Annotated in this window: 32 protein-coding genes and 3 pseudogenes; 13 read left to right on the top strand and 22 right to left on the bottom strand. The window is 69.3% G+C overall.

The genetic code is table 11. The annotated features are described in order from the left end of the window. Nucleotides 1-142: 142 nt before the first annotated feature. The 3 genes and pseudogenes from PUR71_RS07615 to PUR71_RS07605 all read right to left on the bottom strand — a co-directional run. Nucleotides 143-343, bottom strand: a pseudogene (locus PUR71_RS07615) (integrase core domain-containing protein); the annotation flags it as partial. Nucleotides 344-1,986: 1,643 nt separating this feature from the next. Beyond that, on the bottom strand, nucleotides 1,987-2,544 hold the full coding sequence (locus tag PUR71_RS07610) for an SMI1/KNR4 family protein (RefSeq protein ID WP_329925569.1): 558 nt from the start codon (nucleotides 2,542-2,544) through the stop codon (nucleotides 1,987-1,989). An 11-nt stretch (nucleotides 2,545-2,555) separates the two neighbouring features. Beyond that, nucleotides 2,556-13,397, bottom strand: a complete 10,842-nt coding sequence (locus PUR71_RS07605) for a LamG-like jellyroll fold domain-containing protein (protein ID WP_329925568.1) — start codon at nucleotides 13,395-13,397, stop codon at nucleotides 2,556-2,558. Between the two features lie 448 nt (nucleotides 13,398-13,845). On the opposite strand from PUR71_RS07605, the gene PUR71_RS07600 reads away from it, so the two are divergent. Then, entirely contained in the window at nucleotides 13,846-15,204 is a 1,359-nt protein-coding gene (locus tag PUR71_RS07600; RefSeq protein WP_329925567.1) for a M48 family metallopeptidase, read from the top strand. A gap of 438 nt (nucleotides 15,205-15,642) precedes the next feature. Beyond that, nucleotides 15,643-16,914, top strand: a complete 1,272-nt coding sequence (locus PUR71_RS07595; RefSeq protein WP_329925566.1) for a helicase associated domain-containing protein — start codon at nucleotides 15,643-15,645, stop codon at nucleotides 16,912-16,914. Nucleotides 16,915-16,987: 73 nt separating this feature from the next. Here PUR71_RS07595 and PUR71_RS07590 read toward each other — a convergent pair whose 3' ends face one another. Then, entirely contained in the window at nucleotides 16,988-17,113 is a 126-nt protein-coding gene (locus PUR71_RS07590) for a C1 family peptidase (protein ID WP_329925565.1), read from the bottom strand. Beyond that, the gene (locus tag PUR71_RS07585) at nucleotides 17,110-17,901 is read right to left on the bottom strand and encodes a peptidase (RefSeq protein ID WP_329925564.1); all 792 of its coding nucleotides are present in this window, start codon (nucleotides 17,899-17,901) and stop codon (nucleotides 17,110-17,112) included. Before PUR71_RS07585 ends, PUR71_RS07590 begins: the two co-directional genes overlap by 4 nt. 380 nt (nucleotides 17,902-18,281) lie before the next feature. Between PUR71_RS07585 and PUR71_RS07580 the strand changes: the two genes are divergently transcribed. After that, the gene (locus PUR71_RS07580; RefSeq protein ID WP_329925563.1) at nucleotides 18,282-19,244 is read left to right on the top strand and encodes a LysR family transcriptional regulator; all 963 of its coding nucleotides are present in this window, start codon (nucleotides 18,282-18,284) and stop codon (nucleotides 19,242-19,244) included. Nucleotides 19,245-19,360: 116 nt separating this feature from the next. Here PUR71_RS07580 and PUR71_RS07575 read toward each other — a convergent pair whose 3' ends face one another. The 8 genes and pseudogenes from PUR71_RS07575 to PUR71_RS07540 form a co-directional block, all read right to left on the bottom strand. Then, entirely contained in the window at nucleotides 19,361-19,495 is a 135-nt protein-coding gene (locus PUR71_RS07575) for a hypothetical protein (protein WP_329925576.1), read from the bottom strand. Nucleotides 19,496-19,546: 51 nt separating this feature from the next. Further along, nucleotides 19,547-19,852, bottom strand: a complete 306-nt coding sequence (locus PUR71_RS07570) for a hypothetical protein (protein ID WP_329925562.1) — start codon at nucleotides 19,850-19,852, stop codon at nucleotides 19,547-19,549. Next, on the bottom strand, nucleotides 19,849-20,091 hold the full coding sequence (locus PUR71_RS07565) for a hypothetical protein (protein ID WP_329925561.1): 243 nt from the start codon (nucleotides 20,089-20,091) through the stop codon (nucleotides 19,849-19,851). Before PUR71_RS07565 ends, PUR71_RS07570 begins: the two co-directional genes overlap by 4 nt. A 39-nt stretch (nucleotides 20,092-20,130) precedes the next feature. After that, nucleotides 20,131-20,721: a hypothetical protein gene (locus PUR71_RS07560; protein WP_329925560.1), complete on the bottom strand. Its 591-nt coding sequence runs from the start codon at nucleotides 20,719-20,721 to the stop codon at nucleotides 20,131-20,133. Nucleotides 20,722-21,108: 387 nt separating this feature from the next. Then, nucleotides 21,109-21,396 carry a hypothetical protein gene (locus PUR71_RS07555; protein WP_329925559.1) on the bottom strand — a complete coding sequence of 96 codons (288 nt, stop codon included), beginning with the start codon at nucleotides 21,394-21,396 and terminating at the stop codon, nucleotides 21,109-21,111. 1,015 nt (nucleotides 21,397-22,411) lie between these two features. After that, nucleotides 22,412-22,720: a helicase associated domain-containing protein gene (locus tag PUR71_RS07550; protein ID WP_329925575.1), complete on the bottom strand. Its 309-nt coding sequence runs from the start codon at nucleotides 22,718-22,720 to the stop codon at nucleotides 22,412-22,414. A 23-nt stretch (nucleotides 22,721-22,743) separates the two neighbouring features. Then, a pseudogene (locus PUR71_RS07545) lies at nucleotides 22,744-23,007 on the bottom strand (helicase associated domain-containing protein); the annotation flags it as partial. A gap of 322 nt (nucleotides 23,008-23,329) precedes the next feature. Further along, nucleotides 23,330-23,794, bottom strand: coding sequence for a helicase-related protein (locus PUR71_RS07540; protein ID WP_329925558.1), 465 nt, complete (start codon nucleotides 23,792-23,794; stop codon nucleotides 23,330-23,332). Between the two features lie 245 nt (nucleotides 23,795-24,039). Between PUR71_RS07540 and PUR71_RS07535 the strand changes: the two genes are divergently transcribed. Together PUR71_RS07535 and PUR71_RS07530 are read left to right on the top strand one after the other, a co-directional pair. Continuing rightward, a complete protein-coding gene (locus PUR71_RS07535; RefSeq protein ID WP_329925557.1) occupies nucleotides 24,040-24,423 on the top strand; it encodes a hypothetical protein in 384 nt (127 codons plus the stop codon). Between the two features lie 268 nt (nucleotides 24,424-24,691). Continuing rightward, nucleotides 24,692-24,859 carry a hypothetical protein gene (locus tag PUR71_RS07530; protein ID WP_329925556.1) on the top strand — a complete coding sequence of 56 codons (168 nt, stop codon included), beginning with the start codon at nucleotides 24,692-24,694 and terminating at the stop codon, nucleotides 24,857-24,859. A 340-nt stretch (nucleotides 24,860-25,199) separates the two neighbouring features. On the opposite strand, the gene PUR71_RS07525 is transcribed toward PUR71_RS07530, so the two are convergent. From PUR71_RS07525 to PUR71_RS07515, 3 genes are all read right to left on the bottom strand, one after another. After that, the gene (locus PUR71_RS07525) at nucleotides 25,200-25,622 is read right to left on the bottom strand and encodes a hypothetical protein (protein ID WP_329925555.1); all 423 of its coding nucleotides are present in this window, start codon (nucleotides 25,620-25,622) and stop codon (nucleotides 25,200-25,202) included. Between the two features lie 263 nt (nucleotides 25,623-25,885). Continuing rightward, entirely contained in the window at nucleotides 25,886-26,536 is a 651-nt protein-coding gene (locus tag PUR71_RS07520) for a hypothetical protein (protein WP_329925554.1), read from the bottom strand. A gap of 141 nt (nucleotides 26,537-26,677) precedes the next feature. Next, a complete protein-coding gene (locus PUR71_RS07515; RefSeq protein ID WP_329925553.1) occupies nucleotides 26,678-26,911 on the bottom strand; it encodes a hypothetical protein in 234 nt (77 codons plus the stop codon). 35 nt (nucleotides 26,912-26,946) lie between these two features. On the opposite strand from PUR71_RS07515, the gene PUR71_RS07510 reads away from it, so the two are divergent. Beyond that, nucleotides 26,947-27,285, top strand: coding sequence for a helicase associated domain-containing protein (locus PUR71_RS07510; RefSeq protein ID WP_329925552.1), 339 nt, complete (start codon nucleotides 26,947-26,949; stop codon nucleotides 27,283-27,285). Nucleotides 27,286-27,458: 173 nt separating this feature from the next. Then, nucleotides 27,459-27,674, top strand: coding sequence for a hypothetical protein (locus PUR71_RS07505; protein ID WP_329925551.1), 216 nt, complete (start codon nucleotides 27,459-27,461; stop codon nucleotides 27,672-27,674). Nucleotides 27,675-28,599: 925 nt separating this feature from the next. Here PUR71_RS07505 and PUR71_RS07500 read toward each other — a convergent pair. From PUR71_RS07500 to PUR71_RS07490, 3 genes are all read right to left on the bottom strand, one after another. Next, nucleotides 28,600-28,938 carry a hypothetical protein gene (locus PUR71_RS07500; protein WP_329925550.1) on the bottom strand — a complete coding sequence of 113 codons (339 nt, stop codon included), beginning with the start codon at nucleotides 28,936-28,938 and terminating at the stop codon, nucleotides 28,600-28,602. Nucleotides 28,939-29,117: 179 nt separating this feature from the next. After that, the gene (locus PUR71_RS07495) at nucleotides 29,118-30,344 is read right to left on the bottom strand and encodes a helix-turn-helix domain-containing protein (protein ID WP_329925549.1); all 1,227 of its coding nucleotides are present in this window, start codon (nucleotides 30,342-30,344) and stop codon (nucleotides 29,118-29,120) included. A 120-nt stretch (nucleotides 30,345-30,464) separates the two neighbouring features. After that, a complete protein-coding gene (locus tag PUR71_RS07490) occupies nucleotides 30,465-31,334 on the bottom strand; it encodes a GntR family transcriptional regulator (protein WP_329925548.1) in 870 nt (289 codons plus the stop codon). A gap of 226 nt (nucleotides 31,335-31,560) precedes the next feature. Between PUR71_RS07490 and PUR71_RS07485 the strand changes: the two genes are divergently transcribed. The 5 genes and pseudogenes from PUR71_RS07485 (at nucleotide 31,561) to PUR71_RS07460 (ending at nucleotide 36,202) form a co-directional block, all read left to right on the top strand. Beyond that, entirely contained in the window at nucleotides 31,561-31,890 is a 330-nt protein-coding gene (locus tag PUR71_RS07485) for an SCO3933 family regulatory protein (protein WP_329925547.1), read from the top strand. Nucleotides 31,891-31,892: 2 nt separating this feature from the next. Continuing rightward, nucleotides 31,893-33,230 (top strand): FtsK/SpoIIIE domain-containing protein, encoded by a 1,338-nt coding sequence (locus tag PUR71_RS07480; RefSeq protein WP_329925546.1) that lies wholly within the window; start codon nucleotides 31,893-31,895, stop codon nucleotides 33,228-33,230. 166 nt (nucleotides 33,231-33,396) lie between these two features. Next, nucleotides 33,397-34,663 (top strand): annotated as a pseudogene (locus PUR71_RS07475) (replication initiator); the annotation flags it as partial. A 91-nt stretch (nucleotides 34,664-34,754) separates the two neighbouring features. Further along, nucleotides 34,755-34,937 carry a helix-turn-helix domain-containing protein gene (locus PUR71_RS07465; RefSeq protein ID WP_329925574.1) on the top strand — a complete coding sequence of 61 codons (183 nt, stop codon included), beginning with the start codon at nucleotides 34,755-34,757 and terminating at the stop codon, nucleotides 34,935-34,937. Continuing rightward, nucleotides 34,937-36,202 (top strand): tyrosine-type recombinase/integrase, encoded by a 1,266-nt coding sequence (locus tag PUR71_RS07460; RefSeq protein ID WP_329925573.1) that lies wholly within the window; start codon nucleotides 34,937-34,939, stop codon nucleotides 36,200-36,202. The genes PUR71_RS07465 and PUR71_RS07460 overlap by 1 nt, the downstream gene beginning before the upstream one ends. 129 nt (nucleotides 36,203-36,331) lie before the next feature. Here PUR71_RS07460 and PUR71_RS07455 read toward each other — a convergent pair whose 3' ends face one another. Both PUR71_RS07455 and PUR71_RS07450 read right to left on the bottom strand, forming a co-directional pair. Next, the gene (locus PUR71_RS07455) at nucleotides 36,332-36,847 is read right to left on the bottom strand and encodes a DUF4265 domain-containing protein (RefSeq protein WP_329925545.1); all 516 of its coding nucleotides are present in this window, start codon (nucleotides 36,845-36,847) and stop codon (nucleotides 36,332-36,334) included. Nucleotides 36,848-36,849: 2 nt separating this feature from the next. Continuing rightward, nucleotides 36,850-44,076 (bottom strand): RHS repeat-associated core domain-containing protein, encoded by a 7,227-nt coding sequence (locus tag PUR71_RS07450; protein ID WP_329925544.1) that lies wholly within the window; start codon nucleotides 44,074-44,076, stop codon nucleotides 36,850-36,852. A gap of 635 nt (nucleotides 44,077-44,711) precedes the next feature. Here PUR71_RS07450 and PUR71_RS07445 point away from each other — a divergent pair. Beyond that, on the top strand, nucleotides 44,712-48,794 hold the full coding sequence (locus PUR71_RS07445) for a ricin-type beta-trefoil lectin domain protein (RefSeq protein WP_329925543.1): 4,083 nt from the start codon (nucleotides 44,712-44,714) through the stop codon (nucleotides 48,792-48,794). Between the two features lie 188 nt (nucleotides 48,795-48,982). Here the strand turns inward: PUR71_RS07445 and PUR71_RS07440 are convergent, their stop codons facing one another. Beyond that, entirely contained in the window at nucleotides 48,983-49,579 is a 597-nt protein-coding gene (locus PUR71_RS07440; RefSeq protein ID WP_329925542.1) for a hypothetical protein, read from the bottom strand. Between the last annotated feature and the right edge of the window lie 104 nt (nucleotides 49,580-49,683).

Genomic DNA, 49,683 nt, shown 5'->3' with positions numbered 1-49,683 from the left:
GGTGGAAGTGAAACTCGGGGTCTGGATCTCCAACACGAAGACCCGCCGGGCCAAGCTCACTGAGGAGCAACTCGACCAACTCGCCGCACTCGGACTCCACTGGCGGTGACCCGGCCGGGCCTGGAGCCCGCCGAGACACGCTCTAGGTGTACTGACCCGTGAGATTGGGAACGCGGCTGGCGGGTGGTTGGCCTTTGAGCGCGGTGTGTCCGCGGTGGTGATTGTAGGTGTGGAGCCATGCGGGGTAGGCGTCGCGTCGTTCCTGCTCGGTGCGGTAAGGCTGGGCGTAGGCCCATTCGTCGAGCAGGGTGTGGTTGAAGCGTTCGACCTTGCTGTTGGACTCCCCAGGCGTTCAGGTGCCCCGCCGAGCGCGTCCATCGCGCTCACGAGCTGCGGCACGTCCTCTAGGGGAAGACCGACCAGTGTCCGCCCCGGCTCCCACCGTCCTGTGCTGACTGCCAGCGGGGCGAGTGCCGCGCCGTGCACACAATTGCGCAGCAGGCGCAGAATCGTCAGGGCGTTCTGCCCGTCAGTTCCGGAGGCGACCACGGCAGCGAGCGCAGGAGCGAGTTTGCCAACCTCGAGCACGAAATCCTTCCTCTGCCAGCCGGCACTGTGCGCTGACCTGGGAGGCAGGCGCAGCACGGCGTGAGCGACGCGGGCCGAGATGTCGACCGCTCCCATCAGGTTGATCAGGACCGTGTCGAGGCTGTTCAGTTGCGCCTCTGCGCTATCAACGGTCTGAGGCTGGTTGAGGGCTGCGTAGAGCTCGTCTCTGGCCTGTAGGGCGCGCTGCACGCGTAGGAGCAGAGAGCCGGCGGTGCGGATCAGGTTCTCATTGCCGGTGCCAGCCGAGTGTTGGGCGCAGGCTGTCAGCCAGCGCCACGTGGCGGGCAGGTACTCCGCGACACCGATCCGGTAGAAGGCGTTCTTGTTGGTTCGGGCGGCACCTTTTCCGTCAGTCCCTATGGACAGGTAGAACTCGTTTTGGGATCTCAAGTAGAGACCAACCCGGGGCAGGGCCTCCTCGGGCGTACAGATCGTCACTCCGTCGTAGGGGATCGGGGTTCCTTGAAGATATGGGCGCCGCGTCACGAACAGGTCAGCGTCGATCTGTTCTGCGATCTGGGCCGCGAGGCTGTCCGCCTCGCGGCGCTTGGCTGTTTGCTCCGGCGGAAGGTCTCCGTAGGCGGGGTGGTGGACATCGTTTACTGCGATCTGCGCTCGATTGCCGATGAGCGCACCGTAGCTGGCGCTTCCTTCGCCAAGATCCTGGACGAAATGGCGGTCACCGTTGCCGGTAGGGGCATCGACAAGCTCCACCCAGCCGGGAGCCACTTGGAGGCTCGGGGTCGCCTGTCGGCGTGGCAGGGCCGGGGGTGGCCCGTCGTCGGCATACCGCCAGGTCTGGAGGTAGCGGTGGCCCAGCATCCCCGAGAGAAGCGATGCTGGCCCCATGGCTGATCAGAGTCGACCAGTACATCGGCATCGGCCAGGACCCTAAGGCGCCGCAGCGCAGGCCGAGCCGCGAAGAGGTAGACATCATCGGCCGGATCCTCCGGCCCAGAAGCGCCGCCGCTGATGCGCGCGCCGTGGTTTGGTAGCTCGATCCGCATCCTTCCATCATCAAACATGACCGCACCCCACTGCGTGCGCTTTCTGAGACCCAGCAGGTGACGGCGCCACGGTGGAAAGCTCGACAAGCTCGCCGGGCCCGGCCTCGGCTGGGGCTGACGAGCCCGGGCCCGGCGCCAGCCAAAGGAGCCCCCGGATCGTCCCCGCCCGCCTGCGCCCGCCGCGCTCGAGGAACACGGCGACGGGGTGAGCCTGGTGGGAGCGGCCTGGCGGCATTCTGGGGCCGCCGGTATGACGCGGGACTTCTTGCGGGGCAAGGTGCCCGAGTCCAGTGCTCAGCGATAAGTCGCCATGCCCGCGAAGATGATGGCCAGTCCAGAGCCGGCGTCGCCACATTTCCCCCCAGGAGCGTCAAGGAGACAAAGACCGCCACATCGCGGGACCCATGGACCGGTCGATCAGCTCTTCGGCGTCCGGGTAGTCACCAGTCAGGACGGCGGCAAGGAAGTCGGCCATGCCACCATCAAAACGGTTCATCTCGTCTCCACCGTATCGCCATAGCACAACTGGCCATTGGTCCGGATCGGCCGCCGAGGTATCCCAACAGAAGTAGTCATTAGACGTATTGTTTGCCCATCCGATCAGACAGCCCGGCGCCGGGAAAGGCTCATAGGGGCGCCCTAGTTCTGGATACCACTCGTACCACTGCTCAAGCATCTCTCCCAGATCTTGATTGAACCGGTGGAGACCATTGAACCTCTCCCCGTCCGGAACGTCAGGCCTCAGAGACGGAGCAACCACCACGAGGTCTCCGTGGTACTGGACACGGCCGTAGCGTTCTACCAATTCACGGAAGTCCGATGGGAGCTGGACACCGAGTTTCTCGACCGCCCCAGCCCACCGCACCTCGACGGGTTCACGGCCGGGATCTCCCATCACTTCTGCAAGGCGTCCGATCGCGCTTGTCATCCTTCACCCTCCTAATCGCCTAGCGGAATCATTTGCCCACTAGTGGGATTCTCCTTTTCATTGCGCACGAGCCTCACACCGAGACCCGTCCGCCTACCATCCGCGAATTCCCCAATGGCAACCATGAAGAATCCCACAGGGATTCTGCTCGATGGCGTTTTATAGACCGGATCCACTACATAGTCCACAACCATACCCTTCCTCATGGCCGTCCCGACAATATCCTTCTCGAATCCTCGCATGGCTGCCGTGGTCGTATTTACTCCAACCTGGAAGCACGGCGCAAGGTTCTGAGCCACGCCTCGACCGCCGAACTCACGCGCGATGAAGTGACAACGGGCCAGCAGGTTCGAGTCCGCGTCGTCTACGTCCCAGCCCGCATTTTTCGCCGTCTCCTTGGCTTCTGCCCATCCGGTGATCTCTCCTCCCGCACCGGTACCGCGCTTCTGGGACGGCTTGCCAGTGAGGCATGCCTCGGCGGCGGTCGGTCGCTTCACTCCCGGGCTGCCGACGACGTCTTCCATGTCCCCGTACATGATCCAGCCGCTTCCGCTTCCATCCTTGTTGTCGGTGTCGGCGCCGGCAGGTTTGCGCTCAAGGCAGCTCTTGGGCTTGTCCGGGTCCGGCGCGTTGCCTTGGCCCGGCTGGGGTCCAGGGGCTGCCACGGTGGTCGGAATGACGTTGGGGGTGAGGGCCACCATGGCGAGCAGGCTGGCGCTGCTGTAGGAGGCGGCGATGACGTTGAGGGTGTCGCGCGGGTCCTTGGGGGCCCAGTCGAGCTGGGGGGCGGGGCGCTCGACCGTGGCCTTCGTCGGGTCCCACAGGGGCTTGGGCGGCTCGGCCCTGGGTGCGGGCGGGCGCGGGGGCGCGCTGGCTCCACGGCAGGTCTTGCAGGTCGGGCGCGACGGCCTGGGGTCGGAGCCCCGGTCCGGGGTTGCTTCAGGTCCTCCAACGGGCGTGCCGATCGGGCTCGACGTCGACGCGGAGGAAGAGGAGCTGGACCTCCAGTGGTCCCGGGCAGCCAGCTTCTCCTGGTAGATGTCGCTGCCTGCGTTGTTGCCGGGAACGTAGCCGTAGCCGCCGTACGCCCCGTAGCCGAAGCTGGTCACACCGCCCACGGAGAAACCCGGCATGGTGAAGCCGCTGGACGAGCCCGGTGCTTGGTATCCCGAAACTTCCCCTACGTACGGCTCGGCCTGAGTGTTGGCGTTGGGCGCGGCCGGCTTGGGTGCGGGCCGCGGGATGGTGATGCTGCCGCCGAACTTCCCGCCTCCGTTCCCGAACGAGATGCCGCCGCCACCGCCTGGCGCCACGACGGCCGGACCGCCGGCACAGCCGCAGCTGCTGACGTCGAAGTGTCCCGAGGGGTCGGTGCCGTTCAGGGGGGCGGCGTTGGCGTAGGTGTAGCGGTTGGCCTGGGCGGAGGGGGTGGGGGCGAGGAGGTAGGAGTCGCGGGAGGTGAATGAGCCGGTGCCGGGGCGGTACCAGCGGGCGTGCATGTTGACGTCGCCGGTGTCGGGGTCGGTCCAGCCGCTCTGGTAGCCGAGGCCGGTGGTGGTGCCGGAGGTGGTGGGCTTGCCGAAGGGGTCGTAGGTGGTGGTGCCGGTGACGGTGGTGCCGTTGGTGTCGAGGGTGGTGGTGGCGTCGGTGTGCTGGTCGGTGCGCACGCGGACGCTGGTGGTGGCGTTGGCGGCGCCGAGCAGGTTGCCGGCGGTGTCGCGGGCGTAGGTCCAGGTGCCGTCGCCGGTCAGGTTGTTGGAGCCGCCGTCGTAGGTGAAGCGGGCGGCGCCTCGGGTGGTGGCGCGGTCGAGGCCGTCGTAGGTGTAGGTGGTGGTGCCTTCGGTGATCAGGCGGTCGAAGGCGTCGTTGGCGAGGGTGTCGTCCTTGCCTGCGGTGGTGACGGCGGCGAGGGTGCCCCTTGCGGTGTAGCGGTAGGTGCTGGTGCCGTCGGACTGGAGGCGGTTGCGTTCGTCGTAGGTGGCGGTGGCGGTGCCGTTCTTGGTGCGGTTGCCTGCGGCGTCCCACTCGTAGGCGGTGGTGGTGCCGTCGATGGTCCAGGAGGTGAGGCGTCCGGCTTGGTCGTAGCCGTAGCGGTTGTCCTTGACCGGGTCGGTGGCGGCGCCGCTGACGGTCTTGCGGGTCAGGCGGTTGTCGAGGTCGTACTCGTAGGCGGTGCCGGTGAGCGGGGTGTTGGGGTTGCCGCTGACCGAGAGCTGGTCGCCGTTCAGGCGGCCGAGGGCGTCGTAGCTCAGGCGCCGTTCGGACATGGGCTTGAGCTTGGTGGCGTCGGCCGGGTCGGCAGCGACGTAGGACTGGCTGCCGAGGCGGCCGTCGCCGTCGTAGCCGTACCAGTTCTGGGTCTTGAGCTTGGGGTTGTTGGCCCAGTCGAGCTGACCGTCGGCCTTGTAGCCGAACATGGTCGCGTCGGTGTCCTTGTCCCAGCGCTTGATGACGCGCCCGTCGGCGTCGTACTCCCAGGTCTGAGTGGCGGCGGTCAGGTCGGTGCCCGCCTTGATGAGCAGGCCGCGGTCGTTGTAGGCGTAGTTCTGGCCGTTGAGGGTGGCGGAGTTGTGCCGGATCAGGCGGCCGGCCTTGTCGTAGGCCAGTTCCCGGTCGGTGGTGGTGGCTTCGGCGCCGGTGCCGCTCTCACGGACCAGGCGGCCGAGCGGGTCGTAGCTGCTGGCGCGTACCACGCCGCCGGGCTCGGTGGTGCGCACCGCCTGGCCGGCGACGTCGTAGGCGGTGGTCCAGGTGCGGTCGGCGGTGGCGGGGTGGGCGGTGGTGGCGGGTTCGACGGTGGACTCGGGCAGGTTCCAGGCGTTGAACGTGTAGACGGTGGTGTTGCCCCGACCGTCGGTGAGGCGGGTGCGGTTTCCGGCGGCGTCGTAGCCGAAGGTTGTGGTGATCGCCTGGCCGGTGGCGACCGGCTCGGTGAGCTTCACCGCGCGGCCCAGCGCGTCGTAGGCGGTGCTGGTGACGGCTCCGGTGGCCGGGCTGGTGGTGGTGAGCGGCCGTCCTTCGAGGTCGTAGGTGGCGGTGGCGGTGCGCAGCACGGTGCCGGCGGGGTCGAGGTTGTCGGTGGCGGTGGGGTTGCCGAGGCCGTCGTAGCGGGTGCGGACGGATTCGCCGAGGGGGGCGATGGTGCGCAGGGTGCGGCCGATGCCGTCGTACTCGGCCTTGGTGGTGCGGCCGAGGGCGTCGGTGGTGGTGACGACCTGTCCGGCGGGGTTGTAGGTGGCGGTGCTGGTGTTGCCGGCCGGGGTGGTGAGGGCGGTGCGGTTGCTGGCGTCGTCCCAGGTGAACGTGGTGGTCAGGTTCTGGAGGGTGGGCTGGCGTTCGACGGCGGTGGCGGTGAGGGTGCGGCCGAGCTGGTCGTAGGTGGCCTCGGTGCGGGCGCCGAGCGGGTCGGTGGCGGACAGCTGCAGGCCGGTGGGGGTCCAGGTCGCGTTCCAGGTCGGCGGGTTGTCGTCGACCGGGGGCTGGAGGCCGCCGAGGGAGTTGGGGTCGGTGCGCTGGGTCTGGTGGCCGAGGCGGTCGTAGCCGAAGGTGGTGCGCCGGCCGGCGGGGTCGGTGCTGGTGGTGATGCGGGAGAGCTTGTCGTACTCGGCGCGGCTGGTGGAGGTGAGCGGGGTGGTGGCGCCGGGCGGGGTGTAGTCGGGCAGGCGGATCTCGGTGGCGCGGCCGAGTTGGTCGACGGTGGTGCGCGTGATCCGGCCGAGCGCGTCCTTGGTGGTGACGGCCTCGCCGAAGGCGTTGTAGCCGGTGGTGACGGTGGGGTGCACGGTGGTGGCGGCCACTCCCCCGCTCTCGGTGGCGACCGCCGGAGCGATGGTGGTGGTGCGGCGTCCGAGGGTGTCGTACTGGTAGGTGGTGGTGTAGGCGGTGGGGTCGGCGCCGGTGGCGTTGCCGTTGGGCGTGGTGCTGCTGGTGAGCAGGCCGCGCTGGTCGTAGGTGAAGGTGCTGACGGCGGTCGGGCCGCCGGCCGAGGAGGCGAGCTGGGTGCGGGTCAGGCGGCCGGCGGGGTCGTAGGTGTTGGTCTGGACGCTGTTCTCGGTGCTGCTGACCTTGAGGGTGCTGGTGGTGACGCGGTCGTCGGCGTCGTATCCGAGGGTGGTGGTGCGGGCGAGGCCGGCCGGGTCGAGGACGGTCTGGGTGACGCGGCCGGAGGGGTCGACGGTGCGCACGACGGTGGTGCGTCCGCCGCCGGTGGTCTGCTTGGTCAGGTAGCCGGCGCCGTCGTACTCGTTGGCGTCCAGGACCACGGGGTGGCTGGTGCCGTCGGCCTGGGTGACGGCCTCGGCGCGGGTGGTGGCGGGCAGGCCGTCGTCGAAGTAGGTGTAGCTGGTGACGGCGCCCATGGCGTCGGTGACGGAGGCGAGTCGGCCGGCGGGGTCGTAGGCGCGGGACTCTGCGGTGAGGTCGCGTACGCCCTTGCCGTCGCCGTTCCAGCCTTCGACGACGGTGGTCGCGGGTTGGCTGCGCGGGGTGTACGTGTAGCGGGTGACCTGGCCGAGCGGGTCGGTGACGGTGGTGCGGCGGCTGAGGGCGTCGTAGCCGTAGCGGGTGACACTGCCCATCGCGTCGGTGTCGCTGTCGGGGCGGCCCGCGGTGTCGTAGGTGGTGCTGGCGGTGCGGGAGCCGTCGTTGCCGGCGATGTCGGCGGTCGTGGTGCTGGTGGGGCGGCCGTCGGGGTCGAAGGTGACGGTGGTCTTGGTCTGGTGGGTGTCCGCAGTGACGGCGTCGGTGACCTTGGGCCCGGTCTGGGCGGTGAGGTGGCCGAGTTCGTCGTACTCGTAGGTGGTGGTGATGCCGGCGGGCTGGGCGTCGGAGGTCTCGGTGGCCCAGGTCTTGCGGCCGGCGGCGTTGTAGCCGTAGGTGAGGGTCTGGCCGCTGGGCAGGGTGGTGCGGGCGAGGTCGCCGTTGGCGTAGTAGGCGTAGCTGGTGAGGGCGCCGGCGGCGGTGGTCTCGCTGGCGAGGAGGCCGGGCGGGGTGGTGCCGCCGCCGGGGCCGTAGGCGGGTTCGGTGCCGGTGGTGTAGCTGGTGTGGGTGGTGCGGCCGTCGGGGCGGGTGGTGGATTCGGGCAGGCCGAGGGCGTTGTAGGCGGCGGTGGTGCGGTAGGTGGTGTCGGCCGGGCCGGTGGAGCGGGCGTCGCGGGTTTCGACGGGCTTGTCGTTGCGCGGGTCGCGCGGGTTGTCCTTGTTGAGGAAGTAGCTGGTGTAGGAGGTCCAGCAGGAGTCGACGTCGCGGCAGGTGGTCAGGGAGACGGTGTTGCCGCGGGCGTCCTGGCCGCTGACGGTGGAGTGGCCGTTGGGGTCGGTGACGGTGTGGACGAAGCCGCCGGTGTCGTAGGTGTAGCTGGTGGTGTTGCCGGCCTCGTCGGTGCGGGAGATGAGGCGGTTGCCGCGGGTGACGTCGTGGATGTCGGTGGTGGTGTTGCCGGCCGGGTCGGTGAGGGTGACGCGGGAGGCGAGTTCGGTGGCCGAGGAGGCGGAGCGGGCCTGGTAGTGGGCGGCTGCGCGTTCGGCGGTCAGCGGGTGCTGGTAGAAGGCGACTTCGTCGATCTGGCCGGTCAGCCAGGACCATCCTCCGTTGCCGCCGGGCACGGTGCCGGTGTAGCCGCCGCCCAGGTAGGTGCGGTTCATGTTGAGGTGGTTGGGCGTGCCCTGGACAGTGCCGACGAGGGTGCCGTCCAGGTAGAGCGACTGGGTGCCCTGGGTGGCGCTGATCGCGGCGTGGTGCCAGGAGCCGTCGGTGACGGCGCCGGCGGAGGTGATCGGGCCGCCGTTGATGCCGTAGAACCAGCCGCGCAGCTTGCCGTCGGAGCCGACATAGAGGACCGGGACGGTGTTGTAGGGGCTGGCGCCCATCGGTTCGCTCTGGATGTTCAGCAGGACGCCGGGGGCGCCGGTGCGGAACCACAGTTCGGCGGCGAGTTCCGTGCCGGTCTGCAGGATCGGTGTGGGCAGGTCGACGTAGGAGGTGCTGGTGCCGTTGAACTCGGTGGCGCTTCCGTCGCCGGGGCCGAACACGCCCGTGGTGCCGGGCTTGGCGGCCGCGGCGTAGGTGCCGTTGCCCTTGATGGCGGCGACCTCGCTGGCGGCGGTGGTGCCGGAGGTCTCGTCCAGGCGCCAGTAGCCGCCGGGCGAGTCGGCGACGACGGAGCCGCGGTAGCCGACGCCCTGGCCGGCGACCTGGGCACTGCGGGCGCGGTAATGGGCGACGACGTCGCCGGTGCTCAGCGGGTGCTGGTACAGGGCGACTTCGCCGATGGTGCCGGTGAAGTGGCTGATGTCACCGGGGGACGCGGGCCAGTTGCGGGCGTAGCCGGCGCCGATGTAGGTGTGGCTGTTCTTCTGGTGATCGACCGTGCCGTTCTGGACGCCGACGACCTGGCCGTCGAGGTAGAGGGTCTGGGCGGTGCCCTGGACGGAGACCACGGCGTGATGCCAGGCGCCGTCGGTGACGGACTTGGTCGAGGCTGCGTTGTCCATCGGGGTGCTGAAGAAGCGGCCGCGCAGTTTGCCGTCGGAGCCGACGTACAGGACGGGGGTCCAGGTGCCGCCGATGCCGGCGGGGTCGTCGATCTTCTGGCTCTGGTCGCCGAGCAGGACGCCGGGGGTGGTGGTGTTGAACCAGAGTTCGACGGCGAGGTCGGTGGTGGCGTGCAGGACGTCCTGGGGGATCTCGATCCGGGAGGTGGCGGAGCCGTCGAAGCGGGCGGCGGTGATGTCGGTGGGGGCGAAGACGCCGGGGGCCTTCTTGGTGACGCCGTCGCCGTAGGTGCCGGCCAGGCCGGTACCGACTTCGCTGGCGGCGGTGGCGCCGTCGCGTTCGCCCAGGCGCCAGTAGCCGGCCGGGGTGGAGGTCTTGACGGCGTTGCTGTAGAGGAAGGAGCCGCCGCTGAAGGTCGGTTCGGAGATCTTCCAGTCGCTGCCGGCTGCGTCGGTGACCTTGGTGACGCGTTCGGTGGTGGTGTCGTAGGCGACCTGGGCGCTCGTGCGGCCGGAGGGCAGGGTGGTCTTGGTGAGCTGGGCGCTGCCGACGCGCAGGGCGTAGTGCTCGGCGACGGTCTGCTCGGTGAGCGGGTAGTCGTAGACCGCGGCTTCGGTGATCTGGCCGGTGAACCAGGACATGCCGCCGTTGCCGCCGGGCATGGTGCCGGTGTAGCCGCCTCCGAGGTAGGCGCGGTCCATGTTGAGGTAGTCGATCTCGCCGGCGGCGGTGCCGACGAGGGTGCCGTCGAGGAAGAGGGCGGTGTTGGCCCGGGCGCCGGCGAGCACGACGTGGTGCCAGGTGTTGTCGGTGACGGTGCCCGGTGTGGTGATCGGGCCGCCGGTGACGCCGTAGAACAGGCCGCGCAGCTTGCCGTCGGAGCCCACGTAGAGGGCGGGGACGACGTTGTACGGGGCCTCGTTCATCGCGCGGTTCTGCAGGCTGAGGATGACGCCGGCGGAGGTGGTGCGGAACCACAGCTCGACGCTGCGGTTGGCGGAGGAGCTGATGGCGCGGCTGGGCAGCTCGACGTAGGAGGTGGAGCGCCCGTTGAGGGTGACGGCCTGGTTGCCGCTGGCGGCGAGCGCGCCGCCGATGCCCCAGGTGACGTCCTCGGCGTCGGCCGGGGAGCGGTCGCTGACCTGGGCTTCGTTGGCGACGGCGGTACCGTCGGCCTGGCCTAGGCGCCAGTAGCCGGCGGGGCCGGCGTCGCGGACGGCGGTGCGGTAGCGCGAGCCGGTGCCGTAGTCGTAGACGGTGCAGCCGGTGGCGGCGGTCGGGTCGGCGCCGGGCGGGCACACCTTGGTGAGCTGGTCGCCGTTGTACTGGTAGGACCAGCTGCCGTTGGAGCCGGAGGCGGTCACGGCGGTGACGTGGTTGCCGGTCCAGTTGAGGGTCAGGTTTCGGCCGGAGGCGCTGTCCTTGACCTGGGCGAGGCGCCCGGAGCTGTAGACGAGGTCCTGGGTGTGGCCGGCGGTGTCGGTGACGCGGGTGAGCTTCCCGTCGGCGCCGAAGGTGTGGACCAGGCCGGCGCGGTCGGTGAGCGTCCAGCCGCCACCGTCCGCCTTGCGCAGGTCGGCGGCCATGCCGGCGCCGGGGACGTAGGCGTTCGTGCCCGGGTCCCATCCGAAGCGGGCGCGCGAGCCGTTGGCAGCGGTGACCAGTGCGTTGCCGGGCAGTGAGAGCCAGCTGCTGGTCTCGACCTGGACGCGCATGTCCCAGGGGCTGGACCAGCCCGCGCCGAAGGCGCCGTCGGTGCGCGGGTCGAGGGAGTTGTAGCTGCGGGTGACGGACAGCTCCGGGCCGACGACGGGCAGGGCGGCGTCGGTCGCGGCGGTGGTGTAGTTGCCGGCCGCGGTGTTGACGCTGCGCCCGGCGTCGGCCGCGGTGGTGTACTGGCTGGGCTGGGGCAGAACGGTGCGGATGTAGGAGGCCTGGGTCTCGGGGCTCTCGGCCGCGCCGTCGCCGGCCTGGGCGTACCAGGCGTACTGCTCGTTCCAGGTCAGCCAGCCGGCTGGGACGACGAAGCGGGACTGGCGCTTGAGCCATGGGCTCTGCTTGCAGTCGACGCGGGCGTCGGAGCCGACGACGCGGCACACCTCGAAGCGGTAGTCCAACTCGGGGTTGGGGGCCCGGTCGGGGTCGACGCCCTCGCCGATGAGGGTGGGCTGGAGCTGGTAGACGACCTCGCCGGAGGGCGGGGCAAGGCGTGTCATGTACGGGGGGATGTTGATGGAGGAGATCTGGATCTTGATCGGCTGGACGTAGGCGTCGTTGAAGAAGTTGCTGACCTGGTACTGGTCCATGGTGAACGCGACGGTGTACGCGCCCTGCGGAAGGGCGCGGATGTGCGCGTCGACCACGGCACTGCCGCCCGGGGGCACGTCGCCCGGCATCGAAGTCCAGGCGATGTTGGTGCCGTAGTTGGTGATGTTGTTGCCCCACTGGTCGAACAGCAGGTACGACATCTTGTAGTTGTTGGTGGGGGTCCAGGTGTCCATGCCGCGGTTCCACACGCGCAGGCGGACGATGCCTTCCTGGGTGGCGGTCACCGGCTGCTGCAGGCCCCAGAGTTCGTAGTCGGCGCCGTAGCGGGACCAGGTGACGTCCAGGGACGGCTGGCCGCCGGACATGTTGGCACTGCCGAACTGCTTCCAGGAGTAGTTGTCCCAGACGTCAGTCTTGATGGCCAGGCCGTAGTTCGCGGTCCAGTGGTGGGTCCAGGAGTTGACCAGGTCGCGGCCGTCGGCGCCGAGGTCGATCGACTCCCAGGCCTCCGGGCAGGCCCAGGCGCTGGAGGGGCTGGGCCGCCAGCCGTGCGCGAAGGACGGGGCGGCCAGGGCGGAGCCGGTGGAGGGCGCGGACGAGGCGCGCACTCCGCCGGGCGACCACCAGGAGGTGACCTGGTGGATGGTGACGGTGCGCGGAGTGCAGCTGTAGGACCAGCCGTTGTACAGGCTCAGGCGGGCGCCGAGGACGGTCGCGTTGCTGAGGGAGTCCTCGATGCCGGTGAACTTGATGAACGAGGTGGCCTGGTTATTGCCGCCGTTGTTGGTGCCGACCTTGAGGACGGTGTCGCCGGAGAAGTCCTGCTCGTGACCGGAGTAGGCGTAGGTGGTCTCCAGGGCCTGGACGGAGGAGACCGACGGGTCGACCTTGACCGGGTAGACGCGCTCGGGCGCGTGGAGCCAGGCCTCGTCGAGCTTGACCCTGAGGGCCTGCCCGCCTGCCGCCAGCTGGACGATCTCGTAGGTGACGCCGCCGGTGATCGCGCCTTCCTCCGTGTTGGGAGCGAAGGCGGAGTCCTGCATCCAGCCGGCGGGCATGCGCCCGCGCAGGGTGCCGGCGGCGTCGGTGAAGTGCACGGAACCGTCGGCGTCGATCGCGGCGGTGACGCCCTGCAGGCGCAGCGGGAAGACCCACTCGGTGGGCGCGCTGGTGTCCTTGAGGACCAGTGTCTCCTTGAAGGACGAGTTGCCGGCCTGGATCGTCACGTCCGACTGGGGACGGGCGCCGGCGTAGGTGACGACGCTGCCCTGGGCGGTGCCCTGGACGGAGGCCGCGCCCTGGAGGCCGTAGCCGACGGAGATGCCGTCAGCGAGCTGGAACTGGACCAGCGGGGCGGCGTCGGCGGTGAGGCCGAGCTTGAGCTGCTGCTCGGTGGAGGTGGTGGTCCAGCCGTTCTGGACGGGGGCCGTGAGGCCGAGCTTGAGCTGCTGCCCGGCAGGGCCACTGGTCGAGCTGTCCTCAACAGCGGCGGCGCTGAGGCCGAGCTTGAGCTCTTGCTCGGCAGAGCCAGTGGTCCAGCCACCTTGAACAGGGGCAGTGAGGCCGGCGGTGGCAGTGCGGGCGGGTATCAGGGTGGTGTCGATGGCGGCCCAGGAACCGTCGGGGCGCCGGAAGTTGACGGGCTTCGAGTAATTGCGGGTCGTGAAGGTCCCGTCCGCGTTCTGAAAGGTCCGCTGTTGCGCGGTGCGCTTCTCGGGAAGTTCCTTACTGGTCGCAGGGTCAAAGCTCTTGGCCGGGTCGACCTTGCCGGCCGGCTTGGCGACGGGCTTGTCGGTGACCTTGGCCTCGGTGGCGGGCAGCTGAGCGGTCCGGGGCGGCGCGACGGCCTGGGCGGGCGCGACGGTGGTCTTGTCCTCAGGCAGCTCGCCCGGGGCGGGAGCCGCGCCGGGGTGACCGGAACCGTCGTTCGCGCTGGTGGCGGCGGTGGTTGCGTCGTGGCCGCGCCCGTCGGCGCTGCCCTGCGGCTGCTTGGGGTGCGGGCCAGGATCAGCAGGCGCGGTCTCGGCCGCCCGGCGCAGCAGGGTCTCGGCGGCGGCCGACCCCTCGGCTGTTCCGAGGACGACCATGGTCATGGCCAGCAGGATTGCCAGGGGACGGCGCAGCACTCGGAACCCACCAGACGTTCAAGAAAGGCAAATGAAACGGCAGCAGATATATCCGATTATCGTCACGTCGACAAAGAGTTGACGATCTTGAAGTGATGCGAATCACGGAACGAATTTGCAAAGACCGGGGCAATTTACGAAATCTGACACTCTGATTGAAGAAGTGGTCTGCCGGGACCGGGACGCAGGCGTGGAGGCGACATCTGACGTCGCAGGCGTGGGTGCGCAACGTCGGGCCGTGCACGGACCCGCGCACTGCTTCCGCGTCCACTTCGTCGACTGCGGCAAGCCCGGCCACGGGAAGATCCGGGCGCCGGGAGTCAACACAGGCGACACACAGGTGCGATGGAAACCGGCCGCCGGTCCGGCGAACCCAGGATGACGGCCGGCAGTGTCCGCTGGCATCATCACCACCGTGTCCACACCTGCCGCCGCCGTTCCCGTGCCCGCCCACACCGCGCCCACCGACGCGAGCCCAGACGACACCGCCACACGGACCTGTCCGCAGTGCGCGGCGCCACTGCACCCCGACCCGCGCTTCGCTCTCTGGTGCCCGGGCTGCGAGTGGAACCTCATCCCCGAGGGACCCGGATGCTCCCCCACCAAGCACCAGCAGGCCGCCGCCGCCCGCGCCGACCGGCTGTTCCAGGAGCTCGCCGCCGGACGCCCCACCACAACCGCCCGGCGCGACTGGCTCGCCGCCGGCGCCATCGCCGGCCTCGTCCACCTCGCCACCCTCGCCCTGTTCGGCTGGGGTCTGTGGCTGCTCGCCACCGGGAACACCCCGCTGCGCTGCCTGGGCGCGGTCGCCCTCGCGGCCGTCGTCCTGCTGCGCCCGAGACTGGGCCGGGTACCGAACGACGAGACCGTGCTCGCCCGCTCCGCAGCACCCGCTCTCTACGGGCTGGCCGACCGGGTCGCCGCCGAGGTGGGGTCACCACCGGTCCACGTCATCCGGCTCACCGAGGAGTTCAACGCGAGCTTCGCACTCGTCGGACTGCGGCGGCGCCCGGTGCTCACGATCGGCCTGCCCCTGTGGCAGGCGCTCGACGACCCGCAGCGGATCGCGCTGCTCGGCCACGAGTTCGGACACCGCGTCAACGGCGACCACCGACGCGGCCTGTGGCTGTCCTCGGCGATCGGAGCGCTCGCGCACTGGTACGGCATGGCCCGCCCGCGCGGCGGCTGGGGCGAGGGCGGGATGCGGCTGCTGTTCCAGCTCGCCGAACTGCTCAGCAACGCCGTGATGAACACCATCGCGTGGGTGCTGTGGCAACTCCTGCTGCTCCTCGACCGGCTCACCGCCCGAGCCGGCCAGGAAGCCGAGTACCGCGCCGACGCACTCGCCGCCCACGCCGGATCCACCGAAGCGGCCCGCGGCATGCTCGAATCCCTCCTGCTCGAGGGCGCCGCCAATACCGTGATCACCCGGCTGCGCGCCGACCACCAGAACCGCCGCCCCCGCGTCGTCCGTCGTGGGACCGGCCACACCGACGACCAGGCAACCACGACCCCGGACGCCCTCTGGGATCGGCTGCGTGAACACCTGACGGGCCTTCCGCCCACCGAACGCGAACGCCTGCGCCGCCGCAGCACCCACGCCCGTTTCGCCGTGGACACCACGCATCCCCCGACCCACCTGCGTATCGCGCTGCTCGACAAAGCACCGGCCCTGCCCGCAGCCGTCACCATCACGACCGCCGAGTCCACAGCCATCGCCACCGAACTCGCGCCCCACCGCACGCGGATCGCCCGCATGCTCCTCGCGGGCTAGGGACTCCTGGGCTTGATCCGCCTGACGGACTCCCTGATCAGGGCACCGAGCACCCCCGGAAGGACGAGGTCCATCATGGAGAGCACGGGGGAAGAAGCCACGCCCTCGCCGCTCGTTCACGCCGGAGCTCAAGGCCGAGACCGGCGGCGGCCGGGCCTGGCGGAGGCGACCTGGCAGCCTTCTGGGGCCGCCCGCGCCGTGCTCGCCCCGTCTCGCCTCACGCGGCCGGCGCCAGTTGGACTGCTCCCAGCCCCAGGGCTCTGACTGTGAGCACCGAGCACACCGGGCCACGACAAACGTCCCTCACACAAAAGTCAGCCCTGGGGGCTCCCTCTTCGAGCAGCTCAGCGCCAGAGCAAACGTCACTCACACGCCGGGCAACTCCAGATAATGGATATCCCGGACGCGGATTCAGTTCTCCTGCAAGGCAGGGGCAGCATGGTGGATATCGTCCAGGCCATCGGCCGGGCCCTGCGCATGCAGCCCGGAGAGGGAAAGACCGCCAGCCTGATCGTACCGGTTTTCCTCAAGGTCGGTGAGCAGCCCGGGGACATTCTGGAGTCGGACAGCTACGGTCCGCTGATCGAGATTCTGACGGCCTTGCGCTCTCACGACGCCAAGGTGGTGGAGGCCCTGGCGGTGCCGCAGAAGTCGGGCAAGCGGACGACCGGGCGCAGCGCGGAGGCTGCTGTTGGGCCTGGTGAGAGCATGGTTGGTGCGGGTGGGTCGGGGGCGTTCACGTTGCCGGTGCGGTTCCAGGCGCCGGTGGATGAGAACGTGCTGGCGCTGTTCATCGCGTCGCGGGTGCTGGTCGGTGAGACCCAGTTGTGGCGTGAGGGGATCGGTCATGCGCGCAGGTGGTTTGAGGAGACCGGTGGGCTGGATGTTCCTTATTCGGCGCTTGTCGGGGAGAACGGGAATTACCCTCTGGGAAAGTGGTTGTCGGACCGGCGCGGTGAGAATGCGAATGGTGAGCTGGCGCCACACCGGGTGGAGATGCTGGACGCGCTCGGGATGATCTGGTCCGTGTCGGACGCGCGCTTCGAGGCCGGGTTGGACTGGGCGCGGGTGTGGGCGAAGGGCCACGGCGGCTCTTTGGCGGCGCCGGCCCGGGCCTCCATCGGCGGATACGCGATCGGCACGTGGCTCTCCGAGCTGCGGGCCGCCGCGCAGGTGCCGGCCGGGGAGCCGGGGGCGCTCGCGCCGCAGCGGCGGGCCGCGCTGGAGGAGATCGACCCCTGGTGGTGCCCACACTGGCCGATCACCTGGCAGCGCTCCTACGCGGTGGCCCGGCAGTGGTGGCTGGAGGCCGACGGCTTGGTCGACTGGACGAGCCTGCCGGTGGAGACAGTGTTCGAGGGTGAGCAACTCGGCCGGTGGGTGCGGGCGCAGCGGGCCTGCTGGCCGGACCTGGTCGAGGAGCAGCAGGACCTGCTGACGGCGATCGGCATCGCCGAGGACCAGGAGCTGGTGGCCGCCAAGGCCGCGGCCGAGACGAAGCCGAAGCTGTCCCGCGCGGACCGGTTCCAGCTCCACCTGACGGCCCTCGCCGAGTTCGTCGAGCGGGAGGGCCACGCCCGTGTTCCGCGCCCGTACAAGACCAGTGAGGGCCTGTCGCTGGGTGCCTGGCTCAACAACACCAAGGCCCGCCGGGACAAGCTGTCGGCCGAGCAACGCGGCCAGCTGGAAGCCCTCGGGGTGAGCTGGTAGGCGTCCGGGTCGGGGTGCACGGCTGGGGAGGCCCGGGCCCGGCCGGGAGCCGCCCGGCCGGGCCCGGGAGCTGTCAGCTCTGGATGAGCTTGCCCATGGCGTGGGCTTCCTGGACGTCGCCGGTGTCGAAGAAACTCCACGGGACGGTGAAGTAGCCGTGGTCGCCCCAGTTGGTGCCCCAGCTGTTCTCGATCTTCACACCCTGGTGTTGTAGGCCACGATGGTCACCTCGTGGCCTCCCTCGACGGGGTCGCTGGCGGCGTCGCCGGGCAGGTAGCTGTAGTTGGAGGCGCTCTGCGCGTTGAGGCTGTTGAAGCTCTTGTGGACCTTGAAACCGATCGGGACGGGCATGCCCTGGGAGATCGCGTTCTTGATGGCCGCCTTGGCGTTGGCGCCGCTGGTGGCCAGGGCGGTTAATCCGGAGAGCTTGTAGTTGGCGGCGTTGGCGCGCTCGTCGTCGTCGGGCTGGGTGGTGTAGTCGAAGTCGCCCTGCCAGTAGTGGGCCTTGGTGTCGATGCCCTGGTCCTGCTCCATCGGCAGGGCGACGGCGGCGGTGGTGCCCTTGTCGTTGCCCTTGGCGATCTGCGAGTAGATGTACATCGGTGCCATCGGGGCGCCGGTGATGTTCTGCTCGTTCATCAGGATGCCGTAGCCGGAGTAGCCGGTGGCCCAGGTCACGCAGGAGCCGACCTTGCCCTGGTCGCCGGGGGTGAGTGCGTACTGGGTCAGGTCGGCGCTGGCCGGGACGTCGCCGAAGTTGGCGAAGGGGGCGATGTCCGCGAGGTCGCCGGACGAGGTGGCCCGGAGGGTGTGGGGGTGGTTGCGCAGGGCGTCGAGGTCCAGGCCGAGGCCGTGCTCGGGGCCGGCGTGCGCGGTCGCGGGGTGCGGGGCGGTGGTCTGCGCGGTCGCGGCGGTGGCGGTGCCCGCGAAGGTCAGGCAGCTCAGCGCGAGGGCGGTGGGCAGGGCGATCGCTCGGGATATGCGCATCAGGGAGCTCCTTGGGGGGAGGCCGCCCGGGGGTGGGCGGCACGCCGCATCCGCGCCGCGCGCGAGGGCACGGCGGACACGGTGAAGCGGGTGGGGGAGTCCGGCTGACGACTCGTTGGCCGGACTGCGTCACACCGTAGCCACGCCACCGGGGTGGCAGGTACCTGTCACATAGCCCCCGGGGTCGGCGTTATGGGTCATCGGCCGCGTACCTTTCAGGGTTTTGACACCGTGTCGAGGTGAGGTTCCGTAGACCCGGACGGCTTCACGGGCGTTCAGGAGGCCGGACCTCGACTGCTCACCGTTGACAGCGGCCACCCGCTCCGATTGTGGCTGCGGCCCTTGTGATCCCGAACACCAGGGTCGTAGGTTGTCACCGCATGGAGCTGGAGTTGCGACATCTCAAGACCGTGCGGGCGATCGCCGAGGCCGGAAGTCTGACCAAGGCCGCCACCGGCCTCGGTCTCACCCAGGCCGCTTTGTCGGCCCAGCTCAAACGGATCGAGCGGGTCTTCGGCGGCACGCTCTTCGAGCGACGCCCCGCGGGCGTTCGCCCCACGCCGCTGGGCAGGCTGGTCGTGGAACGCGCCGAGGTGCTGCTGCCGGCGGTGCGCGAACTCCAGCAGGAAGCAGCCCGCCTGGTCAACCTGCCCACCGCCGCACCCTCACGGCTACGCGTCGGCGTCCTCCAGATGCGGCTGTATGAGGGGCTGTGGGAGCGGCTGACGGCCGAATGCGCGGATGCGCTCGTCACCTTCGTCAGCTTCACGCAGATGGCGGACGTGGCAGGGCAGGCGGCCGCCGGACGGCTCGACTTCGCCCTGGGCGGCGCCTGCGGGCACCTCGGCACCACCTACGACGACCGGCTCACCTGGCGAGACATCGCGATCGACCCGGTCTTCGTCCTGCTGCCCCACAACCACCCCCTGGCCGCCGAGCCCGAGCTGCACCTCGCCCAGCTCGCCGACGAGCACTGGGTCTCCGCACCCGGGCGCGGCGACTGCTTCAGCGACTGCTTCGCCGCAGCATGCGCCCGCGCCGGCTTCACCCCACGCTCCCACGACGAGGCGGACACCCCCGTCGGCGTGCGCCTGGTCGAGTCCGGCCGGGCCGTCGCACTGTGCGCGGCCGCCTTCGCACCGCCACCCGGAACCATCACCGTGCCACTGTCCGGAACACCGCTGACCTGGCGCCAGATCATCGGCTGGCACCCCGACTCCCCCGCCGCCACCCTGGCCGACAAAGCCACCGCCTGCGCACGGCAGGCCCACGCCGAAGTCGTACGCCACAGCCCCGCCTACCTCACCTGGACCGCACGCACCTCCGAAGCCGCCACACCATAACAACCCCACCGGACCGGCCCCTCGGCAACCAGGACGGCGGCGACGGTCTGGGCGGGGATCCAGGCGCCGGAACGGCGGTGGGGGCGCAGCCGGGTGAGGCGGGCCGGACGTGGAGCCTATCGCTGCCGGGGGCCGTCGAGCGGGCCGCCGACCAGCTCCCGGTAGGAACGGCCGGGCAGCGGACCAGAATCGGGGGCCCCGTGGTCCGCCCCGTAGACCCGGCCTCGCAGCAGCACCTCGTCATCGTCCATGCCGGCCAGCATCCCAGCCGCCACCGACACCACGCGGGCTGGTTCGCGGGTTCACCACCAGGCCGGTTCGACGTCCTCGTTCTGGCCGTCCTCCTGGCCGCCGGCTTCGCCGGGGCGGCCAGCCTCTAGGTTCCGGGTCTCGTCGTGGAGCAGCTCGGTGATCCAGTCGGCGACGTCGACGGGCAGGCGCAGGGTGTGCTGTTCGATGTCGTAGGGGGTGTGGATGGTCAGCCAGACGTCGGCCCCGGCCCCGGTGCCCGCGTGGGGACCAGGGCCGGGGGCGGCGGCGTGGGTGAAGGCGTCGAGGGCGGCTGCGAGGTCGGCGGCCGCGCCCTCGCTGTCGTTGCCGGTGTTCACCAGCTCGCCGGGCCGTCGGGGTCGGTGGGCTGATGGGTGCGGCGGATCGTGTCGGGGTGGTGGAGGTACCAGCCCCAGTCGTCGGGTCCGCTGCCCCAGCGGACCAGGGCGACCCAGGTGGTGGAGCCCTGGTGCAGGCGCCGGGACTCGATGCGGCACGGCCGCCAGCGGCCGCCGAGCCGGATCTCCGCCCAGCGCCAGCGCGGCTCCGTGGTCCAGCAACGGCCCGGGCCGGACATTAGCGTCCGGGCGCCGGCACGGCGTCCCCGGGCCGGTGCTCAGGGTGGCCGGGGCGGGGGCGGGAGAAGGGGGCTGCGCGGGTCCTGGGGCAGCGGCTCGTCGAACCAACTGTCCACCGCGACGGGGTCGGCAAGCGCGGCCAGCAGAACATCCACTGCCGACGGGTCCGCAGTGCCGAGCGCGGCGCATGTGCGGACGGCCGGGTCCTCGTCGGTGAGCAGCATCGCGGTGTCCCGTCCCCAGTGGGCCAGGGTGAGCAGTGCACCCGCACGCTCACGGCGTCCTCCCCTGCCACAGGCGATGCGCTCCAAACGGTCGGCCGCAACGGGTATCCGATCGGCGAAGTCATCCGCCGCCAACAGATGCGTCACGGCGCCGAGTGCCGCCTCCCGGACCATCTCGTCCTGGTCATCGAGAAACGGCGCGACAGCGTCGAAGATCTGCGGCCGGACAGCCCGGCACGCCAGCACGGCCTCCAAAGCGTCGGCTTCCTCTGCGTCCTGTGGGTCGGCGAGAGCCTCGTCGTCCCAGGCCGCGGACTCGGCGAACTGACCGAGCCATTCCAGCAGCGCCGCCCTGAGCGGCCGCCTGCGGTCGTCCCACGGGAAGAAGCTCTCGTGAACGGCCAACGTGCCCGGATACGGGAGAACCCCGGCGATGAAAAGGGCCGCCGGCGCGTCGCAGAGTAGAGCGAGCCCTGGTGAAGAACCGACATCTCCAACCGGCCCAGCGACTCGGCCTGAACCTCAGGATCCTCCTACAGCAGCCCGAGCAGATCGTCCGCAGTGGTCGCGGCCGGGCCGTAGGCATGGGCAAGCGCCGCCCAATCAGTGCTGTGAAGCACCACAGCCGGGTCCAGGCCCGCCGTAGCGGAGATCTCGTGTGAGGACATGATCCGTATCCTGCACCCGGCCTCAGACAACCCGCGCCGCCCGAACCACCGCCCCTGCCACAGACGGCGTCAGAACTTCACTGGCCTGTGACACTGCCCTTCAGCGCGAAAACGACACCACCGTTCAGCAGCACGGGGCGCTGACCAGCAGTGACCGCGCCCCGGCCACTGAAAACTGGTGACACGTCACCACCGCAACCCACACGCCACCCATCAGGAGGGCGGTGTCGTGGTCAGGGTCGTAGCGTTCGGCCCGCGTTTCGGCGGTGTGGTCGTGGACGCGCTGCCACTCGGCGCAGCTGTCGGCCGCGGTGGCGTAGGCGCTCTCGTCTCCGGCGTCGGCGTGCCGGTCGGCGGCGCGCTCGGCGTCCCGGGCCCGTCGCGGGGCCTGCTGGATGTTCTCCAGGGTCATCCCAGCCGCCCGGCGGCGGACCCGGCTGCGGACGGCGCCGTGCTCCTGGTCGTCGGGCTCGTCCCCGCCCTCCTCGGCGAACGAGTCGTACTGGTCGGCCTTGGCCGGGTGCTGGGCGAGGACTCACGGCCGTGATGGCCTCGTTCAGTGTGGCATCGCCCAGATCTTCCACGATGAGGTTCTTGCTGCCGCGCGCTGCTTCCGGTTGGTTTCGGCGGCTCGCTTGTGGTCAGCCAGGATGACCTCACGCCGGATCCGAGCGGGCGCCGCGCGAGCGGCCTCTGCACGGGCGGCTTCCGCGCGAGCGGCTTCCGCGCGGGCGGCTTCCGCGCGGGCGGACTCAGCTGCTGCTCTCCGGGCCGCCTCAACCCGGGCAGCTTCGGCAGCGGCGGCGCGGGTGGCCTGCAATGCATCGACCGCCGCGCAGTCCTTGCAGTTGGCGGCCGTGTCCGGGCGCCGATGGTGGACACCGCACGTGCCGTAGTAGACCGTCCCAGTACCGCCAGCCCTGCGGGGGACGGTTCGTCCACCGCTGTTACGTACGGCGCGCACGATGCCGTTTTCAATGCCTCGTTCCATCATGCTGACCGGATGCGCCGCACGTCGGACCTGCCGGATTGGCTTCGGCGTAACGGCGCGCTTGGCGTTGCGGACTGGGTGCGCAGCGTGTCGGATCTTCTTGACAGGCTTCGGGGCCAGTAGGCGAAAAAGTATGCCCATGATCGTTCGCCCTCTCAGGCTGGCTGCGACGCCCCCGGTTGCACGAGATCAACCCAAGCGGTAGACGCCCCAGCGGTACCAACGCTACGCGTCATGTTCGGCTGGTGACACTGTTCGATCAGGATGGCGGGCAGACCGGTTCGTGCCAGGTGGTGCGGACGACCACCCCGCCCGGGGCCAGGTACTCGCTCGACCAAGTCCGACATCCGGTGCTGCCCGGTCGGGCCGGGATCGGCGTGTGCGACGGCCGTCCCGGCCCGGGGTGGGCCGGGACGGCGGAAACCTGCGTTGCCGGTCAGCCAGTGACGGTCTCGGCGTGCCGGGTGAGCGCGTCCAGGAGCGCGGTCTGGTGGTCGGTCAGCTTGCCCTCGGTGCGGGCCCCCGCCTGCTTGCGCAGCCAGGTGCCGGGGCGGAAGGCCGGGTCGTCGCCGAGGCCGGTTCGGTTGGCGGGGCCGTCGAGGGTTCCGCCGGCGGCGAGGTAGGCGAGCAAGCGGCGGTACGACCTGTTCCAGTCCGGCTCCAGGCGCCACAGCTCGTCCAGGCCGTCGAGCTTGGCGACCTGGTCGTGGTGAGGTTGTCGGCCTTGCGCTGGCGGCGCATCCACGCGCCGACCGCGTAGTCGTCCAGCTTCGCGGTGGCGGGGATCGCGAGGTGGCCGTGCTGGTGGTGGAACGCCTTCGCGTAGGCGTAGCCGCGCTCCCAGGCGTTGGCGTTCTTCGACCAGATCATCCCGAGGGCGTCCAACTCGCTGACCCGGGCGGCGTCGAGCAGGCCCTGGCCGTAGAGGTGGCGCTGGCGGGTGAGCCAGGAGATCAGCTCGGCGTGCTTGGTCTTGTCGGTGGGGTCGAGGTGGCCGTGCTGGAGATGGAACACGGCGGCGACGGCGTGCATGCGCTGCCACTCGACCGCGCGCGGGTTGAACGCCCGCAGCTTGACGGTCTGGAGAATCTTCGCGGCGTGCTGCTTAGCGTTGATCCGCAGCCACTCGATCGGCGACTCCACCGGGACCGGCGGCTGCTCCCCCTCGCCGCCACGCTTGCCAACCTCGCTCTCGGCCGGCTTGGCCGCAGTGGTGTGCGCGGTGCCCTGCGAGCGGGAGGCGCGCAGCTCGGTGATCCGGCCGACCACCCGGGCGTCGTGCCGGCGAGCGCGCGCAGGACCCGCCAGATCGTGCGGAAGCTGGAAGCCTCGATCTCGGCGTCGGCCTCGGCCTTCACGGCCTCCCCGGCGTCGCGGACCTCGGACGGGTCCGCGGCCGCCGTGTCGTCGCCGACCGGCGGCGTCGGCAAGTAGACCGGGATGATGACCCAGGAGACCTTGCCCTGCTGGTAGGACTGGCGCAGCGCCTGCCGACGGCCTGGACGATGTCGATGACGCTCGACTTCGGATCCGCGAAGCACACAGCATCCACAGCTCGGACATCGATGCCTTCCGACAGGAGGCGACTGTTGCAGAGGATTCCGCGCTCCTCGCCGTCCGCGGCGACGACGCGGCCCTCACCGCCGCCCAGGCCCGTCTGCGCGACCTCGCCCGCGCCGGCGACTACACCGACATCGCCCACCACATGACCGGCTGGCACCCCAACGCCTCCTCCGCCGTCCACTGGCTCGACGACGAGGAAACGGTGCGCACCCGGTGGCGGGACCTCGTCACCGCCCGCCAACACCACCTGCCGCATCAACGCCCGATCCCCCGACACCAACGGATCTCCACCGGCTCGGGCGCCGGAGCAGCCCCCGGGACAGGATCGGATGACACGGGCACAGGCGCAGCGGACATGGGTACCAGCCCACGCCCCCACCGGGGCGGTGTACACAGGAACAGGCATCCTCGGCAGCCCTTCGCCGGGTAGAGCTTCGCGTGCAGCAGGCGGCGCGCATCTCACTCGCACCAGGCTCAGTCTGGAGGGAGCCCGGAGAACTGGTGGAGGTCGACATGACCCTGACTGTGTCCGTACGCATGTCCGACGATCCTGCACCAGACGCGGTGTGCGCGGTCTTCAACGCGGTCAGTAGTACTTTCCGCACCGGCACCGCCTACCCGACACAGGTGTCTAGCTACCCAACTGGTGAAAACCGGACGGACGCCCTTCGCGTCGATCCCGATTCTCCTATCAGTTCCCAGCTCGCCGACCTGGCCCCGGTCGGCACACCTGCGGTCCTTGTGACCATTCACGACGACGATGACAACAGGGAGCACGAGCAGCTCATCGCCGAGGCCCTCGCCGTGAGCTTCCATGTCGACCACCGTGGCCGTACCTACGAAGGCACCCAGCTCGCCGTTGAGACCGACCGCCGACCAGACTGATCCGGACAGGCAGTCACGCTTTCCGCTCTCTCACGGGGTAGAGCTTGGTGTGCAGCACGCGGTCCTCCCACCACGGATCGGTGGGCGGGCAAGATCGCCCGAGCCCTCGGCGAGCACCGGGGCTGAGCCCGACAGGGCTGGTCGCAATGACCGGGCTGACGCTGGCGGTGGTGGAGCGCTGTGTGCGGTGGCAGGCGGAGGCCGCCCCGGACTGGTCCGAGCGGTTCGGGGATGAAGACGACTCGCGGCCGCGGCCCAGGGGCTTGGCGTGGAGCAGCTCGCCGAGTCCGCGCGGCTGGAGGAGGCCGAGCGGCAGGCTTCCCACGCGGTGTGGGCGGATGAGTACTGGGCGGGCCTGCCGGTCGAGGACCAGGTCGAGGCCCGTAGCCGGCTCCACCACATCGACGATCCTGTTGGCGAGCAGCCGGCCGCCTGACCTCCGGCCGGCCATGGGTGGTGTCCGAGGTCGGCGGTACGCTGCCCAGGCTCGAGAGGAGGCCGCCACCCCATGAGATGGCGGCCTTTCGGCATCTCAGGGCGGGGCTGCGAGGACCGGCTTGCCCTGTGCATCCGGATCCACCACGTCCGCAGTCCTGAAGAGGAACGCAGGTCGCAGTATGGGACGCGGGATGTCTCCGGTTCAGAACCGGCGGAGGCGCCAGCCCTTGTCCATGCCCCGGGTGGAGTGGACGACGTCCCAGATCGTGTCGGGCGTACCGGTGACGCCCCAGACCGAGTCCCTGCGCGCGCGTGCAGCCATGACGTCCTCCGGGGATCTACGGCGAGACGCGGGGCAGCGGGCCACACAGCCGGCTCCAGCGCGTTGACGAGATCAGGGCCGGGCTCAGGCCAGGCCTTCTGCTCGGGTCCCGCCCGCCGCGTTCCATAGCAGCGATCATCGCCTCGTGAACGGCCTGGGCCGAGCCCTGGTCCGATGCCGGGACAGGGCTGTTCTCCACCGTGTACCACTCGTCGGCCCCGGTGTACTGGACATCGAGAAGCGCCTGGGCGCCGTTCCAGGTGGTGCGCAAGGTGAGGTCGCCGGTAATGACGCCGACGTCGACGGTCATGACGCCGCCGGGGCCGGCGCTGATGCCGGTGGTGATGAGCGGCTCGGTCGCGGCGCAGAGCCGGGCGCTGCCCGTCTCGTCAGCGAAGACCAGCCGGTCCTCGTCCAGGGCAGCCCGCCCACGGCCCATCGCCCAGTCTCAGGACGACGGCCAGTCGCAGCACCGCGCCGCGGCCGCTGGCGGCGGGCGCGTACGCGCGCTGCCGTCGACCAGGTAGAGGGAACTCATGCGGCCTCCTGGACCAGGGTGTTGGCAGTTGGCGAAATCCGCAGCTGTGGTCGGGTGGCCGGGTGCGGTCGCGTTGCCCGGCCCATCAGCCGTAGTCGCGGGTCCTCGGCGTGGCACCGCGCTCTGGGCGTCCGGCAGGCTGGCTGTCGAGTCGGGCCTGTCTGCTACGCCTCCGGGCCTCCGGCGTAGAGAGTAGTGAGGAGCGGTATCAGTCCTCTCACTCCCCGGTCGTGCTCGGCTCTTAGGACCGCTCCGAACTGTGGGTAGCTGGTGACTGCCCACTTCGCGTTGTGCAGTCCGCCCGGATACAGCTGGTCCATGGGCTTTCCGTAGCCGTCGAGGACGACGAATCTCACCGGGAGATCTGGGTCAGTCTCGTGCATCCATCGAGGCCAGTAGTCACCGGTCGCGGCCTCATAGACCTGGTCAGTCTGCCAAAGCGCTTCGGGGTCCTTCTTGTACCCCGGAGCGTGAGAGGGAGAGGCGAAGCGCTTGTGCTCGACGACAACCAGTTCGCGACGGCCCCGCCGTTGGGCCTCAACCACGAGGTCGACGCCGCTCGCTGGCCAGTACGCCGACAGGAGCAAGATATCGTCAGTCTGCAGCCATGGATCGAGGCCGGTGAGCAGCGCGCGGCACACCGATGGGGCGGACTCCGGAGCCAAAAGGCCGGCCAGGATGAGCCCTGTGAAGGGATCCTCCGTCATGACGTACGGGTGCTCGTTGATCTTGTAGTCCCGCAACCATTTCTGATGTGCCGCGTGATCGTCGCGTAGCCTCTGCCTCTGGTCCGCCGTGGGCGCTGAGAATGCCATGTCGAGATGCTGTCAGTTCTCTGTTCGCTCCTCGGAACAGGGATTCGCCTTCGCGAGCAGGCCGCGCGCCGCGACCGCTCAACTCGCCATGTGAAGCGCTGAGTCACACCGCAGCAAACAAGCCCGGGCGGCGGCAGGGATCTACAGTTCGACGTCCATCCGGGCGATGTCGTTCAGTTCGACGTCGAGGCCGCGGGCGCGGTGCCCGTTGTCCTTGAAGTAGTGCTCGCGCAGGCACTCGGCGAGGATCCGTTCCTGCTCGTCCCGGGAGGCGCCGGCGTCGCGGGCGGCGTAGAGCCGCTCGGCATGGTGCGGGATCCGCTGGACGCGGCGTGGGAGGAGAACCTGGCCGCTGCCCGGGAGTACTTCGAGCACCACGGCACCCTCGCCGCCCCCGTACGGCCACCGCGTTGGACAAGCCGGTCGGGCAGTGGCTGTCCAATCAGCGCCGTCCCGGCGTGCTGGACGGGCGGGCGGACCGGGTGGAGGCGTTGGAGGAGATCGATCTGGGCAGGAAGGGCGCAGCGGGACGGCGGGCGGCCGGCGCGGGGAGGGCAAGCGCGTTCGACCTGGGGGTGGCCGCGCTCGCCCTGTACCGGGAACTCGCCTGGCCCTCCAGTCGGGTCGCCCTGCTCGGCGACGCCGCCTGCGGGGCCACCAGTCGTGCTTTCTGTGCTTTGCAGAGCGAAATGCGGTGGCGCCCGGATTGCGCCGGACGCCATCGCTCAAACCTTGCATCTATGAGATGAGGACCGTCTACTACCTCGCTTCGCGCTTATTCGAGCGGCCAAAGGCTGCGCCCACCAACAGTAATCCTAAAGGCTTGTACTACAAGGTGGCCATTAAACTTAAGGACAGATCCGTCGGGGCTGGTGATTGAATTCGCACCGAGCGGACCAGAACTCTTACTGCTGATGTGATTGTGGCTGCCGATCTGCAAAACGGGGCCATGGAATGTGTTCCCTACGACGGACCCACCTTCCACTATCACCAGCGTGCCGCGCACATTGCCGTGGAGAGTTCCACCCTGAACGACAATATTACCGTGGACGTCACCGGTCCTGACCTCACCAGGGCCGACTCTTTCGAAGGCCTGGACCTCATCGGCAGTGGGAAGTTCATGCAGGTCGACCCGTAGCGACGAAGCTGATGTTGCGTCACTGTCCTTCCCGCAGTCGATGTTGTGGACGAGGACCGGCAGGGCCCCTGCCAGCACATAGTAGGTGTGATAGGCGGCCCTTCCTGACTGCGTTTTCGCAGGTGAGCGGCAATCTACCGGTACGCCGAGGTGCGTGGAAGTGCGTTGTTGTCCGGCCCTGTTGCCGTCAGCGTTGCCGTCAGAGGTCTACACCACCGGGGGCTTTGGGACGGGTGGCAGTGAGGGCGGTGGAGCGGGCTTTGGCCGGTGTCCTGCCCGGGTTGGGGTCGGGCTTGGTCAGGGGGCCGTAAGCTTGCCCGCGATCTCGGGCAGGCTTTGGGCCTGCCCGCAATTTGGCCGAGTGGCCCCCTGGCCTTGCCCGACGCGGGCCCCGGCACGGGTAGGTGGGTAGAGCACGCTTCGCCGCCCGGCCCGCGCCCGAGCACCGAGGCCCGCCATGGTGCGTCAGTGCTGGGCCATCCTGCCCACGGCGAGCCCGTCGACCCTCTCGGTCAGCACCAACCCGGAGACGCGGCTCGGATGCTGGCCGATCCGGCCTTCCCTGGCTGACCCCATCGTTGGCCTGCGGCCAGGCCATCACCGGGCCCTGCCCGGCCCTTTCTCCGCTTTTGCGCGCGCAGGTGGCCGGGCCGTCGCGCGGTGGGGCGTAGACAGGAAGCGCGGGGCGGCTCGGCCTGCGGGCGCGCGCGGCCCGCGTAGGCGGGCCGCCTTGAACTCGTAAGGAAAGTTTCGACGCACTCCACCACCGGGGCCGCGTGTTGCTGAACTGCTGAACCAGCCTGCCCGCCACCGCTGTTCACTGGACCGGCCATGTCCGCGCTGGACTGTGGCACAGCCGATGGTCGAGATGCCCGTTCCCTGCATCCCGAGGCGGCAGCCTTGCGCAAGGGCGGAGAAGCCGGGCTCAGCTGCGGGCGCTCACTTCGCTGGCCACGATGATCCGGCCGCCGGCCTTGCGCACGGACCGGCTGACGCGGGCCTTCTCGTCGGGCAGGACGGAGAGCATCTCGCCGGTGGGGACGATGATGGTGTCGGCGTCGCCGTCGAGGAGCATCTGGAGCGCGTAGGTGAGTCCTCGGCGCTGGCCGGGTTCGGTGGCGCCTTCGTCGTCGTGGATCACGCCGGCGAGGTGCAGGCCCGACTCGCGGGCGATCCGTTCGCACATCGCCTGCCGGGTGACGACGGGCTCGTCCTTGGTGGTGCACAGGTAGACGACGGCGGTGGGCTGCGCGGGCTTGGTCATCTCTTCATCCCATCTCAGTTCGGCTCGGCACGGGACCGTTGGTGACGCTGTGTCGGTCCGTTCCGTTCGTGCGGTTACTGAGATCGTCGGGCGTCGCCGTCGGGTGGCCCAGGAACGTGCGGGGTCAGTTCGCCCACCCTCCGGTGTGGATCTGATACGTGGTGTCTCTGCCGGGCTGGTCAGAGTTCGATGGCGAGGAAGTCGGCGAGTTCGACGAGCTGTGGGGAAAGGCCGCGCTTGCGTCGGGTGACGAGGGTGGTGGCGATGTCGCGGGCGTAGCGCTGGTAGCGCAGCCATTCGGGGGCGGCCTGCTTGATGTTCATCAGGATGTCGGTGGCCGGCGCGTAGTCGCGCTGTTCGGTGTGGGCGGCGGCGAGGTCGAGCAGGTGGCGGTTGCGGTTGTTGGAGGTCGAGCGGGTGGGTGCGGTGACCTGTCCGGAGAGCTGGAGGGCCTTGCCGTACTCGCGCAGGACCATGGCGTTCTCGACCTCCTTCATGGCCACCGTGTTGGGGCCGAAGGTCGTCCAGTACTCGTGGTAGTCGATCACATCCCGGCCGACCAGGACGGCGGCGGCCTTGGCCTGCCGGATCATCTCGTCCGCCTCCGGGGTGCGGTTGTTGCGCACGGCCGCTGCCGATCCCCGCAGCAGCAGCCACCCCCACGTTCCGAGGTGGCTGGCGGTGGAGTGCCGGAAGGACGGTTCGATGGCGTCCGCGGTGGCGACGGCCACGTCTTCGGCCTCGTCGAAGCGGCGCTGCCGCAGCAGCAGCCAGCACAGCGAGACCACCGCGGACGCCCCGAGGACTTGGTTGCCGCTGCGTTCGGCCAGCTCGATGGCCCGGTTCAGTGCCTGGTAGGCGAGATCGTCATGCCGAAGGTGGATCAGTGTGGAGCCCGCCAGCTGGTACGCCTGCGCCTGCACCTCCAGCGCCGCCAACCTGGCCTCGCCCTCTGCTAGTTCGGCGACCTGGGCGGCCTCGGTCAGCACGCTGGGCAGTGCTCCCAGCGTGGCCGCGTAGTCGTCGCCCTGGTAGAGGCGGTTGCCTTCGCGCACCGATGCGCGGACCCCGGTGATGGTCGGAGCGTCGTGACAGTCATCAGCGTGGGCCACCCGGCCCAGGCCCCTGGCGGGTGTGATCACCCGACGGATCGCCAGAATCCCAGCCGGGTCGACCTCCGGGGCAACCGGCGGCTCGATCGGCCCGGTCTGCATCAGATCCGTCGTCTTCACGCCCAACGCCTGGGCGAGCTGGCGCAAGGTGCCCATGCGGGCGCTCTCGCGGTCGTTGCGCTCCAGCTTCCGGATGGTCGCCACCGACACCCCGGACGCCTCCGCGAGCTGCTCCTGCGTCATGCCCCGGCGTCGGCGCAACCGCCCGATCCGGTCCCCGATGCTCTCCGCCATGGCCACCCCTGCACCTGCGTCTTCGTTCCTCGCCAACGGTACGCCGCCCGCCAGGACCTCGGCGTGAACAGCGGGCGACGGTAACCGACCGGGTGATCCCGCTTGTCGGGACCGCTGGGTTCACCCGGGCTTCCGCGTGGTGCTCTTCTTCGGCTTGGCGCCGGTTTCCAGGGCTTCGATGCGCTCGCGCATCTCCTCGATCTGCTCCAGAGCGTCCTCCAGGACGTCGGCCAGGTGCTGGATGCGCTGGCGGGTCCTCAGCTCTTCCGGGGACGGGCCGCTGTAGGTCTCCAGCGCGCCCGGGACCGCCGGAAGCTGGCCGACGGCCACGGCCTCCACGACCGTCATGCCGCCCGTCTCGGTGGGGGCGCCGCGACGGATACGCGTGCCCTTGCCCTCGACCAACAGGAGGACGAGCGCGTGGTGGGCGGCTTGCTCGTCGATGCCGAGCATGTCGGCGACGTGCTGATCGGTGAGCTCGATCCCCTCCTGGAGCGTCCCGTCAGCGATCTTCTGCGCCAGCTGCTCGTAGGCGAGACGGGATGCCATCGTCGGGTCGTCCGCACGCTGCACGAAGACCTCCGGCGTGCCGCCGGACTCGTCGCGGGCGAGCCATCGCTCGTCGAGGAGTTTGCGGATGGCCGCGTCGACAGCAGTGATGGGTGCCCCGTAGTGCTCGGCGAGGCTTTCGCGTGAGGGCAGCGTCACCCCGGGTGCGAGGTCGCCGGCGCGGATCTGGCGCTCCAGGTCGGCGCTGATCGTCTGGTAGGCGCGCTCCAGGTCCACGGTCTGGCTGACGAAGGTGCCCTTGCCGGGCTTCGAGACCGCCCAACCCTGCTCCCGCAGCAGGGCCATGGCCTTCTGCACTGTCAGGCTCGACGCCTTGTAGGTCTTCATGAGCTGGCTCTGCGAGGGCAGCAGCTGTCCGGGCCCCAGTGCGTTGTCCCTGATCTGCTGCTTCAGGTCGTCGGCAATGCGCTCGAAGGTCAAGCGAAGGCCATCGGGCTGGGACACGGTCCACCTCGGTCGGTCGGCGGTTCGAAGGGCTGGAGCGGGGCCAACCGCGTCCGTGGTGGCCAGCCTAACGAGCCCATGGATGAGGTGGAAACTATTCGGATCGGGATGGACTTGGATGGGGTCGGATGGGGTGTGCTAACGTTCCGGCACGTGGTCGCACCAGCGGCCACAGGAACCCCACCCGTTCCGGGAGGAACACATGCGCAACATCCCCGTCGATACCTCGGCCGCGACCTCGATGCTCGGCGTCGTCCGCGACAAGGTGAAGGACTTCCAGACCGGCGAGATCGCCGTAGACAAGGAGACCGGCGCGAAGCTGCTCGTCGCGGACGTGATGTTCGTCCTTGACGGCCGCGCCGAGATGATCTCCGTCACCGTTCCGGAGACCGGCCTGGCCAAGGGCACCAAGCCCGGCGCTCTCGTCGCCTTCACCGGCCTCGTCGCCACCCCGTGGGAGAACAACTTCAACGGCCAGGCCCGCCACGGCATCGCGTTCCGCGCCGCCGCCATCACCGCGAAGGCGGCCTGACCATGCTGACAACCACTCAGTACATATCGCCCGACATCCTGCTCTGGCTGCTCACGCCAGCAACGGCCCTGGTGCTGGGACGGATGGTCTTCGTCACGGTTCGCTGGCTGCGGGCCGACACCGAGACCCGGATCAGCCTGGGCCAGGCCCGCCGCATCCGACGCACCTGGAAGCGCCTCGCTCCGATGGCCGAACTCGCCGCCAAGGACGCCACCCCAACCGGCCTGGAGCACCTGAGCACCGACGGCAAGGCGCCCAGGCCGAAGATCCGCATCCCCCGGATCACCACCAAGGCCGACGAGTTCGGCGTCACCGTCACCGCCACCACCCTGCCCCGCGTCGGCCTCGAAGCCTGGCAGGACGCCGCCGACGACCTGCGCAACGGCTGGGGCATGACCCGCGTCAAGATCACCCAGTCCAAGCCCGGCCAGATCGCCGCGCGCGGGTTCCGCCGCGAACCACTCGACACCCTGATGCCCTCGCCCCTGTTCCAGGCGGACGGCTCACTCGCGGTCGGACCCGGCTCGCTCACCACGGCCGACGACGTCCTGTTCGGTTGGGACGAGGACGGACAGCGCATCCGCCTCAACCTCGCCAAGAGCGCGCACGGCCTCATCGCCGGGGTCACACGGTCGGGCAAGTCGATCACCGTCAACACGCTCCTCGCCTACGCCTCGCTGATGCGGGACGTGCAGCTGATCGTGATCGACCCGAACCTCGCGGCAGCCGCCCCCTGGTGGCGCACGGCCCACAAGGTCTCCGCCTCCGTGCATCCGGACGAGGCGTCAGATGTCCTCGCCTGGGTCCGTGAGGAGATGAATCGCCGCGAGAAGCTGTTCTGGTCAGCAAGGACCGACCGGATCACCGCGTTCAGCGAGGAGCTGCCGCTCCTGGTGGTGGTGATCGACGAGGTTGCCAACTACACCCGCTATTCGGACCGCAAGGCCCGCGAGCGGTTCGAGGCCCAGTTGCTGGCCATCGCCAGCCAGGGCGCCAAGTTCGGCGTCCGGTTGTGGCTGATCACGCAGAAGCCCTCGGCCGACGTGCTGTCCACCGCGATGCGGACCAACCTGTCAGCCCGTATCTGCCACCGGGTGGACACCGTCGAGGACTTCCTCCACCTCTTCCCGGACGGCCGGGAGCTGGAGGTCAACGCGGCGGACCGTGAGATGCCACAGGGCGTCTCGATCGCCTCCATCGGCGACATGCGCACTCCCGTGCGGATGCGCTCGGTCTACCTGCCCACCGAGTCGTGCTGGCAGATCAGCGAGGCCATGTGCCACGCCGGCCTCCAGGTCCGTGACCTGCCCACCGGCACCGAGTTCGTGAAGGTCGCCTGATGCGCGCTCACCTCCAGCTCCGTGCCAGATCCCGGCGGCCCTCCGCCGCCCGCAGATCCCATCCCGGCAGGGGCGTGACCTCCTACCTCCGCCCCTGCCGGGGCCCACCCCTCCACTACCTCCGGCGCCGCACGCCCGCGCCGTGACGCAGAAGGGTCATGCCCTCATGACGTTCCCCACCCCCGACGCCCCGACCACTCCTCTGCTCTCGCCGCAATACCTGGCTTCGCTCGGATCCCTCGGCAAGCTTCCCGGCCTCGTCCGCCAGCTGACCACCCTCGGCGGATGCTCCCGCCCGGTCCGCCTCGACGGCTACCGGACCGAGGTCGACACCGCCACCGGCCTGATCCTCCGCCACCTCGACTCCGCCAAGATGCCCGCCGGCTGCCTGCTCGTCCGCTGCGGCAACCGCCGCACCACCCGATGCCCATCCTGCGCCGAGGTCTACCGCCAGGACACCTACCAGCTCATCACCGCTGGCCTGCGCGGCGGCAAGGACGTCCCCGAAACCGTCGGCCGCCATCCTCGCGTCTTCGCGACCTTCACCGCGCCGTCCTTCGGCCCGGTTCATAACCGGCCCACCGGCAGCGCGAAGCCCGCCCGCCGTTGCCGCTGCGGCCAGGCCCACGCCGAGGACGACCCCCGCCTCGGCTCCCCGCTCGCCCCGGACCGCTACGACTACCAGGGCGCGGTGCTCTGGAACGCCCACGCCCCGGCCCTGTGGTCCCGCTTCATGCTCAACCTACGACGGGAGGTCGCCCGCCTCGCCGGTCTCCCACAGCGGAAACTGTCCTCGGTCGTCAAGGTCTCGTACGCCAAGGTCGCCGAGTACCAGCGACGCGGACTCGTCCACTTCCACGCCGTCATCCGCCTCGATGGTCCGGAAGGCAACACGTCGCTCCCACCCACTTGGGCCACCGCCGATCTGCTGACCGACGCGATACGCGCTGCCGCTGCCCGGACTGCCGTCGTCGGGCCTGAACTCGGCGGTGTGACACCTACCTTCGAGTTCGGCAGCCAGCTCGACGTGCGGCCGATCCGGAGCGCCGACTTCGACGGGGGCACCCAGATCACCGAGCGGGCCGTCGCCGCGTACATCGCCAAGTACGCCACCAAAGGAAGCCGAGGGAGCCACCGGAACGCTCGACCGCCGCCTCCGCTTGATCGGCGAACTCGCCCAGTGGGACATCCCCGTCCACGCCGAACGGATGATCCGCACCGCCTGGGCCCTCGGCACCCGCCCCGAACTCGCCGACCTCAAGCTCCGCGCCTGGGCGCACATGCTCGGCTTCCGAGGCCACTTCTCGACCAAGACCCGCGTCTACTCCACCACCCTCGCCGACCTGCGGCAGGCACGGGCCGACTGGCAGCGCTTGCAGGCGGGAGCCCCGGCCACCGGTCCTGACGACACCTCGACGCTCGTCCTTTCGCACTGGGCGTTCTCCGGCATCGGCCTCACCCCCGAACTCGCGCGGCTCGCCGCTGCCGTGGCAGCGCCGACCAAGCGGCCGGGGGTGGCTCCTGATGCGTGGCGACGAACTCCTGACCATTCCCGAGGTCATGGCCCGGCTCAAGATCGGCCGCTCCACCGTCTACGACCTCATCCGGACCCGGCGGCTCGCCTCCGTCACGATCGGCCGCGCCCGCCGCGTCCCCGCCCACGCCCTCGTCGACTACATCCACGCTCACCTGGAAGAAGCAGTCTGATGACCACACCCCGCCCTGCCCGCAAGAGCCGCGCCAACGGTGAAGGCACGCTCTACCAACGCCAGGACGGCCGCTGGGAAGCCGCCGGCTACGTCCTCGCCACCGACGGCAGCCGAAAGCGCGTCCGCGTCTACGGCACTACCCGCAAGGAGGCCGCCGACAAGCTCGCCGAGCGCATCGCAGCGAGTAACCAGGGACGACCCGTCGCGGCGGCCGACAGTACCGTGACCGCGTATCTCACGTACTGGCTGGACAGCGTCGCCGTCCACCGCCTCCGCGAGAACACCCACACGCGGTACCGGACCTGCGTCCGCCTCTACGTCATACCCGGCCTCGGCCGGAAGAAGATCGCCCATCTCACGGCCAGGGACATCCGCAGCTGGCTCGACCGGCTCCGCACCACCTGCCAGTGCTGCGCTCGCGGGCTCGACAAGCAGGAACGCTGCTGTACGGTCGGCCAGTGCTGTGACAAGCGGCTGTCTCCGCTCACCGTCACCTACGTCCACTCGGTGCTCAAGTCCGCGCTGGAGCACGCTGTCCGCGAGGACGAACTGCCGCGCAACGTTGCCCGCAACATCAAGGCCGGCACACCCCGACCCCGGCGCTTCGAGCCACTCACCGTCGCCGAGGCCAGGCGGTTCCTCGCGTCAGTCGACGGGCACCGACTGCAGGCTCTGTTCGACCTCGCGCTCCGCACCGGACTACGCAAGGGCGAACTCCTCGGCCTGCGCTGGGAGGATCTCGACCTCGACGGCGGCACGGCCAGCATCCGCCGCACCCTCCAGCGCACCCCCACCGGCGGCCTGACCGCCCTGCCCACCAAGACCGTCAGCTCCGAACGCCGCATCGCCCTCCCCACCGAATGCGTCCACTCGCTCAAGCACCACCGCGAACGTCAGAACCGGGAACGCGAGGTCGCTGACACGGGCTGGACGGACAGTGGATACGTCTTCACCGCGTCCGACGGCTCACCTACCGATCCGTCCACCCTGACCCGGCACTTCACCACGCTGTGCCAGGTGGCCAGGCTCCGCCGCATCCGGTTCCACGACCTGAGGCACACCGCCGCGACCCTGCTCCTCGAACAGGGCGTCGAGCTCGTCGTGATCAAGGAGCTCCTCGGACACGCCCACATCGGTGTCACCGCCACCGTGTATGCCCACGTCCGGCTCCGCCTACAGCGCCAAGCCATCGACACCCTCGGCAAGGCGCTCCGGGCACCCGAGACCCCTGACGACTCGCCAAGTGCAGAACCCGTCCGCTGACGTTGCCGTCAGCGTTGCCGTCAGACCGCCCAACAAACCCCAGGAAGCCCCACCGGAACTATGTCCGGTGGGGCTTCCTGGGCATCGCCAAAATCTCTCTAGCTCAGCGCCACAGAAATCGTACGAGGTCTACGGAAACGACGGTAGCTGCTGCTGGTGGATCGAGGAGATCGCACTCTCCTGAATCTCGATTACCCCGGCTTCCACTTGGGCCAGAAGCCACTCTCGCAGCTCACCGTACTCGACTGTTGGCGGAATATCGATGGCCAAGAGATTTCCGAAGGAGTGCGCCAATTCCCAGCTGCAGCCAGCACTGCGAAGCTTGAGCTCGACAATTTCCCTTTCGGTATCCCGAAGAAGGACAATCCGAACTGTCGAATGCCCCGACTCCGACGTGAAGCTCTCAAAAACCAGCTCGCGACGTTCATTGTCCGGGCGCACTCGAATGAGGTCGCCAAATGAGATTCCTCGAACAAAGAACGGCGTATTCACTACGCGGATCTCAAGCTTGACGGCCGTCTTCTCTCCCCAGAGCCGCTCGATCGAGACCGGAGGCCAGTTCGGGCGCTCCTCTTCAAGGTCAAACGCAACCTTGAAGAGCTTGGCACCACTCTCAGAAGTGGGCCGCTCGTTCGACTCGCTCACGCCTAATCCTCCAGGAATTCTCTGAGTTCGTTGTCCCACTCTTCAACCGTCTTTGCCGACTTGTCCCTATTGCAGGCCCTACAGGCTACACAGCCATTGTGGGCGGCCCCACATCCACCCTGCGCCTTCGGTATCTCATGGTCGATCTGTGCGTCATCCGGAAGACCCTTGACCGCCTTTCCGTCGGGCCCTCGTGAAGCCCTGCGCTCTACAGTCCGACCACAGTAGTCACATTTGTAAGTTCCGCCGTTCTTTGCCGCGTTGGCGTCATAAACCTGCTGTCGTCCGTTGTCCGTGAAGTCAAGACCGGCACGGTCGTCCGCGGATCCTCCACAATTGTGAACCAGGACTGGCGTCGCCCCGGCCAGCACATAGTACGTGTGGAGGAGGTTGACAGTGAGGTTATGGGTGGTGACGACGTAAGGGTAGTTACGGACGGCCCGGACGGTGAGGGTGGCTCCGTTGGGCTGGCGAAGGCGTTCGCCCGGGGCGAGCTCGCCGGCGTCCACCCATTGCTGGCGAGTTTCGCTCCAGTAGGGGTGGTGGTGGGTCGATGTGATCTTCGACTGGTGATCAGCGGGCGGGCTGCGCGGGGCCTTGTCGTCGGTGAGGGTGAGGTCGGTGAAGTCCTTGTCGTCGGGGGTGGTGATGGTGGCGGTGACGGGTTCGGGGTGAGTCTCGCCGGTTTGGGGGTCTGTCGCCAAGACGACGTCGCCCTCGTGGATGTCCTCGATCGACTTGAGCGAGCCGTCGCCCATCAGCACCTTGGTGCCGGTGGGGAAGCTGTTGCGGACCAGGGAGCAACTGGAGCCGGCTGATTCCTCGGCTTCCTTGGCTACTGCCTTGCTCTCGGTTCCTGCTGCGTCTGTTGCTACTTCCTTGGCCGCTTTTTCTTCTGCGGCCTTGACTGCTGCCGCTTCTGCCGCACGAGCCTCAGCTGCCGCTGTTCGGGCGGTGACCACCGCCGCTTCGGCTTCCTTGGCGACGCGTTCGCCAGCCTTGATGGCGTCGTAAGCCTTGCCGATCTCCTTGTAGATCTTGAGGGCCTGGATGCCGATCTTGATGGCCTTGAAGATCTTGCCCCAGGGGACGGCGTTGAGGGCGGTGTTGATGCAGGCCATCACGTCGCCCTTGGTGAAGCAGTCGCGGGCGTCGTTGAAGCCGATCAGTTCGCCGACGAGGTCGACGACCTTGTGGACGATCTCGTCGCGCTTGTGCTTGGCCTGGTTGACGGCTTCGTCGGCGTTCTGCTTCGCCTTCACCGCGGCCTGTTCCGCCGCGGTGGGCGGCGGGGTCGGGGTAGCGGCGATGACCGGGCTGTAGGTGAAGACGGCGTCGACGGTGCGGCCGGTGCCGGCCACCGTGTCCGAGTGGTTGTTGGCGCACTCGGCCGGGGTGTCGCAGGCGACCTTCAGGCCGTTGGCGTCGGCCTTGTTGATCGGACTGTTGTTGGCGTACGCGTAGGCGTTCCACTGCTGTGGATCGCCGGCGTCGGTCACCGGGTCGGGGCTGATGAAGCGGCCCGTCTTCGGGTCGTACTCGCGCGCGCCCAGGAGGGTGAAGCCGGTGACTTTCTCCTTGGTCCCGCCGACAAAGCCCTTGTCGCCGGCCCACACGCCGTCGCCGGGCTGAGCGCCGCGTTCGTTGCCGAACGGATCCGTGGGGCGACGGACCTGGGCGAGGTTGTAGGCGTCGAGCTGGATGCCGTTGGTGCCGTGGGGGTCCGCAGCCTGGTAGGCCAGTGTGGACTGGCCGTTGACGACGGTGCGGGTGATGGACAGGCCGTCGGGAGCGCCGTAGCTGCGGACGTCGGTGACGGCACCGCTCGCGGTGTCCAGGGTGAGCTGGTCGGCGCCGAGGTTGAGCGTCGTCTTGCCCGGGTCACGCCGGATCAGCTGGTTTCCGGCGAGGTCGTACAGGTAGCTGGTGGCTCCGCTTTGGCCGGTGCCGGTGATCTGGTCGAGCTTGCCCTGGGCGTTCCAGGTGAGGTTCCTGGTGCCGGGAGTGTCGGTGATGGAGGTGGTGTTGCCGGCTGCGTCGTAGGTGTACGACGTCACGGCGGTTCCGGCCGGACCGGTCTGGGTGGACTTCAACAGGGCGTGCGGACCGCCGGTGCCGCCGCCCGTCTTCGGATCGGTGGACGGGGTGTTGGGGCCGGTGCCGAAGCCCTGCGTGGTGGTGACGTCCTTGGTGGCATCACCGGTGATGTCCTTCTGTACCACCTTCGTGCGGTTGCCGATCACGTCGTATTCGTACTGCTGCCAGTACGGCGCGGGTCCGCCGACGCTGGGCTTGCCGCCGTCCGCCGACGGTCCGTTGGCGTTGGCGCAGGAACCGACGCCGGGGACGCTGGGCTGCGGTGCGGTGGTCTGGCTACCGGTGTCGGTCCAGGCCTGGGTGAGCCGGCCGAGGTAGTCGTGGTTGAAGCACTGCAGGTCGGCGACCTGGCCGTCCTGCGCGTCACGTGCCGATGTGACCTGGCCGAGCGGGTCGTAGGTGTAGTCGACGGCGTCGACGTTCGCGGTTGGCGCGTTCTCCTTGTCGAGGATCGAGCGGGTGACGCGGCCGGTAGCGTTGTCGACGACCATGGTGGCGACCACGTGAGCCCCGGGGCCGCCCAGGGTCGTGCGGATTGGTCTGCCGTACACGTCGTAGCGGACGTCTGCCACGAAGGTGGTGGACGGGTTGAACCCGAACGCACTGCTGAGGGAACCGAGCTGGCCCACGGTGTCCGTGGTGAAGGTCAGCGTTTCGCGGCCCATGCCGGCCACTGCCGGCATGACCGTGCTCGCCAGTCGGCCTGCCTCGTCGTATGTGTTGTCGGTCTGGTAGGTGCCTGCGAGTTTGCCTTCGGCCGCGGGGATGGTGGTCTTGGCGCCGAGCTCGCGGTAGCCAACGTCGTAGCCGGTGATCTCCGAGGTGTACGCCGCCCCGTTCGCTCCGCCGACGTAGCGGGTCGAGGAGGTCGGCTTGCCCAGGGCCAGCGTGTCGTAGGTCCAGCTCGCGACCTGCTTGGCCGGGTCGGTCGCCGTGCCTTCGTAGGCCGCGACAGTGCGTCCGAGCAGGTCGGAGACAGTGGTGGCGCTGACGCCTCGGGAGTCGGTGACGGTGGCGAGGTTCCTGCTGTCGTCGTACGCGGTGGTGCCGGTGCCCGAGTCCGGGTCCGTGGACTTCACCAGGCGGCCGAGCAGGTCGTACTCGTAGGTCCAGAGGTTGCCGGCCGCGTCCTTACGCCAGGCCTCCTTGCCGGCCGGCGTGTAGCCGTAGGTCGTCTCGTCGTACGGGCCGGTCGGGGTGTTCGCCTTGTACTGGCGCAGGGCGACGGTGTTGCCCCTGGCGTCCTTGATGGTGGCGGAGGCGTAACCGCCTGCGGGCGGGGTGGTGCGGACTTCGTCGGCGCCGAGGATGTCGGTGTGGGAACGCCACTGCTCGATGCCGTAGGACTGGAAGGCTGAGTCGGTGACCCGGCCCATGCCGTCGTAGGTCTTGACGGTCTGCGCGGGGACCTTGTTGTCCGGCTGCACTCCGCCGTTGGGCAGGAAGAGCTGCGCGCCGGGACTCGTGTCGTCGTTGTAGTAGGCGGCGCTGGACTTGGTCTGCCAGCCGTGGGAGTCGAACCGGGCCTCGGTGATCATTCGGCCGGTGGCCCCGGAGGGGACGCTGGCTTGGGTCTGGCGCACTCGGCCGAGGCCGTCGTAGATCGTGTAGCTGGAGGTGTAGGTCGGGGTCGGGTCGGACAGAGTGCTGCCCATCAGTGCCTGGGTGAGCACGTAGGAGGGCGCGTTGGTGCTGTTGACGGAGTAGGAGAACTTCCGGTTCGGGGTATTCGGGTTCTTGCCTCGGTCGTTGCCCGGACTCCAGCCGGCGACCGAGCGGCCGAGGGCGTCGAAGTCCTGCTCACTCACCCGCCCGTTCTCGTCGGTGATCTTCAGCGGGGAACCGCGGCCGACGTCGAGGATGCTGACGCTCTGCCAGCCCAGGGGGTTGGTGTGGGTGACCTGGGTCGGCAGCTGCCCGGTGGCCGGGGAGTAGTCCGTCCTGGTCTCGGCCCCCATCGGGTGGGTGGCGTCCGTCCGGGTCGGGTCGACGGTGCTGACGATCCGGCCGTAGGTGTCGAACCGCGCCCGGGCGGTGGTGCGGTAGACCGGCTGGCCAGAGTTGTCGTAGCGCTCCAGGACCTCGGTCGCGGTCTGCTCCGACGTGCCACCGGTCTGGCCGAGCGGCAGGTTGTCGAAGTACGACCGGGTGTCGGCGACCGTGTTGTCCTTGTTCGCGCTCTGGTTGCATGTGCCCTTGAGGACCAGGGTGCGCGAGGCCTGCTGGGTCAGCGCGCCGTTCGGGCCGGTGGCGTACGTGAAGGAGGTGCAGAGCAGTTGTTCGGGGTGGGACAGGTCACCGTTGTCGTAGACCGTGGTCGGCCGGGCGTAGACCGTGCCGTCGTACTGGGTGGAGCGTTCGCTCGTACGCCAGCCGTTGGCCAGCTTGTCGCGGTTGGTCACTTTGGCGGCGTTGACCGCACGGGCAGTGACCGGCGGCATGCCACCTGGCTGGTTGCGGGTGGCGGTGACGGGGCCGATCCACGGGTCGGACACCACCGTGGAGACGACGCTGCCGTTCTCCGCGTCGTAGTTGGAGGTGTCGCGGATGTAGCCGGCGAGGACGTTGTCGTCGGTGATGCTCCCGCCGTTCACGTCGGCGACGGTCACCTGGCGTTTGCTGGTGCCATTCGCGAGGACATCGCCGTCCATGCCGCGGAGGAAGGTGGAAACCGTCTTGGTGCGCGGCGCTTCGACAGAGCTTCCGTTGCCGGTGAGCGTCGTGACGGTGGCGTAGCCGCGGAACTGGTCCCAGGTGCGGGTCTTGGGGTCGGCCAGCCCGGAGTCGTTGCGGTGCCAGGCGGCACCACCGCCGTACACGTAGGTGGCGACGACCGGGACCTGGTCGGTGACCGCGTCCTGCTGGGTGACGGACTGGACGATGATCTTGTTGAACCAGTCGTTGGCCGGGTCCGGTTTGTCCTGGCCCGGCATGTACCACTTGACCGGCATGCAGGCCATCGTGTTGCCGTCCTCGGAGGACGGCATTTTTCCGCCGGCCTCGCGCGAGCATTCGGCGGGCTGGTAGACGACGTTGATGAAGCCGCCGGTCTCAGTGGTGATCTGCTCGATCCGCGGGCGCTTGAACGGCTCGACGGACATGGCCGTTCCGTCCGGCCAGACGACCTGCCCCGCGACGCGGTTGGCGATGGCGCGCGGTTTGAAGGAGACCGGCGGAACCGAGATCTTCGTGCGCCCGTTGGTGGCGGTGCGCTGGACGGAGCCCAGCCAGAGTGAGGGCGAGGTCCCGTCCTCTGAAGGCGGGAAGGACTGCTTCAGGGCATAGGAGTCCACGGGACGGTAGGCGGAACCGTCCCAGACCTCGGTGTCGATCTGTGACAGCCGCTTGGTGGTCCAGAAGGTGGGTGAGGTGATGGAGCAGTCGCCTGTCGCGTCACAGGTCTGGTCGACCGGGGTGTCGGCCCAGGCCTTGGCGTTCGCCTTGCGCTGAGACGGGTCGCAGTTGGTTATCGCGTCGGCGAAGCAGCGCTCGGCCGTCCGGAACCACACTTGGGCGGCCGGATTGGCTTTGCCCTTGGCGGCAATCTGGTCGGGCAGGCGCTGGCCGTAGCCGACCCAGACCGGGTAGCTGGCGCGCTGGTACTGGGCCCGGGGGCCGTTGCCCTTGTTCTGGCCGCCGCCCTGGACGTAGTAGTTCTGCTCCTGCTCGTACCGGTAGGTGATCAGGTTCTGGTGCGGGTCGACGACGTAGTCGAGCGACCACTGCCAGCCCATCTGGGACCAGGAGTTGGTGGCGGGCGAGCCATCCTTGAGGCAGGGGTCCTGTCCGCCCGGCCAGTAGATCGGCACGGTGGAGACGGAGTTGGCGGCCTGATCGGTGCCGTCCCCGCCCGGCAGGTGGTTGGCGCCGAAGTAGAACTGGGTGCCGTCCAGGGTGGTGACCCTCCAGGCCTCGCCGTTCCAGGCACCATTGTTCTGACCGGTCAGGCGCTCGACCTTGGTGCCGTCCTCGCCCTGGAGGTGCCACTCGCAGGACGCGTCGTCCTTGACCAGTTGGCCGGCGTGCCCGGTGAGCGACAGCTGGAGCAGGTCACCGCCCCAGCACTGGTCGCCCGAGTTCTGGACACCCGTGTCCTTGCACGCCTTGTAGCCCCGGACAATGGAGCCGGGGTGCCACTCCCAGCCTTCGCCGATCCAGGACGGCTGGGCGTTGGTCGAGGCGGTCTTACCGTCCACGGAGGACGAGTCGTAGCCGAGCGAGACGCTGGGTGCGGCGCCGGCGATCGCGGAGGGCAGCTCGACGGTGTAGCCGTAGGTGAAGTTCCCGGCGTTGGCACCGGCCTGCCACGCGGCCGAAGGTGTGATCGGGGACGCGGTGAAGTCACCGGTGCTGCCCTTGGAGCTTGCCTCGACCGCGAGCGCCACGGCGGGCGCGGCCGGGGCCTGCGGGCTGGCGAAGGTGCTGGCGGCTAGAGACTTGCTCGCCGCCCCGCTCGCCTGCGGGACCTCGACCTCCGCGACCAGGCGACCGCTGGCCTCGTCACGGTGGGACGCAACCGGGGTACGCGTGGTGCAGCCGGGGGCACCGGGCGTGGTCAGGGCACAGCCCGGCAGTTGGACGATCCTGGCACGGGACGCCCAGTTCGCACCGGCGTTCCGCGCCCAGGACTGGGTGTCCACACCGACCTGGACGCGGCCGGGAACCGCTCCTTCGCCGGTGTCCGTGAGGGTGACGAGCGCACCGTCGACTCCGGCGGACCTGGCCGTTCCCTGATCGGCGACCTCGACCTGGACGCTTGCCGCGCCGTCCTTGGCCGGGGCGAGCGGTATGGCCCTGGTCATGGGCTTCGCGCCCTGCGCCGTGGCTATCCATACGGGCAGCGCGCCGGCCTGAACCGACGTATCAGCAGAGGTCGGTGATGCCGACTCGGCCGCTTCGGTCTGCGTGGACATCGCACGGGTTCCGGCGCTGCCGAGTACTGCGACGGCTCTGCCCGCAGGCGGGCTGGAGTCTGCCGGCGGCGACCACCTCTTCCCGGTGTCCGCGGCGCGGGCGGCGGGCTTGGCGTTCGTGCCCTTCACCGGCTGGATGGTCGGCAGCGGGGTGTTCGGCGGCACCCAGATCTTGTCCTTGGTCCCGGCGGCGACGGCCTCAGCCGAGGGAATCGTCACCAGGGACATGAAGACGGCCAGTGCCGCTAGGGCAGCGACTCTCGTCTGGCGATGGCGCGTGAGCAGACGGGCACGACGTGACAACTGATCCCCCCATGTGAGTAGAGCCCCAGGAGACTCGACTGCGGATCCAGGCCACAGCGCACCCTATGTGCACACGATCGACCACGGAAAGTTAATCATGAGAAAAGTCTTATGTGATCAATATCACTCTTAGTGCAATGCGTCATGAGCCCCGACAACCCGGACAGCCCGCCGGGGAAAGTCTTTGACAGCAGACGAACGACAAGGGCAGCGTGCGGCTGGCCTGCACTCAATTCCCAAACGATGATGGGAACTTCATGTTGAGGTCGAAACATCACGCTCCCCCACCAGACCGCCACCGGGACAGGAAACGGACATTCGGCGCCGCTCTCCTCCCACTTGCCTGCACAGCAGTCCTCACCCTCAGTGCTGGGCTCCTGGCTGTCCCTGGTGTTGCAGCCGCCGCGCCCGCCGACCGGGGCCACGGACCTGCAGATCCGTCCTGGCCGTCACATCCGGCCAAGCCGGCCGGCTCCACGACAGCCCGGAACGACGCGATACATGCCGCCCACGCCAAGGCGAAGAGCGCCGGGAAGCCGGTCGTCGTCGACATGCTGACCACAGGGGGAAGCCAGACCGCCGCCAATCCGGACGGAACGCTCACGACCACCTCGGCTCCGGTGGCCGAGCGGGTCCAGAGCGCCGACGGCAGCTGGCGTCCCGTCAACGCGACCCTCCGAGCCAACCCCGACGGGACGATCTCCCCGACCACGGTGCTGTCCGCGCTGACCTTCTCCGGCGGCGGCACTGGCCCCCTGGCCACCATGGCGACGCCGGACGGCAGGAAGCTCGCGATCAAGGCGCCCTTCGCCCTGCCGAAGCCCGAACTCAACGGCGACACTGCCCTCTACCGGTCCGTCCTGCCCGACGTCGACCTGGAGCTGAGCGCGACCGCAGCAGGCGGCTGGCGCCAGGTCCTGATCGTCCGAACCGCCCAGGCCGCAGCCAACCCCCAGGTCAAGAAGCTGCACCTCGACACCGTCGGGGACGGACTCGCGGTGAAGGCGGACACCAGCGGAAACCTCACCGCCGAGGACGCGTCGGGCAAGGTGCGGTTCAGCGCACCGGCGCCGGTCATGTGGGACTCGACGCCCACTCCGGCCGCACCTGCCGCGGCTTCGGAGCCGAAGACCCGGGGCAAGTCCGCCGAGGCACCTGCACCCGACAGCGCCTCCGCTCCGGCCGAGTCGACCACCAAGGCCCCCGGCGGCAACGCCAGGATCGCAGCGATCACCACCACGGTCAGCGCCGGCGGCATCGACCTGGAGCCCGATCCGTCCGTGCTCGGGAAGGGCACCGGCCCCTGGTACATCGACCCGGGCTGGAACCCCAGCGTCGACAACGGCACCCAGGCCTGGGCGCAGGTCCAGTCGGCCTACCCCAAGACGACGGAGTACAACGGCACCCAGTACGGCCAGGACACTCCGGCGGCCGGCTACTGCGGCTACATCGACACCAACAACCGCTGCGACAAGGAGGGCCGCGAGCGCGCCTACTTCCAGATGGGCCTGAACTCCGCCTTCTGGGACTCGGCCGTGCTCTCGGCAAAGCTGTACGCCACCGTCGCCCGGTCATCGAGTCCCTCCACGCCCACGCCGATGGGCCTCTACTCCACCGGGTCGGCGAACAACAACCCGATCAACCAGTGGACCCGCTGGGAGGCCCAGCCCTGCCCGGAGCCCTCGAACTGCGCCAAGATCGGCACGACCTGGATGTCCGGGGAGGGCGGCAAGGAGTTCGACGTCCTGGGCGTGATGACGCAGGCGGCGCGTGAGCACTGGGGCGGATGGACCTTCCTGTTCGCTCCCGACGACGAGACCAACAAGTACTACCGCCAGCGGTTCTCCAACAACCCGCACATCGTCGTCACCTACGACTTCACCCCCGTCATCAGCACCCCGGCCACCAGCCCGACCCCGGGCTTCGCCGCCAACTCCGACTACAGCAACGCGTGCCAGACCCCGGGCACCGTCAACCCGTGGGACAACCCGGGCTGGGTCGGAGCCAACACCGACATCAACCTGAGCGTCGACGCCTGGTCCCCGACCGGCGAACAGCTCTGGACGACGTTCAAGATCTGGGACGACGACGCCGGCGGCGCCTCCACGCTCTACGACACCAACTGGGCAGCCAGCTCCGGACGCAGGACCGTCAGCGTCGGCTCACTCACCGACGGCCACCAGTACGGCTGGTTCGCGGTGACCGATGACGGCACGCTGCACAGCGCGAACACCGCGATGTGCTTCCTGCGCATCGACCGGACACCGCCGACCGCCCGCATCACCTCGACCGACTTCCCCGAGTCCGGCACCCTGGGCGGCCACCCGAAGCTCGTCGGCCAGGAAGGCACCTTCGTCCTCACCGGCACCGACCCGGCCCCGCCCGGCGGGGGCCGTTCCTCCGGCCTCGCCTGCGCCCGCTGGACCAACGACCCGGTCCAGGCCGCGTCCACCAACTGGAACTGCAACGACGGCGGCAACGTCGTGAAGATGGACGCCAACGGCATCTACACCCTGAAGTACACGCCATGGCACTGGGGGACCAACTTCCTCTACCTGCAGACGCAGGACAACGCGGGCAACATGTCGCAACCGGTCGCGTACACCTACTACGTGCCGAGCAACCCCGACGCTCCCGCACCGATCATGGGCGACGTCGACGGCGACCGGAAGGCCGACGTCCTGTTGCCGGACGCCACCGGCGCGCTGCGTCTGATCGGAGCGGGTGCCGACCCGTACGCGGCTCCCAACGCCAAGCCGCAATCCGCACCCGGCACCAGCGACTGGAGCACCGTCCAGACCACCCACCGCGGATCGTTCAGTGACCGGAACGTCGACGACCTGGTCGCGCACGCTCCTGGTGGCACCAAGCTCTACCTCTACGCCAACGACGACATTGCCGCACATCTCGACGGCCAGGCCGCCGTCGAGGTGGCCAAGTCCCGGAAATGCGCTCTGCCCGACGCCACGCCGATCACCTGCACCGACTACGGAAACGGCGGTGACTGGTCCGCGGTCACCCAGATCACCGCATTCGGATCGACCTCCGGCGACACCCCCGTCAAGGCCGGCACAGGCCTTTCCGGACTCCCGCGCTCGTCCCTGCTCTTCGTCGAGAACGGCAGGCTCTGGCTCGCCAAGTCGAACAGCGCCAAGACCCTCGACGGTCCCGCCATCCTGCTGTCCGGAAACACCCAGGACTGGAACCTTTACGACCTGATCACTCCCGGACCGGCCAACGGCACCGACATGCCCATGCTGTGGGCCCGCTCCAGGAACGACGGCACCATCCACGCCTACCAGCTGGTCACCATCGCGCCCGGCGGCTTCGACGCCACCGCGTTCACCGACCCCACCAGGGGCTGGATTGCCGGCGGCATCGACCCGAAGCTGTACCCGAAGGTGGGCTCCAACGGCGACCTCACCGGTGACGGCATCCCGGACCTGTGGGCCGTCGACACCAACAGCCAACTGGTCGCCTGGGCCGGCACCGGCACCAAGTCCCCCGGAACGGACAAGAGCGGCCCGACGGTGACCGGACTGGAACAGACTCCGGTCGTCCTCGGCAGTCTCAACCGGCCGCTCGGCAACTGGCTCGCCGCACCAGACGGCAGCACCAACGTCCTCGACGGTCAGGGCAGGGCCAACGGCACCGCAACGGGCGTCGGCTGGAGTGGCGACCAGGTCGACGGCCGGCCTGCCACCGTGGCCACCTTCGATCCGGGTTCCGGCTCGAACATCACAATGTCCGGCCCGGTGGTCGACACCCGCAAGAGCTTCACCGTCTCCACTTGGGCGAAGTCGGGCTCGGCCGGCGGTGTCATCGCCAGCCAGGACACCGTCCACGGCAGCAACTTCATGCTGTACAGCGACGGCGCCGGAAAGAACTGGACCTTCGCCCTCGCCAACGGCGACAACGACAACTGGCCGTACGACTGGACCTCCACGGTCAACGCCAGCGCGCCGGTCCGCCCAGGCGTCTGGACACGGCTCACCGCCTCCTACAACGCCGGGACGGGGCTGATGTCGCTCTACGTCGACGGCGTCCTCGCCGCCACCGGCTACCACCAGGCCCAGTCCAGCCCGCCGTCCGCAGGCCCTCTCACGCTCGGCCGCTACAGGTACCAGTCCAAGCCCACCACCTCCCTCGACGGCAGCATCAGCAGCACCGCCGTCTACCCGTTCCCGATCAACCCCACGGCGGCAGGCACGAGCGGGATCGTCCAGTCCGCCGCCAACGGCTCGATGTGCATCGACGACAACAACTCCGGAACCGCCGACGGCACCGCCATCCAGCTCTGGCAGTGCAACTGGCGATCCTCACAAGCGATCACACTGAACGGCGACGGCACCATGCGGGTCATGGGCGGCTGCTTGACCCCGGCCAACAGCGGCCGCGACAACGGCACACCCATCGAATACCGCACCTGCAACGGGACAACGGCACAGCACTGGCTCCCACTCGCCAACAACACGCTCTACCACCCCGCCTCCGGCCGCTGCCTGGACCTGCCCGCCGGAAACCCCGTCAACGGAAACCGACTCCAACTGTGGGACTGCAACACCGGCAGCGGCCAGCAATGGATCAACGCCAGCCTGCGCACCGCAGTTCTCCCGTCCCCGCCACACTCATAGCCTCCGAATTCTGAGCAGGCACCTCGGGCCCGTTCCGCCAACCAGCGGAACGGGCCCGACACGATTTCGCCCGCACGCCGCCACGCGATCAAGGCGCGAGGATGTGACTCCCGCGCCACCGCTCCTATATACAGTCCGGCTGAGGGTGTCCGACGGTACAGTGTCCCGCTGACTGAGGCCGCGGCCCGCTACTGGGTGATGACCTTCAGCCGGAGGCCGTTCGGCAGGAGGGCCTGAGCGCGACGTCCCTGGTGGGTGATGTCGGAGGGCAGTCCCTCGATGGCAGCGGTGACAGCCGCGCGCCGGTCGTCGTTGTCCTCGGCGAGCAGGACCAGCAGCACGCGGGGTCCGTCGGAGGCCTCGATCACGGTGAGGTCGCCGCCCCTGCCCGTGTCCAGGCTGGCCGCCCAGGGAGCGATCTCTTCCAGCGCAAGGGCGATGTCCGCCGTGGTGGTTGTCCTGGTCGAGGTGCTGGGCTTGTCCCAGGAGGTGGCGACGGCCGTGACGAGGACCGGCACCCCGTCTACCGTGCCCTGTGCGTGGTAGCCGTAGTCCTTTCCCGTGGAGGCCAGCATGTTGAGGCGGGTCGTCGCGTCGAGGAGGCCGGCCATGGTGTCGACCATGGCCATCCGGTCGGTCATAGGGATGCTGCCGGGGTTGTCGATCTGGATGATGCCGCCCTCGCCAAAGGGGAGGGCGATGCTCACGTTCACGGGCGGCAAGGGACCGGCGGCCCGCAGCAGGGAGGCCGCCGCCGTCAGCAGGTGGGGCAGGGAGAAGCTCATGTCGTGTGGTCCCGTTCTCGGTGGCTGATCGCCAGAGTGGCAGCCGCAGCGCTGGTGCTGGGGCTCGGTCAGAGAGCGTCGTACCGTACGGGGATCTCCGGCGG

This window comes from Streptomyces sp. SP17BM10 (assembly GCF_036322405.1).
Classification (GTDB): Bacteria; Actinomycetota; Actinomycetes; order Streptomycetales; family Streptomycetaceae; genus Kitasatospora.
This window is presented reverse-complemented; position numbering and strand designations above follow the sequence as displayed.

What these genes read in the sequence shown, in the direction of transcription:
- PUR71_RS07610 (WP_329925569.1), bottom strand. Translation starts at nt 2,544, where the DNA reads ATGACAAGCGCGATCGGACGCCTTGCAGAAGTGATGGGAGATCCCGGC.
- PUR71_RS07605 (WP_329925568.1), bottom strand. Translation starts at nt 13,397, where the DNA reads ATGACCATGGTCGTCCTCGGAACAGCCGAGGGGTCGGCCGCCGCCGAG.
- PUR71_RS07595 (WP_329925566.1), top strand. Translation starts at nt 15,643, where the DNA reads ATGGTGGATATCGTCCAGGCCATCGGCCGGGCCCTGCGCATGCAGCCC.
- PUR71_RS07585 (WP_329925564.1), bottom strand. Translation starts at nt 17,901, where the DNA reads ATGCGCATATCCCGAGCGATCGCCCTGCCCACCGCCCTCGCGCTGAGC.
- PUR71_RS07580 (WP_329925563.1), top strand. Translation starts at nt 18,282, where the DNA reads ATGGAGCTGGAGTTGCGACATCTCAAGACCGTGCGGGCGATCGCCGAG.
- PUR71_RS07575 (WP_329925576.1), bottom strand. Translation starts at nt 19,495, where the DNA reads ATGGACGATGACGAGGTGCTGCTGCGAGGCCGGGTCTACGGGGCGGAC.
- PUR71_RS07565 (WP_329925561.1), bottom strand. Translation starts at nt 20,091, where the DNA reads ATGTCCGGCCCGGGCCGTTGCTGGACCACGGAGCCGCGCTGGCGCTGG.
- PUR71_RS07555 (WP_329925559.1), bottom strand. Translation starts at nt 21,396, where the DNA reads ATGACCCTGGAGAACATCCAGCAGGCCCCGCGACGGGCCCGGGACGCC.
- PUR71_RS07540 (WP_329925558.1), bottom strand. Translation starts at nt 23,794, where the DNA reads ATGCGGCAGGTGGTGTTGGCGGGCGGTGACGAGGTCCCGCCACCGGGT.
- PUR71_RS07525 (WP_329925555.1), bottom strand. Translation starts at nt 25,622, where the DNA reads ATGGGCCGTGGGCGGGCTGCCCTGGACGAGGACCGGCTGGTCTTCGCT.
- PUR71_RS07520 (WP_329925554.1), bottom strand. Translation starts at nt 26,536, where the DNA reads ATGGCATTCTCAGCGCCCACGGCGGACCAGAGGCAGAGGCTACGCGAC.
- PUR71_RS07500 (WP_329925550.1), bottom strand. Translation starts at nt 28,938, where the DNA reads ATGACCAAGCCCGCGCAGCCCACCGCCGTCGTCTACCTGTGCACCACC.
- PUR71_RS07495 (WP_329925549.1), bottom strand. Translation starts at nt 30,344, where the DNA reads ATGGCGGAGAGCATCGGGGACCGGATCGGGCGGTTGCGCCGACGCCGG.
- PUR71_RS07485 (WP_329925547.1), top strand. Translation starts at nt 31,561, where the DNA reads ATGCGCAACATCCCCGTCGATACCTCGGCCGCGACCTCGATGCTCGGC.
- PUR71_RS07480 (WP_329925546.1), top strand. Translation starts at nt 31,893, where the DNA reads ATGCTGACAACCACTCAGTACATATCGCCCGACATCCTGCTCTGGCTG.
- PUR71_RS07465 (WP_329925574.1), top strand. Translation starts at nt 34,755, where the DNA reads ATGCGTGGCGACGAACTCCTGACCATTCCCGAGGTCATGGCCCGGCTC.
- PUR71_RS07460 (WP_329925573.1), top strand. Translation starts at nt 34,937, where the DNA reads ATGACCACACCCCGCCCTGCCCGCAAGAGCCGCGCCAACGGTGAAGGC.
- PUR71_RS07445 (WP_329925543.1), top strand. Translation starts at nt 44,712, where the DNA reads ATGCTGACCACAGGGGGAAGCCAGACCGCCGCCAATCCGGACGGAACG.
- PUR71_RS07440 (WP_329925542.1), bottom strand. Translation starts at nt 49,579, where the DNA reads ATGAGCTTCTCCCTGCCCCACCTGCTGACGGCGGCGGCCTCCCTGCTG.